At 71.6% G+C, this 57,671-nt stretch carries 47 protein-coding genes (1 of these 47 running past the window's edge); 18 read left to right on the plus strand and 29 right to left on the minus strand.

Going from position 1 to position 57,671, the window contains the following annotated elements; translation table 11 throughout:
* The 5 genes from ACFYNP_RS34065 to pgl all read left to right on the plus strand — a co-directional run.
* A partial coding sequence (locus ACFYNP_RS34065) for a hypothetical protein (protein ID WP_388791054.1) occupies positions 1 to 204 on the plus strand: 204 nt, incomplete at its 5' end.
* A gap of 35 nt (positions 205 to 239) precedes the next feature.
* Positions 240 to 1,358 (plus strand): transaldolase, encoded by a 1,119-nt coding sequence (gene tal, locus ACFYNP_RS34070; protein ID WP_388415521.1) that lies wholly within the window; start codon positions 240 to 242, stop codon positions 1,356 to 1,358.
* A gap of 3 nt (positions 1,359 to 1,361) precedes the next feature.
* Positions 1,362 to 2,885, plus strand: a complete 1,524-nt coding sequence (gene zwf / locus ACFYNP_RS34075) for a glucose-6-phosphate dehydrogenase (RefSeq protein ID WP_388415518.1) — start codon at positions 1,362 to 1,364, stop codon at positions 2,883 to 2,885.
* A complete protein-coding gene (gene opcA, locus ACFYNP_RS34080; RefSeq protein WP_388415516.1) occupies positions 2,882 to 3,925 on the plus strand; it encodes a glucose-6-phosphate dehydrogenase assembly protein OpcA in 1,044 nt (347 codons plus the stop codon). Before zwf ends, opcA begins: the two co-directional genes overlap by 4 nt.
* Complete coding sequence (gene pgl / locus ACFYNP_RS34085; RefSeq protein ID WP_388791056.1) at positions 3,922 to 4,704, plus strand: 6-phosphogluconolactonase; 783 nt, start codon at positions 3,922 to 3,924, stop codon at positions 4,702 to 4,704. Before opcA ends, pgl begins: the two co-directional genes overlap by 4 nt.
* A gap of 122 nt (positions 4,705 to 4,826) precedes the next feature.
* Here pgl and pgi read toward each other — a convergent pair whose 3' ends face one another.
* The 14 genes from pgi to ACFYNP_RS34155 form a co-directional block, all read right to left on the minus strand.
* Positions 4,827 to 6,479 (minus strand): glucose-6-phosphate isomerase, encoded by a 1,653-nt coding sequence (pgi, locus tag ACFYNP_RS34090; RefSeq protein ID WP_388791134.1) that lies wholly within the window; start codon positions 6,477 to 6,479, stop codon positions 4,827 to 4,829.
* A 65-nt stretch (positions 6,480 to 6,544) separates the two neighbouring features.
* Positions 6,545 to 7,759 carry an MFS transporter gene (locus ACFYNP_RS34095; RefSeq protein ID WP_388791136.1) on the minus strand — a complete coding sequence of 405 codons (1,215 nt, stop codon included), beginning with the start codon at positions 7,757 to 7,759 and terminating at the stop codon, positions 6,545 to 6,547.
* A 175-nt stretch (positions 7,760 to 7,934) separates the two neighbouring features.
* The gene (locus ACFYNP_RS34100) at positions 7,935 to 8,270 is read right to left on the minus strand and encodes an RNA polymerase-binding protein RbpA (protein ID WP_388791058.1); all 336 of its coding nucleotides are present in this window, start codon (positions 8,268 to 8,270) and stop codon (positions 7,935 to 7,937) included.
* A gap of 112 nt (positions 8,271 to 8,382) precedes the next feature.
* On the minus strand, positions 8,383 to 8,616 hold the full coding sequence (gene secG / locus ACFYNP_RS34105; RefSeq protein WP_100574431.1) for a preprotein translocase subunit SecG: 234 nt from the start codon (positions 8,614 to 8,616) through the stop codon (positions 8,383 to 8,385).
* A 108-nt stretch (positions 8,617 to 8,724) separates the two neighbouring features.
* Entirely contained in the window at positions 8,725 to 9,501 is a 777-nt protein-coding gene (gene tpiA / locus ACFYNP_RS34110; protein WP_388415506.1) for a triose-phosphate isomerase, read from the minus strand.
* 6 nt (positions 9,502 to 9,507) lie between these two features.
* A complete protein-coding gene (locus ACFYNP_RS34115; protein ID WP_388415503.1) occupies positions 9,508 to 10,719 on the minus strand; it encodes a phosphoglycerate kinase in 1,212 nt (403 codons plus the stop codon).
* 120 nt (positions 10,720 to 10,839) lie between these two features.
* Complete coding sequence (gene gap, locus ACFYNP_RS34120; RefSeq protein WP_100574434.1) at positions 10,840 to 11,850, minus strand: type I glyceraldehyde-3-phosphate dehydrogenase; 1,011 nt, start codon at positions 11,848 to 11,850, stop codon at positions 10,840 to 10,842.
* Between the two features lie 211 nt (positions 11,851 to 12,061).
* Positions 12,062 to 15,007 (minus strand): M14 family zinc carboxypeptidase, encoded by a 2,946-nt coding sequence (locus ACFYNP_RS34125; protein ID WP_388791060.1) that lies wholly within the window; start codon positions 15,005 to 15,007, stop codon positions 12,062 to 12,064.
* A gap of 176 nt (positions 15,008 to 15,183) precedes the next feature.
* Positions 15,184 to 16,173, minus strand: coding sequence for a DNA-binding protein WhiA (whiA, locus tag ACFYNP_RS34130; protein ID WP_100574436.1), 990 nt, complete (start codon positions 16,171 to 16,173; stop codon positions 15,184 to 15,186).
* Positions 16,164 to 17,186, minus strand: a complete 1,023-nt coding sequence (yvcK, locus tag ACFYNP_RS34135; RefSeq protein ID WP_161247458.1) for a uridine diphosphate-N-acetylglucosamine-binding protein YvcK — start codon at positions 17,184 to 17,186, stop codon at positions 16,164 to 16,166. Before yvcK ends, whiA begins: the two co-directional genes overlap by 10 nt.
* Positions 17,183 to 18,127, minus strand: a complete 945-nt coding sequence (rapZ, locus tag ACFYNP_RS34140; protein ID WP_388415496.1) for an RNase adapter RapZ — start codon at positions 18,125 to 18,127, stop codon at positions 17,183 to 17,185. The genes yvcK and rapZ overlap by 4 nt, the downstream gene beginning before the upstream one ends.
* Positions 18,124 to 20,322, minus strand: a complete 2,199-nt coding sequence (gene uvrC / locus ACFYNP_RS34145; protein ID WP_388791062.1) for an excinuclease ABC subunit UvrC — start codon at positions 20,320 to 20,322, stop codon at positions 18,124 to 18,126. The genes rapZ and uvrC overlap by 4 nt, the downstream gene beginning before the upstream one ends.
* A gap of 398 nt (positions 20,323 to 20,720) precedes the next feature.
* A complete protein-coding gene (locus ACFYNP_RS34150) occupies positions 20,721 to 21,551 on the minus strand; it encodes a hypothetical protein (RefSeq protein WP_388791138.1) in 831 nt (276 codons plus the stop codon).
* 5 nt (positions 21,552 to 21,556) lie between these two features.
* Positions 21,557 to 22,165 (minus strand): papain-like cysteine protease family protein, encoded by a 609-nt coding sequence (locus ACFYNP_RS34155; RefSeq protein WP_388791064.1) that lies wholly within the window; start codon positions 22,163 to 22,165, stop codon positions 21,557 to 21,559.
* 238 nt (positions 22,166 to 22,403) lie between these two features.
* Between ACFYNP_RS34155 and ACFYNP_RS34160 the strand changes: the two genes are divergently transcribed.
* On the plus strand, positions 22,404 to 23,327 hold the full coding sequence (locus tag ACFYNP_RS34160) for a hypothetical protein (RefSeq protein ID WP_388415487.1): 924 nt from the start codon (positions 22,404 to 22,406) through the stop codon (positions 23,325 to 23,327).
* 18 nt (positions 23,328 to 23,345) lie between these two features.
* Here the strand turns inward: ACFYNP_RS34160 and ACFYNP_RS34165 are convergent, their stop codons facing one another.
* Positions 23,346 to 23,774 (minus strand): Rieske (2Fe-2S) protein, encoded by a 429-nt coding sequence (locus tag ACFYNP_RS34165; RefSeq protein ID WP_161244424.1) that lies wholly within the window; start codon positions 23,772 to 23,774, stop codon positions 23,346 to 23,348.
* 181 nt (positions 23,775 to 23,955) lie between these two features.
* Between ACFYNP_RS34165 and ACFYNP_RS34170 the strand changes: the two genes are divergently transcribed.
* A complete protein-coding gene (locus ACFYNP_RS34170) occupies positions 23,956 to 24,849 on the plus strand; it encodes a carbohydrate kinase (RefSeq protein WP_388791066.1) in 894 nt (297 codons plus the stop codon).
* Positions 24,850 to 25,574: 725 nt separating this feature from the next.
* Here the strand turns inward: ACFYNP_RS34170 and uvrA are convergent.
* On the minus strand, positions 25,575 to 28,586 hold the full coding sequence (gene uvrA / locus ACFYNP_RS34175; RefSeq protein WP_388415482.1) for an excinuclease ABC subunit UvrA: 3,012 nt from the start codon (positions 28,584 to 28,586) through the stop codon (positions 25,575 to 25,577).
* A 218-nt stretch (positions 28,587 to 28,804) separates the two neighbouring features.
* On the opposite strand from uvrA, the gene ACFYNP_RS34180 reads away from it, so the two are divergent.
* The 3 genes from ACFYNP_RS34180 (at position 28,805) to ACFYNP_RS34190 (ending at position 31,693) form a co-directional block, all read left to right on the plus strand.
* Positions 28,805 to 29,494, plus strand: a complete 690-nt coding sequence (locus tag ACFYNP_RS34180) for a maleylpyruvate isomerase family mycothiol-dependent enzyme (protein WP_388791068.1) — start codon at positions 28,805 to 28,807, stop codon at positions 29,492 to 29,494.
* 21 nt (positions 29,495 to 29,515) lie between these two features.
* The gene (locus ACFYNP_RS34185) at positions 29,516 to 30,172 is read left to right on the plus strand and encodes an MBL fold metallo-hydrolase (RefSeq protein ID WP_100574444.1); all 657 of its coding nucleotides are present in this window, start codon (positions 29,516 to 29,518) and stop codon (positions 30,170 to 30,172) included.
* Positions 30,173 to 30,406: 234 nt separating this feature from the next.
* Positions 30,407 to 31,693: an MFS transporter gene (locus tag ACFYNP_RS34190; RefSeq protein WP_388791140.1), complete on the plus strand. Its 1,287-nt coding sequence runs from the start codon at positions 30,407 to 30,409 to the stop codon at positions 31,691 to 31,693.
* Positions 31,694 to 31,742: 49 nt separating this feature from the next.
* On the opposite strand, the gene ACFYNP_RS34195 is transcribed toward ACFYNP_RS34190, so the two are convergent.
* The 5 genes from ACFYNP_RS34195 to ACFYNP_RS34215 form a co-directional block, all read right to left on the minus strand.
* Positions 31,743 to 32,723, minus strand: a complete 981-nt coding sequence (locus ACFYNP_RS34195; RefSeq protein ID WP_388415476.1) for a TerC family protein — start codon at positions 32,721 to 32,723, stop codon at positions 31,743 to 31,745.
* Between the two features lie 338 nt (positions 32,724 to 33,061).
* Entirely contained in the window at positions 33,062 to 34,981 is a 1,920-nt protein-coding gene (locus ACFYNP_RS34200) for a TerD family protein (RefSeq protein WP_388791070.1), read from the minus strand.
* Between the two features lie 221 nt (positions 34,982 to 35,202).
* The gene (locus ACFYNP_RS34205) at positions 35,203 to 35,781 is read right to left on the minus strand and encodes a TerD family protein (RefSeq protein WP_100574447.1); all 579 of its coding nucleotides are present in this window, start codon (positions 35,779 to 35,781) and stop codon (positions 35,203 to 35,205) included.
* A gap of 166 nt (positions 35,782 to 35,947) precedes the next feature.
* Positions 35,948 to 38,080: an excinuclease ABC subunit UvrB gene (gene uvrB, locus ACFYNP_RS34210; protein ID WP_388791072.1), complete on the minus strand. Its 2,133-nt coding sequence runs from the start codon at positions 38,078 to 38,080 to the stop codon at positions 35,948 to 35,950.
* Positions 38,081 to 38,131: 51 nt separating this feature from the next.
* Positions 38,132 to 39,004: an MHYT domain-containing protein gene (locus tag ACFYNP_RS34215; protein ID WP_388791074.1), complete on the minus strand. Its 873-nt coding sequence runs from the start codon at positions 39,002 to 39,004 to the stop codon at positions 38,132 to 38,134.
* A 250-nt stretch (positions 39,005 to 39,254) separates the two neighbouring features.
* Between ACFYNP_RS34215 and ACFYNP_RS34220 the strand changes: the two genes are divergently transcribed.
* On the plus strand, positions 39,255 to 39,806 hold the full coding sequence (locus ACFYNP_RS34220) for a methylated-DNA--[protein]-cysteine S-methyltransferase (RefSeq protein ID WP_388791076.1): 552 nt from the start codon (positions 39,255 to 39,257) through the stop codon (positions 39,804 to 39,806).
* A gap of 70 nt (positions 39,807 to 39,876) precedes the next feature.
* A complete protein-coding gene (locus tag ACFYNP_RS34225; protein WP_388791078.1) occupies positions 39,877 to 41,184 on the plus strand; it encodes an MFS transporter in 1,308 nt (435 codons plus the stop codon).
* Positions 41,185 to 41,223: 39 nt separating this feature from the next.
* Here ACFYNP_RS34225 and ACFYNP_RS34230 read toward each other — a convergent pair whose 3' ends face one another.
* Positions 41,224 to 41,667 (minus strand): cupin domain-containing protein, encoded by a 444-nt coding sequence (locus ACFYNP_RS34230; RefSeq protein WP_388415457.1) that lies wholly within the window; start codon positions 41,665 to 41,667, stop codon positions 41,224 to 41,226.
* Positions 41,668 to 41,849: 182 nt separating this feature from the next.
* Between ACFYNP_RS34230 and ACFYNP_RS34235 the strand changes: the two genes are divergently transcribed.
* Together ACFYNP_RS34235 and ACFYNP_RS34240 are read left to right on the plus strand one after the other, a co-directional pair.
* The gene (locus tag ACFYNP_RS34235) at positions 41,850 to 42,764 is read left to right on the plus strand and encodes a pseudouridine-5'-phosphate glycosidase (RefSeq protein ID WP_388791080.1); all 915 of its coding nucleotides are present in this window, start codon (positions 41,850 to 41,852) and stop codon (positions 42,762 to 42,764) included.
* Entirely contained in the window at positions 42,761 to 43,723 is a 963-nt protein-coding gene (locus ACFYNP_RS34240) for a carbohydrate kinase family protein (protein WP_388791082.1), read from the plus strand. The genes ACFYNP_RS34235 and ACFYNP_RS34240 overlap by 4 nt, the downstream gene beginning before the upstream one ends.
* A 5-nt stretch (positions 43,724 to 43,728) precedes the next feature.
* Here the strand turns inward: ACFYNP_RS34240 and ACFYNP_RS34245 are convergent, their stop codons facing one another.
* Positions 43,729 to 44,370 carry a uridine kinase gene (locus tag ACFYNP_RS34245; protein WP_388791084.1) on the minus strand — a complete coding sequence of 214 codons (642 nt, stop codon included), beginning with the start codon at positions 44,368 to 44,370 and terminating at the stop codon, positions 43,729 to 43,731.
* Positions 44,371 to 44,860: 490 nt separating this feature from the next.
* A complete protein-coding gene (locus ACFYNP_RS34250) occupies positions 44,861 to 45,592 on the minus strand; it encodes a hypothetical protein (RefSeq protein ID WP_388791086.1) in 732 nt (243 codons plus the stop codon).
* 85 nt (positions 45,593 to 45,677) lie between these two features.
* Here ACFYNP_RS34250 and ACFYNP_RS34255 point away from each other — a divergent pair, with 85 nt between their 5' ends.
* The 3 genes from ACFYNP_RS34255 (at position 45,678) to ACFYNP_RS34265 (ending at position 48,741) form a co-directional block, all read left to right on the plus strand.
* Positions 45,678 to 46,412, plus strand: a complete 735-nt coding sequence (locus tag ACFYNP_RS34255; protein WP_388791088.1) for a DUF2293 domain-containing protein — start codon at positions 45,678 to 45,680, stop codon at positions 46,410 to 46,412.
* Positions 46,413 to 46,590: 178 nt separating this feature from the next.
* Positions 46,591 to 47,937, plus strand: coding sequence for an MFS transporter (locus ACFYNP_RS34260; protein ID WP_388791090.1), 1,347 nt, complete (start codon positions 46,591 to 46,593; stop codon positions 47,935 to 47,937).
* Positions 47,938 to 48,198: 261 nt separating this feature from the next.
* The gene (locus ACFYNP_RS34265; protein WP_388791092.1) at positions 48,199 to 48,741 is read left to right on the plus strand and encodes a hypothetical protein; all 543 of its coding nucleotides are present in this window, start codon (positions 48,199 to 48,201) and stop codon (positions 48,739 to 48,741) included.
* Positions 48,742 to 48,809: 68 nt separating this feature from the next.
* On the opposite strand, the gene ACFYNP_RS34270 is transcribed toward ACFYNP_RS34265, so the two are convergent.
* From ACFYNP_RS34270 to ACFYNP_RS34290, 5 genes are all read right to left on the minus strand, one after another.
* A complete protein-coding gene (locus ACFYNP_RS34270; RefSeq protein WP_388791094.1) occupies positions 48,810 to 50,054 on the minus strand; it encodes an SWIM zinc finger family protein in 1,245 nt (414 codons plus the stop codon).
* Positions 50,051 to 53,065, minus strand: coding sequence for a DEAD/DEAH box helicase (locus tag ACFYNP_RS34275; RefSeq protein ID WP_388791142.1), 3,015 nt, complete (start codon positions 53,063 to 53,065; stop codon positions 50,051 to 50,053). The genes ACFYNP_RS34270 and ACFYNP_RS34275 overlap by 4 nt, the downstream gene beginning before the upstream one ends.
* 117 nt (positions 53,066 to 53,182) lie before the next feature.
* Entirely contained in the window at positions 53,183 to 54,637 is a 1,455-nt protein-coding gene (locus ACFYNP_RS34280; protein ID WP_388791096.1) for a carboxylesterase/lipase family protein, read from the minus strand.
* Positions 54,637 to 55,692, minus strand: coding sequence for an alpha/beta fold hydrolase (locus tag ACFYNP_RS34285; RefSeq protein WP_388415427.1), 1,056 nt, complete (start codon positions 55,690 to 55,692; stop codon positions 54,637 to 54,639). The genes ACFYNP_RS34280 and ACFYNP_RS34285 overlap by 1 nt, the downstream gene beginning before the upstream one ends.
* A gap of 19 nt (positions 55,693 to 55,711) precedes the next feature.
* Positions 55,712 to 57,016 carry an esterase/lipase family protein gene (locus ACFYNP_RS34290; RefSeq protein WP_388791098.1) on the minus strand — a complete coding sequence of 435 codons (1,305 nt, stop codon included), beginning with the start codon at positions 57,014 to 57,016 and terminating at the stop codon, positions 55,712 to 55,714.
* Positions 57,017 to 57,395: 379 nt separating this feature from the next.
* On the opposite strand from ACFYNP_RS34290, the gene ACFYNP_RS34295 reads away from it, so the two are divergent.
* Positions 57,396 to 57,671 carry the 5' portion of a hypothetical protein gene (locus ACFYNP_RS34295; RefSeq protein WP_388791100.1) on the plus strand. The gene runs 96 nt beyond the window's last position, so the window shows 276 of its 372 coding nt (coding positions 1-276); it begins with the start codon at positions 57,396 to 57,398; its stop codon lies beyond the right edge, outside the window.

Here is a 57,671-nt window from a genome sequence, read left to right on the forward strand (position 1 = left end):
CCGCCGTCCGTCAAGGCACGGGTCGCGGTCGAGGCCGGCATCGGCCTGACCTGGCACCGCTTCGTCGGCGACACGGGCCGCATCGTCTCCCTGGAACACTTCGGCGCCTCCGCCGACGGCAAGCTCCTGTTCCAGGAGTTCGGCTTCACCACCGAACACGTCACCGCCGCCGCCCGGGAATCGATCGACGCCGCAGCACGCTGACGCCGGTATACGAACTAGTAGGAGATGCATTTCTCATGACAGACGCACTCAAGCGCCTCTCCGACGAAGGCGTCGCGATCTGGCTCGACGACCTGTCGCGCAAGCGCATCACGTCCGGCAACCTGGCCGAGCTGATCGACCAGTCGCACGTGGTGGGTGTCACGACCAACCCGTCGATCTTCCAGAAGGCGATCAGCGAGGGTGACGGCTACGACACCCAGCTCACCGACCTCGCGGCCCGCAAGGTGACCGTCGAAGAGGCCATCCGCATGATCACGACGGCTGACGTGAGGGACGCCGCCGACATCCTGCGCCCGGTCTTCGACGCCACCGACGGCCAGGACGGCCGGGTCTCCATCGAGGTCGACCCGCGCCTGGCGCACAACACCCGCGCGACGGTCGCCGAGGCGAAGCAGCTGGCCTGGCTGGTGGACCGCCCCAACACGCTCATCAAGATCCCGGCCACCAAGGCGGGTCTGCCGGCGATCACCGAGACCATCGGCCTCGGCATCAGCGTCAACGTCACGCTGATCTTCTCGCTGGAGCGCTACCGCGAGGTCATGGACGCCTACCTCTCCGGCCTGGAGAAGGCCAAGGAGCGCGGCCTGGACCTCTCGAAGATCCACTCCGTGGCGTCCTTCTTCGTGTCCCGCGTGGACACCGAGATCGACAAGCGCATCGACGCCCTCGGCACCGACGAGGCCAAGGCCGCCCGCGGCAAGGCCGGTCTGGCCAACGCGCGGCTCGCCTACCAGGCGTACGAAGAGGTCTTCTCCTCCGACCGCTGGAACGCCCTGGACAAGGCGCACGCCAACAAGCAGCGCCCGCTGTGGGCCTCGACCGGCGTCAAGGACAAGGCGTACAAGGACACCCTGTACGTGGACGACCTGGTCGCCCCGAACACGGTGAACACCATGCCGGAGGCCACCCTGGAGGCCGCCGCCGACCACGGCCGGATCACCGGTGACACGGTGACCGGCACCTACGAGCAGGCCCGCGCCGAACTCGACGCCGTCGAGAAGCTCGGGATCTCGTACGACGAGGTCGTACAGCTGCTTGAGGACGAAGGCGTCGAGAAGTTCGAGAGCGCCTGGAACGACCTGCTCAAGTCCACCGAGGCGGAGCTCAAGCGCCTCGCACCCTCGGAGGCGTAGACCTTGTCAAGCAGCAATCCGCTGCGTGACGCCGCAGACCGACGGCTCCCGCGCATCGCGGGGCCGTCGGGCCTGGTGATCTTTGGCGTCACGGGCGATTTGTCCCGTAAAAAGTTGATGCCCGCCGTCTATGACCTCGCCAACCGGGGTCTGCTGCCGCCGGGCTTCTCGCTGATCGGCTTCGCCCGCCGCGAGTGGCAGGACGAGGACTTCGCCCAAGAGGTCCACGACGCGGTCAAGGCACACGCCCGTACGCCGTTCCGCGAAGAGGTCTGGCAGCAGCTCATCCAGGGGATGCGCTTCGTCCAGGGCGACTTCGACGACGACGACGCGTTCGAGACGCTGAAGTCGACGATCGAGGAGCTCGACAAGGCACAGGGCACGGGCGGCAACTTCGCCTTCTACCTGTCGGTGCCGCCGAAGTTCTTCCCCAAGGTCGTCCAGCAGCTCAAGAAGCACGGGCTCGCCGACCAGAAGGAGGGCTCCTGGCGCCGCGCGGTCATCGAGAAGCCCTTCGGCCACGACCTGGTCTCCGCGGAGGAGCTCAACCAGGTCGTGCACGAGGTCTTCCCGCCCAATGAGGTCTTCCGGATCGACCACTACCTGGGCAAGGAGACCGTTCAGAACATCCTGGCCCTGCGGTTCGCGAACACCATGTTCGAGCCGCTGTGGAACCGGTCCTACGTGGACCACGTCCAGATCACGATGGCCGAGGACATCGGCATCGGCGGCCGGGCCGGCTACTACGACGGCATCGGCGCGGCCCGTGACGTCATCCAGAACCACCTGCTCCAGCTGATGGCGCTGACCGCGATGGAGGAGCCCGCCTCCTTCGACGCGGACGCGCTCGCGGCCGAGAAGACCAAGGTGCTGGGCGCCGTGCGGCTGCCCAAGGACCTCGGCAAGGACACGGTCCGCGCGCAGTACGCGGCCGGGTGGCAGGGCGGCGAGAAGGCCGTCGGCTACCTCCAGGAAGACGGCATCGACCCCAAGTCGAAGACCGACACCTACGCCGCGATCAAGCTGGGGATCGACAACCGCCGCTGGGCGGGCGTCCCGTTCTACCTGCGCACCGGCAAGCGGCTCGGCCGGCGCGTCACGGAGATCGCGGTGGTCTTCCAGCGCGCCCCGCACTCCCCCTTCGACCACACCGCGACGGAGGAGCTGGGCCAGAACGCCCTGGTCATCCGGGTGCAGCCGGACGAGGGCGTGACCGTGCGCTTCGGCTCCAAGGTGCCGGGCACCTCGATGGAGGTCCGGGACGTCTCCATGGACTTCGCCTACGGCGAGTCCTTCACGGAGTCGAGCCCCGAGGCCTACGAACGCCTCATCCTGGACGTCCTGCTCGGTGACTCCAACCTCTTCCCGCGCGTGGAGGAGGTCGAGCTGTCCTGGAAGATCCTCGACCCGATCGAGCAGTACTGGGACAAGCACGGCAAGCCCGCCCAGTACCCCTCGGGGACCTGGGGTCCTGCCGAGGCGGACGAAATGCTCGCACGAGACGGACGGAGCTGGCGTCGGCCATGAAGATCGACCTTACGGACACCACTGCCAGCAAGATCAACAAGGCGCTCGTGCAGGGTCGCCGCGCGGTCGGCACCCCGGCCGTCGGCATGGTGCTCACCCTCGTCATCGTCACCGACGAGGAGAACGCCTACGACGCCCTGCGCGCCGCCGGCGACGCCTCGCGCGAGCACCCCTCGCGCACGCTCGTCGTCATCAAGCGCGTCTCGCGCTCGCCCCGTGACCGCACGGGCTCCCGCCTCGATGCCGAGGTGCGGGTCGGCGCGGACGCGGGCACCGGTGAGACGGTGATCCTCCGGCTGTACGGCGAGGTGCTCAACCACGCCCAGTCGGTGGTCCTGCCGCTGCTCCTGCCGGACGCCCCGGTCGTCGCCTGGTGGCCGGTGAACGCGCCGACCGACCCGGCCAAGGACCCGCTGGGCTCGCTGGCCCAGCGCCGGGTGACCGACACGTACGCGGCCGAGCAGCCCATCCAGGAGCTGACCGCCCGCGCCGAGGCCTACACCCCCGGCGACACCGACCTGTCGTGGACCCGCATCACGCCGTGGCGCTCGATGCTGGCCGCGGCCCTCGACCAGGTCGCCTGCAAGGTGACGGCCGTCGAGGTGGAGGGCGAGGAGTTCAACCCGAGCTGCGAACTGCTCGGGATGTGGCTCGCCGACCGGCTCGACGTGCCGGTCAAGCGCTCCCTCTCGTCGGGCCCCGGTCTGACGGCCGTACGCCTGGAGACGGACGGCGGCCCGATCGTCCTGGACCGCGCCGACGGCTCGCTCGCCACGCTGTCCATGCGGGGCCAGCCGGACCGCGCGGTGGCGCTGAAGCGCCGCGAGACCTCCGAGCTCATCGCGGAGGAGCTGCGCCGCCTCGACCCGGACGACACCTACGCGTCGGCGCTGAAGTACGGCGTCGACAAGCTCGGTGAGGGCGTCGAGGAGAAGTCCGCGCCGAACGCCAAGGACGGCTCCGGGAACGCCGAGGGCGCGGAGGCCAGGCCGGCCCCCGCGAAGAAGGCGGCCCCGGCGAAGAAGGCAGCGGCCAAGTGAGCACGCCGCAGCTCGTGGTCCACCGCGACAAGGAGCTGATGGCCCAGGCCGCGGCGGCGCGGCTGATCACGAAGGTCGTCGACGCGCAGGCCGCCCGCCGGGTGGCGTCGGTGGTTCTCACCGGCGGCCGCAACGGCAACGGGCTGCTCGCGGCGCTGGCGTCCTCGCCGGCCCGGGACGCGATCGACTGGTCGCGCCTGGACCTGTGGTGGGGCGACGAGCGTTTCGTGCCCGAGGACGACCCGGAGCGGAACTACACCCAGGCCCGCGAGGCGCTGCTCGACGCGGTGCCGCTCGATCCGAAGCGGGTGCACGCGATGCCCGCCGCGGGCGGGTCCTACGGCAACGACGCGGACGCGGCGGCCGCCGCCTATGCGGCGGAGCTCGCGGAGGCGGCCGGTCCCGAGGACCACGGGCCGGTTCCGACGTTCGACGTGCTGATGCTGGGCGTGGGTCCGGACACCCATGTGGCGTCCCTGTTCCCGGAGTTGCCCGCGGTGCGGGAGACCGAGCGGACGGTCGTCGGGGTGCACGGCGCTCCGAAGCCCCCGCCCACCCGTATCTCGCTCACCCTCCCGGCGATCCGGGCGGCCCGCGAGGTGTGGCTGCTCGCGGCCGGCGAGGACAAGGCGCACGCGGCGAAGATAGCCCTGTCGGGCGCGGGCGAGGTGCAGGCCCCGGCGGCCGGCGCCTACGGCCGGTCCCGGACGCTGTGGCTCCTGGACGCGGCCGCCGCGTCCGAGCTGCCGCGCTCGCTGTACCCGCCGGCGTCCGCCTGACGCCACGAGAAGACCGGCCCGGTCCGCCCCTTCGGGGGTGGACCGGGCCGGTCTTCTTGTGCGTGCGCCGGACTTCTCGTGCGGGCACGGGCCCGCTGGAGTGCGGGCCCGGCCTCAAGGCGTCAACGCCCGCGCAGCGCCCGGTACTTGGCGACGAGTGCCTTGCTGGACTCGTCCAGGCCCGGCACGTCCGCGCCCTCGGTCAGGGCGGGCTCGACGCGCTTGGCGAGGACCTTGCCGAGCTCGACGCCCCACTGGTCGAAGGAGTCGATGTTCCAGATGGCGCCCTGGACGAACACCTTGTGCTCGTAGAGCGCGATCAGCTGGCCGAGGACCGAGGGGGTCAGCTCCTTGGCCAGGATCGTGGTGGTGGGGTGGTTGCCCTTGAACGTCTTGTGCGGCACGAGCTCTTCGGCCACGCCCTCGGCGCGCACCTCGTCGGGGGTCTTGCCGAAGGCGAGGGCCTGCGTCTGCGCGAAGAAGTTGGCCATCAGGAGGTCGTGCTGGGCGACCAGGCCCGGCTGGAGGTCGGCGACCGGCTCGGCGAAGCCGATGAAGTCGGCGGGGATGACCTTGGTGCCCTGGTGGATCAACTGGTAGTACGCGTGCTGCCCGTTGGTGCCCGGGGTGCCCCACACGACCGGGCCGGTCTGCCAGTCGACCGGATTGCCGTCGCGGTCCACGGACTTGCCGTTGGACTCCATGTCGAGCTGCTGGAGGTAGGCGGTGAACTTGGACAGGTAGTGCGAGTACGGCAGCACCGCGTGCGACTGGGCGTCGAAGAACGCCCCGTACCAGACGCCCAACAGGCCGAGCAGGAACGGCGCGTTGGACTCGGCGGGGGCGGTGCGGAAGTGCTCGTCGACGAGGTGGAACCCGTCGAGCATCTCGCGGAAGCGGTCCGGGCCGACCGCGATCATCAGGGAGAGGCCGATGGCCGAGTCGAAGGAGTAACGGCCGCCGACCCAGTCCCAGAAGCCGAACATGTTGGCCGTGTCGATGCCGAACTCGGCGACCTTGTCGGCGTTGGTCGACAGGGCCACGAAGTGCTTGGCCACGGCGTCCTGATCGGCCTTCAGCTCGGTGAGCAGCCAGTCGCGTGCCGAGGTGGCGTTGGTGATGGTCTCGATGGTGGTGAACGTCTTGGACGCGATGATGAACAGCGTCTGAGCCGCGTCCAGGTCGCGGACGGCCTCGTGGAGGTCGGCGCCGTCCACGTTGGAGACGAAGCGGACCGTCAACTCCCGGTCGGTGAACGACTTCAGGGCCTCGTACGCCATCGCCGGTCCGAGGTCGGAGCCGCCGATACCGATGTTGACGACGTTCTTGATGGGCTTGCCGGTGTGTCCGGTCCACTGCCCCGAGCGGATCTTCTCGGAGAACCCGGCCATCTTGTCGAGGACCTCGTGGACGCCCGGCACCACGTTCTCGCCGTCGACCTCGATCACCGCGTCCCTGGGGGCGCGCAGCGCGGTGTGCAGGACCGCGCGGTCCTCGGTGACGTTGATCTTCTCGCCGCGGAACATCGCGTCCCGCAGTCCGGCGACGTCGGCGGCCGCGGCCAGCTCGCGCAGGAGCGCGAGGGTCTCGTCGGTCACCAGGTGCTTGGAGTAGTCGAGATAGAGATCGCCGACCCGCAGGGTGTATGCGGTGCCGCGGCCGGGCTCGGCGGCGAACAGCTCACGCAGATGGGTGTCGCCCAACTGCTCCCGGTGCTTGCCCAGTGCGGTCCACTCGGGCATCTGGTTGAGCCTGGTACGGCTTCCTGTGTTCATCTCCGACATCAGCCCACTTCTCTCGTACTTGCGTACCTGCCCCGCTGCCCCTCCAACCTAATTGATCAGGCGGCGCGGGCAGGAATCAGCGCGGCGACGGCGGCCATGAACAAGCCGGACGCCAGCAGCGCCGGGGTGTTCAGACCCCAGGCCCCGGCCGCCGCGCCGCCCATGAGGGCGCCGAGCGGGGCGCCCGCCACGGCCACGGTCCGGAACGCCGCGCTCACCCGTCCCAGCATCGCCTCCGGCGCGCGCTCCTGCACCAGCGTCGCCAGGTTCACGTTCCACACCATGCCCAGGAGCCCGAACAGGGCCATGGCGGTGACCGTCACCCCCAGGGCGCGCACGCTGCCGACGGCCACCAGGCAGCCGGCCTGGACGGCCCCGGCGAGCAGCACGCTGCGTATCCGCCCGAGGCGCCGTACCAGGGGCCGGGCGAGCAGACCGCCGACCGCGCTGCCGGCCCCGTACGCCGTGACGGTCGCGGCATAGCCGCCCTGCCCGGCGCCCAGCCAGCCGGTGACGTCGAGGACGAGGGTGGCGATGAGGGCGCCCATGCCAATGTTGCAGACGGTGGTGGCCACGCACAGCCCGCGCAGGACCCGGTCGGCCCACAGGGCCCGCAGCCCCTCGGCCACCTCGGCCCGCAGGGTGGCTCCCGGCTTCCTGGGCGCCCGCTCCGGAGCCGCGGGCCGCAGCGAGGCGACCAGGGCTGCGGCCAGAACGTAACTGGCCGCGTCCACCCCGTAGGGCGCCGCCACCGACACCGCGAGCAGGACCGGCACCAGCGGGGCCGCGAGGAAGCTGCCCGCTATCTGCTGGCCGGTCATCACCCGGGCGTTGGCACTGCCGAGGGCGCCGCTGGGCACGAGGGAGGGAAGCAGGGCCGTCGCCGCGTTGTCGAAGAGGGTGCCCAGGGTGGTCAGCACGAAGGCCAGCAGCATCAGCAGGGGCAGGGAGGCGTGGCCGGTGCCCACGGCCACGGCGAAGGCGGCGACCAGGGCGGCGCGGACCAGGTCCACCGTCCACATGGCACGGCGCTGGTCGACCCGGTCGGCGAGCGCGCCGCCGAGCAGTCCGAACAGGATCCACGGCACATAGCCGCAGGCGGTGACGAGCGCGATGAGGAAGGGGTCGGAGGTGAGGGTGACGGCGAGCAGGGGCAGCGCCGCGGTGCGCAGCGCGTCACCGAAACGGCTGACGACGGCGGCCGTCCACAGCCGGCCGAATCCTCCGCGCCAGGCGGGCTTCGCCCCCGACGCGTCCTCCACGGCCTGCACCGCTGCCACAACTCCCCCTCGTGATCGGCTGCTTCACAAGGTAGAGGGCGCCACTGACAATCGCCCCTGAGCTGCGGTTTCGTCCCTCGGCGCGCGGGCGGGACCGGTGCGGGGCCCCGGATGCACCGAAGGGCCCTGCGGGGGAACCGAGTTCACCCTGTGGGCCCTTCAACTGTCACATCTCGCCCCGGAGCTTGGCGAGTGCCTCGGCGAGAATCGCCTCTCCGTCCGCGTCGCTGCGCCGTTCGCGTACGTACGCGAGGTGCGTCTTGTACGGCTCGGTGCGCGGCGGGTCCGGCGGGTTGTCCCGGTCCTGTCCTGCGGGGAATCCGCAGCGCGGGCAGTCCCACGTCTCCGGAACCTGTGCGTCACTGGCGAAGCTCGGCTGCGTCTCGTGCCCGTTCGAGCACCAGAAGGAGATGCGGAGGCGCGGCGCGGACTCGCCCCGCTCGGCCTCGCCCATCGGCCCCGCTCCGACCCGGCTTCCCCGGATCGCGTTGCCACTTGCCACGGTCGTAACTCCCTGCGTGATGGTGCTCGAAGATGCCCCAGTCTACGTAAGGCCCAACGCGCGTCCAGTGATTGGAGTTACACCCCACCCCCGAAACGCCCCACAACGACGCTTACTTGAGCTTCATCAGCAGACCAAGTACGACAATGCACGCGAACCACAACAGACCGACCACGATGGTGATGCGGTCGAGGTTGCGTTCGGCGACCGAGGAACCGCCGACGGAGGACTGCATGCCACCGCCGAACATGTCGGAGAGGCCGCCGCCCTTTCCCTTGTGCATCAGCACCAGCAGCATCAGCAGCAGGCTGAAGACGATCAGGGCAATCGAGAACCCGACAATCACGGCTGGACCAACTTCCTAGGACTGATATGGCGACGGGGGCCGGGGGGACATTCCACAATCCCTGTCCCGGCCCCCGCAAGGGTACGACGGATCCGCGCTACCGCATACTTACTGGTCGCGGAAGCGGACGATCTTGACGAACTCGTCGGCGTCCAGCGCGGCACCGCCGACGAGGGCGCCGTCGACGTCCGGCTGGGCCATGATCGCGGCGACGTTCCCGGACTTCACCGAGCCGCCGTACTGGATGCGCACCTTGTCGGCGAGCTCCTGCGAGTACAGCTCGGCCAGGCGCGCGCGGATCGCTCCGCACACCTCCTGGGCGTCCTCGGGCGTGGCGACCTCGCCGGTGCCGATCGCCCATACGGGCTCGTACGCGATCACGATGGACTCGGCCTGCTCGGCCGGGACGTCCTTGAGGCCGCCGTCGAGCTGGGCCAGCGTGTACGGAACCTGCTCGCCGGCCTTGCGGACGTCGAGCCCCTCACCGATGCAGAGGATCGGGGTCAGGCCGTGCTGGTAGGCGGCCTTCACCTTGGCGTTGCAGATCTCGTCGGTCTCGGCGTGGTACTGCCGGCGCTCGGAGTGGCCCACGGCGACGTAGGTGCACTTGAGCTTGGCCAGCATCGGGCCCGAGATCTCACCGGTGTAGGCACCGGACTCGTGCGCCGAGATGTCCTGGGCGCCGTACTTGATCTTGAGCTTGTCGCCGTCGACGAGGGTCTGCACGGAGCGCAGGTCGACGAACGGCGGCAGGACCGCGACCTCGACGGCCTCGTAGTCCTTGTCGGCGAGCGCGAAGGCGAGCTTCTGGACGTGCGCGATGGCCTCAAGGTGGTTGAGGTTCATCTTCCAGTTGCCCGCCATCAGCGGGGTACGGGTGCTCACGGGTGTTCAGTCCTCCAGTGCGGCGAGGCCGGGAAGCGTCTTGCCTTCGAGGTATTCGAGGCTGGCGCCGCCACCGGTCGAGATGTGGCCGAACTTCGACTCGTCGAAGCCCAGGTTGCGGACGGCGGCGGCGGAGTCGCCACCACCGACCACGGTGAAGCCCTTGCTGTCGAGCAGCGCCTGCGCGACGGCGCTGGTGCCCCCGGCGTAGTCGGGGTGCTCGGCGACGCCGACCGGTCCGTTCCAGAACACGGTCTCGGCGTCGGTGATCTTCGAGGCGAACAGCTCGCGGGACTTGGGGCCGATGTCCAGGCCCTCCTCGTCCGCGGGGATCTTGTCCGCGTCGACGGTCTGGAAGGTCGCCGGGGCCTTCGTCTTCAGGTCCGGGAAGTCCTTGGAGACCAGCACGTCGACCGGCAGGACCAGCTCGACGCCGTTCTTCTCGGCGCGCTCCATGTACTCCGTGACGACCGGGATCTGGTCCTCCTGGAGCAGCGAGATGCCGACCTCGTACCCCTTGGCCTTCAGGAAGGTGTAGGCCATGCCGCCGCCGATGAGCAGGCGGTCGGCCTTGCCGAGCAGCTCGTCGATGACGGCGAGCTTGTCGGAGACCTTGGCGCCGCCGAGCACGACGGTGTAGGGGCGCTTGACCTCTTCGGTCAGCTTCTTGAGGACGCCGACCTCGGTGGCGATGAGGTAGCCCGCGTAGTGCGGCAGGCGCGCCGGGAGGTCGAAGACGGAGGCGTGCTTGCGGTGCACGGCTCCGAAGCCGTCACCCACGTACACATCGGCGAGGGCCGCGAGCCGGTCGGCGAACTCGCCGCGCTCGGCGTCGTCCTTGGCCGTCTCACCGGCGTTGAAGCGCAGGTTCTCGATGACCGCGACCTGGCCGGGCTGGAGCCCGTTCACCGCGTCGTGGGCGGCGGGGCCGACGGTGTCCTGGGCGAACGCGACCGGGGCGTCCAGGAGTTCACCGAGCCGCTCGGCGGCGGGGAGCAGCGAGAACTGCGGGTCCGGGGCGCCCTTGGGGCGGCCCAGGTGCGAGGCCACGACGACCTTGGCGTCGGCGGCGACGAGCGCCTTGAGGGTCGGCAGCACGGCGCGGATGCGGCCGTCGTCGGTGATGCGGCCTTCTGCCAGCGGCACGTTGAGGTCGGCGCGGACGAATACCCGCTTGCCCGCGACCCCTTCGGCGAGAAGTTCGTCGATCGTCTTCATTGAGAGGTGACTCCTTGGGAGGTACGTGACGGACGGTCTGGACAGGCGACAGGGCCCGTACAGCGCGTCATTGCGCTGCCCGAGCCCTGTAGCTCACATCAGATGCCTACCGGACCGAGGTCAGAGCTGGCCGCCGACGAAGACGGTCAGGTCGACGAGGCGGTTGGAGTAGCCCCACTCGTTGTCGTACCAGCCGAGGATCTTCACCGTCTTGCCCTCCTGGACCATGGTCAGGGAGGAGTCGAAGGTGCAGGAGGCCGGGTCGCCCACGATGTCCGAGGACACGATCGGGTCCTCGGTGTAGTACAGGATGCCCTTGAGGTCGCCGTCACCGGCGGCCTTCTTGAACGCGGCGTTGACCTCGTCCTTGGTGACCTCGCGCTGGAGCTCTACGACCAGGTCGGTGGCCGAGCCCGTCGGGACCGGCACGCGCATCGCGATGCCGTCGAGCTTGCCCTTGAGCTGCGGCAGGACCAGGGCGGTCGCCTTGGCGGCACCGGTCGTGGTCGGGATGATGTTCTCGGCGGCGGCGCGGGCGCGGCGCAGGTCCGAGTGCGGGAAGTCCAGGATCCGCTGGTCGTTGGTGTACGCGTGCACCGTCGTCATCAGGCCCTTGACGATGCCGAAGTTCTCGTCCAGAACCTTGGCCATCGGCGCCACACAGTTGGTGGTGCAGGAGGCGTTGGAGATGACGTGGTGGTTGGCCGCGTCGTACTTGTCCTGGTTGACGCCCATCACGATCGTGATGTCCTCGTCCTTGGCCGGAGCCGAGATGAGGACCTTCTTGGCGCCACCGGCGATGTGCTTCTCGGCGTCGGCCTTCTTGGTGAAGATGCCGGTCGACTCGATGACGATGTCGACGCCCAGCTGGCCCCAGGGGATGTCGGCCGGGTTGCGCTCGGAGAGCACCTTGATGGTGTGCCCGTCGACGGTGATGGTGTCGGCGGTGTGGGTGACCTCGGCCTTGAGGCGACCCAGAATGGTGTCGTACTTCAGCAGGTGCGCAGTGGTCGCGGTGTCACCAAGGTCGTTGACAGCCACGATCTCGATGTCTGCACCCTGCTCAAGGAGCGCCCGGAAGTAGTTGCGCCCGATGCGGCCGAAGCCGTTGATGCCTACGCGGATCGTCACGAACCGATCTCCTCGTTAGGTACGCCGGGTTTCTCGACGCCGGCGAGTTGTATGGGATGTCCCCGACCGGTTACGACCCTACCTCCCCAGGGCCTCGGAAGTGACATCGAGCGCGTCCGGATGGTTCCGAAATGACGCCCGCAACGGCCCGGTGGCCCGTACCTACCTGCGGGTACGGGCCACCGGGGACCTTCGGCCCCACTACGGGGCGTCAGCGGTGCAGTGCGCTGAGCGCCTTCCCCAGGACCTGCTTGCGGTCGGCGGCGGACGGCACGTTCTCCAGGCCGAAGCCGAGCAGGACGGTGTCCCGGGTGGCGACGGCGGCCGAGGAGTGGAACAGCGCCTGGGAGCGGGCCCAGTCGCCGCTGTTGCCGGGGCTGCCGGCCGGTGCTCCCGGCACGCTCCACGGCCCGAGCGAGGTCTCGAAGCCCTCGGCTCCCGAGGGGGTGCCGCCGATGACGAGCCGGGTGTCGTCGACGAACGCGCCGAGGCCTCCGGTGCCCGGATCGGAGACGTAGGAGACGGCGATCTCGACCTGCTTGCCCGCGTACGCGCCGAGGTCGAGCGAGACCTGCTGCCAGCCGTCGGACGAGCCGGTGAAGCGGTTCCAGGCGCCGCTGCTGCCGGTCGCCGCGCAGGCGGGCGAGCCGAGCGTGAGGTAGTGCGTGAGGAAGGGGTGCTCCTGGAGGAGGTAGCCCTGCTCGCACTGGCTGGGCACGCTGGTGGTGCTGCCCCCGTTCGCGTCCGGCAGGGTGGTCCAGTCGTCCTGGCCGACGGTGTGGGCCTCGACGATCACCTGGTCGTAGCCGGGCTCGGTGTCGTAGCTGAGCTGGAAGTCCAGGCTCGGCCTGTCGGCGGCCGTCGTCCGCGACAGATCGACGGTGCGGGCGAGCCGCATGTAGGCGTCGTCCCGGTGCTGGGCCGCGGCGAACCAGGAGCCCTCGGCGGGCTCGAAGGGGGTGCGGATCCCGGGGTAGTCACCCGCGGAGGCGCTCGTGAACTGCGGGAACCGCTGGGGCTTGAGGGTGTCCGAGGTGATCGTGTACGCCCCGGCCGCGGTCAGCGGGCTGCCCGGGCCCGCGGCGAGCGAGGCCTTGGCGCCCGCGAGCCTGCCGGTCCCGGCGAACGCGGGCGGCGACTTGAGCCCGGCCTTGTTGTAGGCGCCGAGGTAGTACTGCGAGAAGTCGTCGGACAGGGCGCCGCCGAGATCGACACTGCCGCCGGCCTGTGCGCCGGCGTTGACGAGCTTGCCGCCCTCGTTGAGGAAGTCCCGTACGGCGAACGTCGTGGCGGCCGTGGGCCGCGCCTCGCCGGTGTACCAGACGACGTTCCTGAAGTGGCTGAGCACGCCGAGCGCGCTCGGCGCGCCCTGGGTCGCCACGTCCCAGACGGCCGCCTTCCTGCCGTTGTCGGCGAGCGCCTTGGTGTAGAGCGCGGCGTTCTTGGCCGCGCCCGTGCCGCCCTCGTCCGCGAGCACCAGGGTGTCCGCCTTCGGGCGGGTGGCCACGGTGTACGTGAAGGGCGTGCTGGAGGTCCGCCCGCCCGCCGCGGTCCGCCCGGTGAACCACACCTGGACCTTGTCGCCGGCGTGCGCGTCCTCGACCTTGGCGCGGTACTGGTCGAAGCGGATGTTGTCCTGCCCGCCGTAGACCTCGCCGCCCTTCCAGGGCCTGAGCTCCTCGGTCTGTGTACGGCCGTTGTTGACGCGGTAGTTGAGGGTCTTGTCGCGCACCGACTTGCGTACGGTGACGGCCACCTGCTGGTCGTCGTCCCGCGCGTAGGAGGTGGCGAAGGTGTCCGGCGTGAAGTCCGGGGCGTCGATGCCGACCGAGGAGGAGGGCCGGTCGGGGTGGGCCGAGGTCTCCGCGACGGAGAGCGCGAAGGGGATGTTCTTCTCGAACTCGCCCTGGATCAGCTTCTCGCTGTCGGGGAAGTTGAAGTCCGAGGGGCAGTCCGCCGCGTTCCACTGGTCGCCCGGGTCCACGTTGGAGGCGGTGGTGCAGGTCGACATCTCCGGGGTGAACATCATCGTGCCGTTGACGTTCGCCGCGTGCCCGTCGGCCTCGCCGTTGGTGGTGTACAGCGCGGAGGAGACCTCGGAGAGGTAGCCGGGGATGGCCGGCTTGTCGGGAGTGCCCGCGAGCGCCTTGTAGATGACGTCGTCCGGGGTCGGCGTGGCGACCTGCCAGCCCACTCCGTACAGCAACAGCTCCGCCGCGGAGTGGTAGTTGATGGCGTAGTTGAAGTGGACCCGCTTCTCGAAGGAGTCCAGCGCCTTGGTCTCGGGCTCGCTGCCCGCGCTCGGTCCGCGGTAGGTCTCGTTCGACGGGTCGTCGGACGAACCCTCGTTGTCGTAGCCCCACTTGTAGGGGAAGTTGCGGTTCGGGTCGACTCCGTCGACGGACGTGATCTTCCCGTCGCCGTTGTTGTCGCGGAGGTTCTTGCGCCACAGCCGGTTGCCGGGCGTGAAGGTGTAGTCGTAGCCGTCCGGGTTGGCGGAGAGCACGAACCACAGCTCGGTGGAGTCCACGATCTTGGTGATCCGCGGGTCCTTGCCGTAGTTGTCGAGGTAGTAGTGCATCAGCCGCCGGGTCATCTCCGGGGTGATCCACTCCCGGGCGTGCTGGTTGGACAGGTACAGCGTGGCGGGCTTGGAGCCGTCCTTGGACTTGTTCGCGCCCTTGGTCAGCTTGACGGCGAGGATGTCCTGGCCGTCCGTGGTCTTGCCGATCGACTCGACCTTGGTGAGGTTCGGGTTGGCCCGGCCGGTGTCGAGGATCTCCTGCTTCAGCCCGTTCGGGCCGCTGTACGGGCGGAACACCCCGTCGCCCGCGGCCTTGAGTCGGTTCTGGGTCTGGGCGGAGACCTTGCGCTCGGACAGGGTCACACCCTTGCCGCGCAGGGCGGCGGCCTGGGACTTGGTGAGGTAGAGCTCGACTCCCGCCGAGCCCTTGGCCGGCAGTTCGGCGCCGAGTTCCTGGGCGTCGGCGCCGGCCTCCAGGAGCAGCGGCAGCTGCGCCCGGCTGACCTGGGCGTTCCAGACGACGATGCCCTCGCCGTCCGCTCCGCCCTGACTGGCCTGGGCGACGGGTGCCGCCACGAGACCGGCCGTCAGGAGTGATGCAGCGGCGAGGATCGCTCTCGCTCTGCGTCTCATAAGCCCCCCTTGCTGTTGTCTGCCACGAAAGTGGACCGACGCCAGGCTCATGACACTTCATGATCATGTCAATACCGCATGAGGCGGCGAGGCTTGCGCGCACAGGGGTGCGGAAAACGAACCGGCGCCCAGCAAGTGGGCGCCGGATCCCGCGAGTTGACGGTGCGGGTGCGGGCTCAGCCGACCAGGCCGTCCGCCATCTCCTCGGTCAGGTTGGACTCGGTGCCGGGGATCCCCAGGTCCTGGGCCCGCTTGTCGGCCATCGCGAGCAGCCGGCGGATCCGGCCCGCGACAGCGTCCTTGGTCAGCGGCGGGTCGGCGAGCGCGCCCAGCTCCTCCAGGGATGCCTGCTTGTGCTCCATGCGCAGCCGGCCCGCCGCCGCGAGGTGCTCGGGCACCTCCTCGCCGAGGATCTCCAGAGCGCGCTGGACGCGGGCTCCGGCGGCGACCGCGGCCCGCGCCGAGCGGCGCAGGTTGGCGTCGTCGAAGTTGGCGAGGCGGTTGGCGGTGGCCCGGACCTCGCGGCGCATCCGCCGCTCCTCCCAGGCCAGCACCGACTCGTGCGCGCCCAGACGGGTGAGCAGCGCGCCGATCGCGTCACCGTCGCGGACGACCACCCGGTCCACACCGCGGACCTCGCGTGCCTTGGCCGCGATCTGGAGCCGCCGGGCGGCACCGACCAGGGCGAGGGCCGCCTCCGGGCCCGGGCAGGTCACCTCAAGGGACGAGGAGCGGCCCGGCTCGGTCAGCGAGCCGTGCGCCAGGAACGCGCCGCGCCAGGCGGCCTCGGCGTCACAGGTGGCCCCCGAGACCACCTGGGGCGGCAGGCCGCGGATGGGGCGGCCGCGGCCGTCGACGAGACCGGTCTGGCGGGCGAGCTGGTCACCGCCCGCCACCACCCGTACGACGAACCGTGAGCCTCTGCGCAGGCCGCCCGGAGCCATCACGATCAGCTCGGAGCTGTGCCCGAAGATCTCCAGAATGTCCCGCTTGAGCCGACGTGCCGCCATCGCGGTGTCCAGCTCCGCCTCGATCACAATGCGGCCGCTCACCAGGTGCAGCCCGCCCGCGAATCGAAGAATCGCCGAGACCTCCGCCTTCCTGCAGCAGGTCCGGGTGACGGGCAGCCGGGAAATCTCGTCCTTCACCGCCGGCGTCATCGCCATGGGCCGATCCTTCCATGCATCCGAAAAATACGGTCGTACGCGGCGGCCAACAGCTCCGGATCGTGCTTCGGAGAACCATCGGGCCTGGCCACGGGCGCCAGCTCGACCTCGGCTCCGAGCCGTTTCGCGGCGTCGGTCAGGCTCCCCCGGTCGGGCACGGCGGCCTCGTCGGCCAGCACCACGTCGAAGGCGAGTTTAGGGGCGTGTCGTCCCAAAACCTCCAAATGACGCTGCGGAGAGAAGCCATCGGTTTCACCCGGTTGTGGCGCGAGGTTCAGCGAGAGGACCTTGCGGGCCTTGGTCTCGATGAGCGCGTCGAGCAGTTCGGGCACCATCAGATGCGGGATGACGGACGAGAACCAGGAGCCGGGGCCGAGCACCACCCAGTCCGCGTCCAGGACCGCGGCGACCGCCTCGGGGACGGCCGGCGGGTCGTGCGGGACCAGCTGCACGGACAGCACCTCGCCGGGCGTGAGCGCCACCGTGGCCTGGCCGCGCACGGTGTCCACGTCGTCCGGGCGCGCCGGGTCGTGACCCCGTACGAGGGCCTCAAGCTCCAGCGGCACGGCCGACATCGGCAGCACCCGGCCCTGGGCGCCGAGCAGCTTGCCGACCAGGTCCAGGGCCTGCACATGGTCGCCCAGCTGTTCCCACAGGGCGACGATCAGGAGGTTGCCCACCGCGTGCTCGTGCAGGTCGCCCTTGGACTGGAAGCGGTGCTGGATGACCCGGGACCAGGTCTGGCCCCAGTCGTCGTCGCCGCACAGCGCGGCCAGCGCCTTGCGCAGGTCGCCGGGCGGGAGCACGCCCAGCTCGTCGCGGAGGCGGCCGCTGGAGCCGCCGTCGTCGGCCACGGTGACGACGGCCGTCAGATCGCCGGTGATCCGGCGCAGCGCGGCGAGCGAGGCCGACAGGCCCATGCCGCCGCCGAGCGCGACGACCTTGGGCTGGGCGCCCCGCTTGCGGCCGGTGCGCAGCACCGGTCCGGCGGTGCGCCGGCGGTACACCTTCACTCGCGCCCCATGTCCCGGTGTACGACGACGGTCTCGATCCCCTCGGAGGCGAGGCGGGCGGCGAGCTTCTCGGACATGGCGACCGAGCGGTGCTTGCCGCCGGTGCAGCCCACCGCGATCGTCACGTACCGCTTGCCCTCGCGGCGGTAGCCCGTCGCGATCAGCTGGAGCAGCTCGCTGTACTGGTCGAGGAACTCCTTGGCGCCCGGCTGGTTGAAGACGTAGCCCGACACCTCCTCGTTGAGGCCGGTGAAGGGACGCAGCTCCGGCACCCAGTGCGGGTTGGGCAGGAAGCGGCAGTCGACCACCAGGTCCGCGTCGACCGGCAGGCCGTACTTGTAGCCGAACGACATCACCGTGGCGCGCAGCTCCGGCTCCTCGTCGCCGGCGAACTGGGCGTCCATCTTGGCGCGCAGCTCGTGGACGTTGAGGCTGGAGGTGTCGATCACCAGGTCGGCGTCGCCGCGCAGCTCGCGCAGCAGATCGCGCTCGGCGGCGATGCCGTCGACGATCCGGCCGTCGCCCTGGAGCGGGTGCGGGCGGCGCACCGACTCGAAGCGGCGCACCAGTGCGTCGTCAGAGGACTCCAGGAAGACGATCCGCCGGGTGACCTCCTTGGCGTCCAGGTCGGCGAGCGACTCGCGCAGGTTGTCGAAGAACCTGCGGCCGCGCACGTCGACGACGACGGCGATGCGGGCCACGTTGCCCTGGGAGCGGGCGCCGAGTTCCACCATGGTGGGGATCAGCGCGGGCGGCAGGTTGTCGACGACGAACCAGCCGAGGTCCTCCAGGCACTTGGCGGCGGTGCTGCGCCCGGCGCCCGACATTCCGGAGATGATCACCAGCTCGGGGATGGGCGCATCGGCCCCGCCGGCCTCGATCGTCGTGCCCGTACTCACGTGTACTCCTGCTTCTCGGTCTTCGTCGTGCTGCTCGGTCATGTCGTGCTGCCCCCGTCGTCCTCTTCCATGATCTCTCCTGTCGCCGTGTTGACGGCGGGTGCGGCCGGGACCGCTTCGGCGAGGGCCGCGGCAACGGTCTCGGCCGTCTTGCGGCCTATGCCGGGGACCTCGCAGATCTCGTCGATTGTCGCCGACCGGAGCTTCTTCACCGAGCCGAAATGCTTGATCAGAGCCTGTTTGCGGGTGTCGCCGAGGCCGGGCACGGCATCCAGCGGGCCCGCCTTGAAGCGCTTCGTCCGTTTGGCCCTCTGGTAGGTGATCGCGAAGCGGTGGGCCTCGTCCCGCACCCGCTGGAGCAGATAGAGCCCCTCACTGGAGCGGGGCAGCACCACCGGGTCGTCCTCGTCGGGCACCCAGACCTCTTCGAGGCGCTTGGCGAGCCCGCACACCGCGATGTCGTCGATGCCCAGCTCGTCCAGGGCCCGCTTGGCCGCGGCGACCTGCGGCTGGCCGCCGTCGACGACGAGCAGCTGCGGAGGGTAGGCGAAGCGCTTGGGCCGCCCGTCCTCCTCCTGGAACGCGGACACCTCGCCGGACACCGGCCCGGACCGGCCGTCCTCGCCGCCGCGGCCGGGCACGGGCGCGGGTTCGGGTGCCGCGGCGGCTGCTGGTACGAGGGCCACGGGCGCGGACGGGCCGGGCTCCCGGCCGGCGGCCACCCCGGGCTCCCGGCCGACGGCCTCCCCGCGCTCCTGGCCAAGTGGCTCCGCGGACTCCTGACCGAGGGCTTCCCCCGGCTCCCGGCCCTCCTCCTCGCCCCACTCCCCCGTGCGCGCCTGCTCGGCGAGGTAGCGCTTGAAGCGGCGGCTGATGACCTCGTGCATCGACCGGACGTCGTCCTGGCCCTCGAAGCCCTTGATCTGGAAGCGCCGGTACTCGCTCTTGCGGGCCAGGCCGTCCTCGAAGACCACCATGGACGCCACCACGTCGTCGCCCTGGAGGTGGGAGATGTCGAAGCACTCGATGCGCAGCGGCGCACTGTCCAGCTCCAGGGCGGAGGCGATCTCCTCCAGGGCCCGCGAGCGCGTCGTCAGGTCGGAGGCGCGCTTGGTCTTGTGCAGCGTGAGGGCCTGCTGGGCGTTGCGAGCGACCGTCACCATCAGGGCCTTCTTGTCGCCGCGCTGCGGAATGCGCAGCGAGACGTTGGAGCCGCGCCGGCTCGCCAGCCAGCCGCTGACCGCGTCCGCGTCCTCGGGCAGCGCCGGGACCAGGACCTCCTTCGGCACCGAGTCGCCCGTCTCCTCGCCGTACAGCTGCTGGAGCGCGTGCTCGACCAGGCCCGCGGTGTCGACCGCCTCGACCTTGTCGGTGACCCAGCCGCGCTGGCCGCGGACCCGGCCGCCGCGCACGTGGAAGATCTGGACGGCCGCCTCCAGCTCGTCCTCCGCGACCGCGATGAGGTCGGCGTCGGTGGCGTCGTTGAAGACGATCGCGTTCTTCTCCAGGGCCTTCTTGAGCGCACCCAGGTCGTCGCGCAGCCGGGCCGCCCGCTCGTACTCCATGTCCTCGGCCGCGTCCATCATCTGCTGCTCGATGCGGCGCAGGTACGCGCCGGTGCGGCCGGCCATGAAGTCGCAGAAGTCCTCGGCCAGTTCGCGGTGTTCCTCGGGGGTGACGCGGGCCACGCAGGGGGCCGCGCACTTGCCGATGTAGCCGAGCAGACAGGGCCGCCCGATCTGCGCCGAGCGCTTGAACACGCCCGCGGAGCAGGTGCGTACCGGGAAGACGCGGAGCATCAGGTCGACCGTCTCGCGGATCGCCCAGGCGTGCCCGTACGGGCCGAAGTAGCGCACGCCCTTCTTCTTGGCGCCGCGCATGACCTGGACCCGCGGGAACTCCTCGTTCATCGTCACCGCGAGGTACGGATAGCTCTTGTCGTCGCGGTACTTGACGTTGAAGCGGGGGTCGAACTCCTTGATCCAGGAGTATTCGAGCTGGAGCGCCTCGACCTCGGTGGCGACGACGGTCCACTCCACGGCCGCGGCCGTGGTGACCATGGTGGCCGTGCGGGGGTGCAGACTCGTCAACGGCTGGAAGTAGTTGGCGAGCCGCTGCCGCAGGGACTTCGCCTTCCCGACGTAGATCACCCGGCGGTGCTCGTCGCGGAATTTGTAGACCCCCGGCGAGTCGGGGATCTGTCCCGGCTTGGGGCGGTAGCTGGAGGGGTCTGCCATGGCCACCACCCTACTGGCGGGCGCTGACAACGCGGCGTCCCCGGGGCGTCCCCCCGCCGAACCCTGCGGGCTCCGCCCCGGACCCCGATCGCGCCTCAAGGGCGCTCGTCCTCAGACTCCCCCAAGGCCTTATGGGCCAGGGGGGACCCCATGACGGGCTGGGTATGCCCGGGCCGGCTCACGCACGGGGTTTTCAGGGGCCACGCACGGTGCACGGACGAGGCCGGGTCATGAGGGACGCGGGGAACTGCGCGAACGGCCCCCGCGGTCCGCAGACGCAGACGCAGCCGGCCAAGGGGGCGCGGGAACTGCGTGAGGGGCCGGCCCGGGACGGGGGCGGCGGCCGGGAGGTGGGCCGGTGCGGGGGCACGCCGTCGGGACCCCGCACCGGCCCAGGGCTAGGCCTGCTCAGCCGCGCGGCGCCGCCGCACAGCCGCCCCCATCAGCCCGAGCACAAGCAGCGTGCCCGCACCCGCCACGGTGGCGGTCAGCATCGGGGAGCCGTCATCGTGCCGGGCCGCGACGGCCGCGGCCTGGGCCGCCTGCGCCCGGGTCTCCGCCGCCGTCTCGGCGTAGCCGCCCGCCTTCCCCGAGCGGTCGTACACCGAGCCGGGGAGCTTGTCCCCGTACGCCGTGGCGACGCGCTTCCGGTAGGCGGCGAGCGTGGTGCCGTTCGCGCCGACCGCCTTGACGGCGTCCTCGTCGAGCGGCAGCACCTTGCTGCCCTTCTCCACGTACCAGGCGTTGATCTGCGGCTCCTGGAACACCGTGCCGCCGGGGAGCTTCGCGGCGCCGGCCGCCGCGTAACGGGACTCGTCGTCGCCGGTGGCTATGTTGACCACCTGCCAGGACGAACCCTGCTTGACGGTCCACAGCGAGGCCTTCTGACCGTCCGAGGAGACGGCCGTGGAGGCGAGGTATTCCAGCTGTGCGACGGGGGCGCCCGGCTTCCCCGCGACGAAGCCCGGGGAGAGCGTGTAGACGGGCACCGCGTCGCCCTCGATGTGCGGGGCGGCGGCCTTGAGCGCGACCTTTCCGTCCCGCGCGAAGAAGCGCGAGAGCGTGTCGAGGGTGGCGGGAGCGGACGCGGCCTGGCGGGCCGCGGCCCTGGAATCGGCGGAGTCGAGCGGTGCCTGGTCGGCGAACGCGCCCGGGGCCGCGAGGCCGACGAGCGACGCGGCGAGGACGGCGGGTACGACGGCCGTGGAGGCGAGGCGGGTCAACTTCATCGTCGTCACGCCCCGATCCGGTACAGCGAGTGGGTCCAGGAGAAGGAGTTGTTGTTGACGTACCAGTCGTGCGAGGCCCAGTTGTAGCGGGTGCTGGAGGGCCAGGGATCGCCCCAGTACACCCAGCTGCTGGCGTCGTCGTAGCCGTACAGGACATGCATGTGACCGCCGCCGCTCGACCACTGGATGCGGGTCTCGATCGGACGGTTGGCGTTGATCTCGGTCTGCACGGTCGAGTAGCGCAGCCAACCGTTCACGTAGGAGCCGGAGTTGATGCCGGCCCAGTTCAGGGCGTTCTGCACATTTCCCAGATCCGCCTGCCAGTTGGGGCAGTCGTAGCCCTGCGCCCGGCCGAACGCGGCGTTGCAGAACTGGTTCTGGGTGTAGTTGCGGCCGAACCAGGTGGCGATGGTGTTTCCGCTGCCGGCCCAGCACCAGTTGTCCTTCTGCTGGGACTGCATGGTGATGTTGAGCCGCTTGGAGTTCGCCGCGGCGGCTGCGGCGGGCACCGGCTTGTCGTGGTGCGGGGCGGCGGCGGCCGTTGCCGTGGGGGCGGCAAACAGGGCCGCCACCACGAGGGTGAGGGCGGACAGCCGTCTCTTCTTGCTGCGCATCGCGTTCCTCCCATGGCGGGGTGGGGGGTTGGGGATGGTGGAGGATCGCGTCCGGACGCTTGTGATCGAGCATCGGCCGTTGTCGAGAACAGGTCAACGCGCTTCAATGCGGGGTGAGACGCGGGTGTGAACGCGGTGGCCGGAATGTGAACAACTCCCCTCCCGCCACCAGGTTTTCCCCGACCTGTCGCCGCCCGGCGTCCACCCCCCACCGTGAACGTTCACTGAGGAGTCCCCCATGCTCCACTCCGAGGCCGACCTGAAGCAGGCGCTGCACACCGGCCCCTTCCACCTGGCGCTGCGCGCCGCGCTCTCCGTACGGGGCCTGCCGCTCCAGCGCGTCCAGCACCATCTGGCCGGACGCGGCATCAAAGTCGGTGTCACCAGCCTGAGTTACTGGCAGCAGGGCGCGCGCCGGCCGCAGCGCCCGGAGTCGCTGCGCGCGGTGCGCGGCCTCGAAGAGGTGCTCGGCCTGCCCGCGAACTCCCTGCTGCGGCTGCTCGACGACGCCACGGTGGCCGACGTCGAGCGGCCCGCCGGGCGCTCGTACCGCTCGCTCGTCGAGGCTTCGGGAGTGGTGGAGCAGCTGATCGCCGGTCTGGAGACGCCGGTCGACGGCGGTCTGCACACCGTCGGTCACCACGAACGCATCCGCATCGGCGCGGCCCGGGAACTGCGCGGCCGTGATTCGCAGCACGTCGTACGGGCCCATCGCGACGGCGTCGACCGCTATCTCGCCATCCACCGCGGGGACGCCGGCTGCGATCCGGCCCGGGTCGAGGTGCGCGCGGGCGAGAACTGCCGCACCGGCCGGGTCCGCTGGGACGCCACCACCGGCGTCCTGGTCGCGGAGCTGCTCTTCGACACCCGGCTGCGGGCCGGCGAGACCTACCTGTTCGGGTACGGCTTCGAGGACGGCACGGGCGGCCCCAGCCGGGAGTACGTACGCGGCTTCGCCTTCGCCGGCGGACAGTACGTGCTCCAGGTGCGGTTCGACGAACAGGCCCTGCCGGCCCGCTGCCGACGCTTCGCCCAGACGTCCACGGGCGCCACCCGCTCAGGCCGCAGCGACCTCACGCTCAGCGGGCGGCACCGCTCGGTGCACCTGGTGGAACAGGGGGTGCGGCCGGGGATCCTGGGGATCGACTGGGACTGGGAGTGAGTTCCCGGCCCGGCGGGGTTACGCGTCGGGGCCCGCCACCAGCTGGCCGTCCTTGAGCTTCACCGGCACCGAGGGCAGCGGCACGGTGGCCGGGCCCTGCACGGGCTTGCCGGTCATCACGTTGAAGCGGCTGCCGTGGCAGGGGCAGTTCGCGTGGCCGTCCTCGATCTTCTCCAGGAGGCAGCCGGCGTGCGTGCACTGGGCGCTGAACGCCTTGTACTCGCCCTTCGCCGGGCAGGACACCATGACGCGCTGCTCGCGGTAGAGCTTGGCGCCGCCGACGGGCACGGCGTCCGGCGTGCCGAGCGGCTCGGGGGCGGTGGGGGTGGGCGTCTCGGCGTGGCCGAGCTTGGAGTCGGTGGAGCAGGCGGCCACGCCGACCCCTGCGGCCCCGGCGAGGGCGGCGCCTTTCAGCACGGTACGACGGGCGGCGGGCTGGCCGGTCATGGGCTGTCTCCACTGATCACTGGTCTTGTCCGGGGTGCGGCCGTCCGCACGCCGAGCCGGCCGCGGCAACCGACCCGGGTTGCGTCATCGACGATACCGGCGCAGATCGGCCACCCCGCGCCGGGGCTCACCCTGCGGCCGGGCTGCCCGCGCGGGCGTGGGATGGGTTACGTTCTGGGCCGTGATCGTCGTCGCCGGAGAGTCCCTCATCGACCTGGTCCCGCAGCATCCCGAGGATCCGCTGGGGCCGCTCTCGCCACGGCCCGGGGGCGGCCCGTACAACACCGCGGTGGCCCTGGGCCGGCTCGGCGCGGGGGCCGCGTTCTGCTCGCGGGTCTCCACGGACGGCTTCGGCGAGGCCCTCCTGGGCGGGCTGCGCTCGGCCGGGGTGGACACGTCCCTCGTGCAGCGCGGCCCGGAGCCGACGACGCTCGCCGTGGCGACGCTGGGGCCGGACGGCTCCGCGGGCTACGGCTTCTACGCGGACGGCACCGCGGACCGCCTCTTCACCCTCCCCCCTCAACTCCCGCCTGCCGCAACGGCGTTGGCCCTCGGCACCTGCTCCCTGGTCCTCGAACCGGGCGCGACGGCCTACGCGGCCCTGCTGCGCAGGGAGTCGGCGCGGGGCCTGCTCACCCTCCTGGACCCCAACATCCGCCCCGCCCTGATCCCCGACCCCGACGCCTACCGGGCCCGCTTCCGGGGCTGGCTGCCGTACGTCTCCCTCCTGAAGCTCTCGGAGGAGGACGCTCAGTGGCTGGGCGGCACGCCCGATGAGTGGCTGGCGGCGGGCCCGGCGGCGGTGGTCGTGACGCGCGGCTCGTCGGGCCTGACGGCGTACACGGCGGACGGCGCGGTGCACGCGGTCGCCGCGGAGCGGGTGGAGGTCGTGGACACGATCGGGGCGGGCGACACGGTGAACGCGGCGCTGCTGCACCACGTTCGGTCCGTGTCCGCCCTGGCGACGGCGGACTGGCCCCGCGTCCTTCGGTACGCGGCGAAGGCCGCGGCCCTGACCTGCGCACGGGAGGGGGCGCAGCCCCCCACGTCGGCTCAGGTGGGCCTACCCTCCTGACCGCCCTCGGCCACTGCCGCGGTGCGGCTCCGCCGGGCGGGGGGGGGGGCGGGTCTGGTGCGGCTCCGCAGGGCGCGGGCGGGCGTCGGCTTGGTGCGGCTCCGCTGGCCGCGGGGGCGGATCTGGTGCGGCTCCGCCGGGCGGGGGCGGACCTCGGCTTGGTGCGGCTCCGCTGGCCGCGGGGGCGGATCTGGTGCGGCTCAGCCGGGCGGGGGCGGACCTCGGCTTGGTGCGGGGACCGGCGGCCGCGGGGTGGGTTGGGTGCGGGCTCGCCGTGGGGTGTTGCGCAGTTCCCCGCGCCCCTGAATGCCTGATGCTGGCCAGCGTCGACGCTTCAGCCCGGCCGGCTGATCGGTACGGCCCGCCAGCCGTCCCGTGGGTCCCTATTGTTCGGCTGCGGGCCGTGCGTGGCTGGTCGCGCAGTTCCCCGCGCCCCTAAAGACCTCGGTGCCGGCCCGCATTGGGCGCTTCAGCCCGTCCGGCTGACCGGTACGGGCCCGCACCGAGGCATTTTCAGCCCGTCCGGCGATTGAGGACGAGCGCCCTTTAGGCGCGATACGGGGTCCGGGGCGGAGCCCCGAACCGGGGTGCAGGGGGCAGAGCCCCCGCGGGGGCGAGGGGCGCAGGCCCCTCAAGGGGGTCTGGGGCGCAGCCCCAGAGCAGCGCCCCGCCCCTTCCCCTCCCGCCCCCGGAGGGTTTAGGGAAGGGGCGGGGAGGGGCAAAGCTCAGGCCTTGCGAGCCCGAACCGCCTTCTTCGCCGGCGCAGCCTTCTTCGTGGCGGCCGCCGAGACCGCCTTCCGCGCGGCCGGCGCCGCCTTCTTCGCCGACACCGCCTTCTTCGCCGGCGCCCGCTTCGCGGACTTCCGCCCCGGCGACGACGCCGCGTCACTGATCCGGTCCGCCCCCAGAATGTCCCGCAGGAACTTCCCGGTGTGGCTGGCCGGCTCGGAGGCGACCTCCTCGGGCGTGCCCTCCGCGATGACCAGGCCACCCCCGTTGCCGCCCTCGGGGCCCATGTCGATCACCCAGTCCGCCGTCTTGATGACGTCCAGGTTGTGCTCGATGACGATCACCGAGTTGCCCTTGTCGACCAGGCCCGAAAGCACCTTGATCAGCTTCGAGATGTCCTCGAAGTGCAACCCCGTGGTGGGCTCGTCCAGGACGTACACCGTGCGGCCCGTGGACCGCTTCTGCAGCTCCGAGGCGAGCTTCACGCGCTGCGCCTCGCCGCCCGAAAGGGTCGGCGCGGACTGCCCGAGGCGGACGTACCCGAGCCCGACCTCGTTCAGCGTCCGCAGATGACGGGCGATCGTCGGAACGGCCTCGAAGAACTCCAGACCCTCCTCGATCGGCATGTCCAGGACCTCGGCGATGGACTTGCCCTTGTAGTGGACCTCCAGGGTCTCCCGGTTGTAGCGCGCCCCGTGGCAGACCTCGCACGGGACGTACACGTCCGGCAGGAAGTTCATCTCGATCTTGATCGTGCCGTCGCCCGAGCAGTTCTCGCAGCGGCCGCCCTTGACGTTGAAGGAGAAGCGGCCCGGCAGGTAGCCCCGGACCTTCGCCTCCATCGTCTCGGCGAACAGCCTGCGGACGTGGTCGAAGACGCCCGTGTACGTCGCCGGGTTGGACCGGGGGGTCCGGCCGATCGGCGACTGGTCGACATGCACGACCTTGTCCACGAGGTCGTCGCCGTCCACCCGGGTGTGCCGGCCGGGCACACTGCGCGCCCCGTTCAGCTCGCGCGCCAGGTGCGTGTACAGGATGTCGTTGACCAGCGTCGACTTGCCGGAGCCCGAGACGCCCGTGACGGCGGTCAGTACGCCGAGCGGGAAGGAGACGTCGATGTCTTGGAGGTTGTTCTCCTTCGCGCCGTGCACGGTGAGCCGGCGTGCGGGGTCGACGGGACGACGCAGGTCGGGCAGCGGGATGGACCGCTTGCCCGCCAGGTACTGCCCGGTCATCGACTCCTTGTTGCTGAGCAGCTGCTTCAACGGCCCGCTGTGGACGACCTTTCCGCCGTGCTCACCGGCGCCGGGGCCGATGTCGACGACCCAGTCGGCCACCTTGATGGTGTCCTCGTCGTGCTCGACGACGATCAGGGTGTTGCCCATGTCGCGCAGCCGGACCAGCGTCTCGATCAGACGGTGGTTGTCGCGCTGGTGCAGTCCGATCGACGGCTCGTCCAGGACGTAGAGCACGCCGACCAGGCCGGAGCCGATCTGGGTGGCGAGCCGGATGCGCTGGGCCTCGCCGCCGGAGAGCGTGCCGGCCGCCCGGTTGAGCGAGAGGTAGTCGAGGCCGACGTCGACCAGGAACTTCAGCCGCTCGTTGACCTCCTTCAGGACCCGCTCGGCGATCTTCTTGTCGCGGCTGTTGAGCTTGAGCTTGGCCAGGAAGTCCGCGCAGTCGCTGATCGACATCGCGGCGACCTCGGCGATGGACCGCTCCATCACGGTGACCGCGAGGACCAGGGGCTTCAGGCGCGTGCCCTCACAGGTGGGGCAGGGCACCTCGCGCATATAGCCCTCGAAGCGCTCGCGGGCGCCGTCGGTCTCCGCCTCGGAGTGGCGCCGCTTGACGAACGGCACCGCGCCCTCGAAGGCCGTGGTGTACGCCCGCTCGCGCCCGTACCGGTTACGGTAGCGGACCTCGATCTGGGTCTTGTGGCCGTACAGGAGCGCCTTCTTGGCGCGCTGCGGAAGGCCGGCCCAGGGAATGTCGGTGCGGAAGCCCAGCTCTCCGGCGAGCGCCCCCACCAGACGGGCGAAGTAGTCCTTGGTGTGGCCGAGCGACCACGGCGAGACGGCGCCCTCGTCGAGGGACTTGTCCTCGTCCGGGATGATCAGGTCGGGGTCGACCTCCATCCGCGTGCCGATGCCGGTGCAGTCGGGGCAGGCGCCGAACGGCGAGTTGAAGGAGAAGGAGCGCGGCTCCAGCTCCTCGAAGGACAGGTCGTCGTACGGGCAGTACAGGTGCTCCGAGTACATCCGCTCGCGCTCGGGGTCGTCGGCCGCCAGGTCGACGAAGTCGAGCACGACCATGCCGCCGGACAGGCCGAGCGCGGTCTCCACCGAGTCGGTGAGGCGGCGCTTGGCGCCTTCCTTCACCGTCAGGCGGTCGATGACCACCTCGATGGTGTGCTTCTCCTGCTTCTTCAGCTTGGGCGGCTCGGCGAGCTGGATGGTCTCGCCGTCGACCCGGGCCCGGCTGTAGCCCTTGGTCTGGAGGTCGGCGAACAGGTCGACGAACTCGCCCTTGCGCTCGCGGACCAGCGGCGAGAGCACCTGGAACCGGCTGCCCTCGGGCAGGTCGAGCACCTTGTCGACGATGGCCTGCGGCGACTGGCGCGAGATGGGCCGGCGGCACTCGGGGCAGTGCGGCTTGCCGATGCGCGCGAACAGCAGACGCAGGTAGTCGTAGACCTCGGTGATGGTGCCGACCGTCGAGCGCGGGTTGCGCGAGGTCGACTTCTGGTCGATGGAGACCGCGGGCGACAGGCCCTCGATGAAGTCGACGTCCGGCTTGTCCATCTGACCGAGGAACTGGCGGGCGTACGAGGACAGCGACTCGACGTACCTGCGCTGGCCCTCCGCGAAGATCGTGTCGAAGGCGAGCGAGGACTTGCCCGACCCGGAAAGACCCGTGAAGACGATGAGGGAGTCGCGCGGCAGGTCGAGCGAGACGTTCTTGAGGTTGTGCTCGCGCGCGCCACGGACGATGAGACGGTCGGCCACGCCGGTCCGCACCTTTCATAGGGAGAGGGAGCTTGCAGGGCCCCCACTCAGGTTAGGGGGGCCGCCGCGGTGATGCCGTTGATTCTTGGATGAATCCGGACAGGTTCCCCAACGCTTCCGAGCGGGAACCCATTCCCGAGCGTATAGCACGTGCATTCGATTTACGGACTCGTCCGGCCACCTTCACCCGGACGAGTGGCGGGGCTATCGTCGGCGCCATGATTGATCACGCGCGCGACCTGGCCTCTGTACGCGAAGCCACCGATCGGCTGCTCACCGCAGCCGCCGCACTGGACAACGCCGCCGTCGCCGAGCCGTCACGGCTGCCCGGGTGGAGCCGCGGCCATGTGCTCGCCCATATCGCACGGAACGCGGACGCGCTCGTCAACGTACTGGCCGGGCGGCCCATGTATCCGAGCGCCGAGACCCGGGACGCCGACATCGAGCGCGACGCGCCCCGCCCGCTGGACGTACAGCTCGCGGACGTGCGCGACAGCGCGGCCGGTTTCCAGGCAGAGGGCGAGCGGCCCGCCGACTGGTCCCGCACGGTCGAGATGCGTAACGGCGTGACGGACGCCGCGGCCCGCGTGCCCTTCCGCCGGCTCGTCGAGGTCGAGCTGCACCACGTGGACCTCGGGGTCGGCTATGAACTCGAAGACCTCCCCGAGGACTTCGTCCGCCGCGAGACCGACTTCCTCGCCGAGCGGTTCACCGGCCACAAGGACCTTCCGTCGATCGCCCTGAGCGACGACACCGGCCGCACCTGGACCACCGGCGGTGGCGCCGGCGGCGGCCCCGTCCAGGTGAGCGGCCCCGCCGCGGACCTCGTCGGCTGGCTCGCCGGACGCCGCGACGGCGCCGCCCTGAAGACGACCGGCGGGGCGCTGCCCGCCCTGCCCCCGCTGTGACCCCGGCGCTAGGCTGAGCCCATGACGTACAGCGGAGCGGTGAAGGCCGGCGGTCCCGCCGATGTGCACGAGTTGACGGACCTGATGATCTCCAAGGTGGAGGTCGGAGCGATGGGCAACAACGCCTATCTGCTGCGCTGCCGCGCCACCGGCGAGCAGCTGCTCATCGACGCGGCCGCCGATCCGGCGACGCTGCTCACGCTGATCGGTGACGACGGCATCGCGTCCGTCGTCACCACGCACCGCCACGGCGACCACTGGCAGGCGCTCGCCGAGGTCGTCGCCGCGACGGGCGCGCGCACCTATGCGGGCCGCTACGACGCCGAGGGCATCCCCGTGCCGACCGATGTGCCGGTCGAGGACGGAGAGACGATCAGGGTCGGCCGCGTCGAACTCACCGCGCGCCACCTCGTCGGCCACACCCCGGGCTCGATCGCCCTCGTCTACGACGACCCGCACGGGCACCCCCATGTGTTCACCGGCGACTGCCTCTTCCCCGGCGGCGTGGGCAACACCTGGAAGGACCCCGAGGCCTTCGCGAGCCTCATCCGTGACGTCGAGACCAAGCTCTTCGACGCCCTGCCGGACGAGACCTGGGTCTATCCCGGACACGGCAACGACACCACGCTCGGTGACGAGCGCCCGCACCTGCCGGAGTGGCACGCGCGCGGCTGGTAGCCACCGGCCGGCGGCGGGCTCCGCCGCCGGTTCCGCCTGGGGAACCGGCCCGTTCGGGGCGCCGAAGATGTCCATGCCCCGATGGTGGCACCCGCCACTGACAATCGGCCGTGGACGCATGCTCCCGCCCGCCGCCCACCGAGCTCCCGCGCGCCCCCGTAACGCGTGATCACTCCGGGTAGTTGGCGCATCATGAGCACCACCACTCCCCCGCGGTCCCCCGCTCCCCCGTCCATGCTCCGCCTCGCGGCCGCCTCCCTCACGGGCACCGCCATCGAGTTCTACGACTTCTTCGTCTACGGCACGGCGGCCGCCCTGGTCCTGGGCCCGCTGTTCTTCCCCACCTTCTCCGCGCTCGCGGGAACCCTGGCCGCCTTCGGCACCTTCGGGGCCGGCTTCCTCGCGCGCCCTCTCGGCTCGGTCGTCTTCGGGCACATCGGCGACCGCTACGGGCGCCGACCGGTCATGTTCGCCTCGCTCGCCCTGACCGGCCTCGCGACGGTCGCGGTCGGCTGTGTGCCCTCGTACGCCTCGATCGGCATCACGGCCCCCGTGCTGCTCCTGCTGCTGCGCTTCCTGCAAGGGCTCGGGCTCGGCGGCGAGTGGGGCGGGGCAGTGCTGCTCACGGCCGAGCACGCGCCCGCCCACCGGCGCGGTCTGTGGACGAGCTTTCCGCAGATCGGCCCGTCCCTCGGCTTCCTGCTGGCCAACGGGATCGTCCTCGCCCTGTCCGCCGGCCTTACCGACGCCCAGTTCCGCGACTGGGGGTGGCGGGTGCCGTTCTGGGGCGCGGGCCTGCTCGCGCTCGGCGGACTGCTGCTGCGGACCTCGCTCGCCGAGACCCCGCAGTTCCACGAGATGGGCGAACCGGTGAAGCTGCCACTGCTCGAAGTGGTGCGCGGGCACTGGCGGTTGGTGCTGCTGACCGCGGGCGCCCTCGCGGTCGGGTACGCCGTCTTCTACTCGGTGTCCACCTGGTCGCTCGCGTACGCGACCGAACGCCTGGGGGTCGACCGCACGGTGATGCTGACCTGCATCATGGCCGCCGTCGCGATCATGGGCGTACTGACCCCGCTGGCGGCCCTGCTCGGCGACCGCTACGGGCGCAGGCCGCTGTGTCTGGTGGGCTGCGCCGCCACGGTGGTGTGGATGTTCCCGATGATCGCTTTGCTCGGTACCGCCCAGCCCCTGCTGATGTTCACCGGATTCCTGGGCGCGATGCTGGCGTTCATCTCGATGTTCGCGGTGATCGCGGCGTATCTGCCGGAGCTGTACGAGCCGAGGGTGCGGTGCACCGGAGCCGCCGTCGGCTACAACCTGGGCGGTGTCGTGGGCGGCGCCCTCACCCCGATCGTGGCCACGGCGCTGTCACGCGGCGAGGGCCCGCCGTGGGGTGTCGCCACCTATCTGACCGGCATCGGGCTGCTGAGCCTGGCCTGTTTCGCACTGCTCCCCGAGACGCGGCCGGCGCCGGTGGCGCAGCCGGGTCCCGGGGCGGAGCCGGAGGCGGCCCCGGTGTAGGGAGGCCGCCTCGCTGCCGCCCGGTGCAGGGAGGCCGCCTCGCTGCCGCTCAGGCGCCGATGCTGTCCTTCTGGGGCTGCTCGGCCGCCGCCTGCTTCTTCGCGGCGATGAGGCTGGTGATCGTGGTGATGACCAGCACACCGCAGATGACGCCCAGCGAGACGGGGATGGAGATCTCCGGAACGTTCACCCCGTTCTCGTGCAGGGCGTGCAGCACCAGCTTCACGCCGATGAAGCCGAGGATCACCGACAGGCCGTAACTCAGGTGGACCAGCTTCTTGAGCAGTCCACCGATCAGGAAGTACAGCTGCCGCAGACCCATCAGGGCGAAGGCGTTGGCGGTGAAGACGATGTATGGGTCCTGGGTGAGGCCGAAGATCGCGGGGATCGAGTCCATCGCGAACAGCACGTCGGTGGTGCCGATGGCGAGCATGACGACCATCAGCGGCGTCATGATCTTCTTGCCGTTGTTCCGTACGAAGAGCTTGGTGCCGTGGTACTTGTCGGCGACGCCGAACTTCTTCTCGACGGACTTCAGGAGGCGGTTCTCCTCGAACTCCTCCTCCTCGTCACCGGAGCGCGCCTCCTGGATGAGCTTCCAGGCCGTGTAGATGAGGAACGCGCCGAAGATGTAGAAGACCCACGAGAAGTTGGCGATCACCGCAGCACCGGCCGCGATGAAGACGGCCCGCAGCACGAGGGCGATCAACACACCGAAGAGCAGCACCCGTTGCTGGAGGTGCGAGGGCACCGAGAACTTCGCCATGATCAGGATGAAGACGAAGAGGTTGTCGACGCTGAGCGACTTCTCGGTGATGAAGCCGGCGAAGAACTCGCCCGACGCCTGGCTGTTGCCGAAGAACAACAGGCCGAGGCCGAAGAGCGCGGCCAGCACGATCCAGACCACGGTCCAGACGCCGGCTTCCTTGACCGACACGTCATGGGGCTTGCGCCCGATGAAGAAGTCGGCCGCGATCAGGGCACACAGACCAAGGATGGTCAGTACCCACAGGGTCATTGAAACGTCCACTGCGCCTCCGGCGTCGTACGGCTACTGATCAGCGTCGTCGCTGCCGGAGGTCTCTTCCACCCGGGCGCCTTCCCTCGCGCCACGGACCGGCGCCCCGGGACCCGTCCCGTGGGTCCGTATTGACGGGAACGCCGCAGTCGGGAGTACTCCCCTCCGCTGGAGAGAAGCCTACCCGAATAACCAAGAAAAGGTAAAGAGATTGGTAAAGAAGAGCCAAGTGGCCAGGTCAGGGGCGCACGATCTAGTTCTTACGGTCTGGTTCTTACGGTCGAGTGACCGTGGCGGGACGGGCGTCGGCTCCTGGCCCCGCGGGCACGGTGGCCGACGCGAGCCGGGCCTCAGCGTGGCCAGGCGGCCCGCGCCTCGCCGACCTGGCCGAGGACCTGCTCCAGGACGCGGCTGCCGGGCGGTGTGAGGGGCGGCTCGTAGGTCCAGGCGTGCCCCACCCACGGGTCGGCCAGGTGGTCGTCGGGCACCGGCGTCAGGCGCAGCAGCGAGCGCCACAGCGGCTGGAGGACGGGCCCGTACTCGCTGGCCTCCTCCCGGTCGGCCACCATCAGCAGATGGACGCCGACCGAGGGTCCTTCGTCGGCGAGGTAGCGCAGTTGGTTGAGGGCGCGGTCGTCGAAGCCGTGCGGAAAGTCGTTGACGATGAGCAGCTGCTCGGCGGTGTCCATGCCGGGCGGCAGCGCGTCGGCGCCCGCCCCGGCGCGCACCGCCATCTGCACCAGGTCCACCCGTTCGGTGAGTCCGGCGAGCATCGCGGACACTCCGGCCGCGCCCGCCGCGGGCGGTGCGGCGAGCACCCCGGCCCGGGTGAGCGGGGCGAGCCGGCCGGCGGCCGAGCCGGCCGGGTCGATGACGTGGACGGCGAACTCATGGGCCGGATAGACCGCGAGCAGCCGGGCCGCGAGCGCCACCGCGGTGTCGACCGCGAGGCCCTTGACCTGGTCGGGGTCCAAGAAAGCGGCCTCGTCGGAGCCGCCGCGCCCGGAGTCGATCCACAGGCCTCGTTCCAGGGGCAGCCTGATCAGCATCGGAATGCGCAGCTCCGGCTGCTCGGGCAGCGTCAGTTCGCCAACGCGCAGGGCCATCGGGAGCTCCATCGGCACCCGGTAGGCGTGCCACACCGGGTTGTCCCAGCGGGCGTACGCCGGCGGCAGCGCGGGCTCGACCACCTCGGACTCGGCGGCCAGCTGGGCGAGATCCCGGTCGAGCACCTCCCTGGCCCGGCCGACGAGCTCCGCCCGTTTGCCGTGGGCCTCCTCGCGCGCCCGGTCCCCGGCCTGTCCCATCCGGCCGCGCGGATCGGACAGGGCGCGGTCGAGCTCCTGCTCCATCCGCGAGTCCGCGAAGTCGACGGCGCTGCGGTAGGCGGCGACCGTCCTGGCCAGGTCCTCGAACATGCCCCACACCTGGTTGTAGAGCCGCTCGTCCATCGACCAGCCGGCGGCGTCGCCCGCGACGGGCGGCGTGGGCTCGCCGGGTGCCGCGGGCGGGGCGACCGGGGCGGGTGCCGGGGGTGTGCTGGTCTGACGCCGGGGGTGTGCGTAGTTGATCGGACCGCCGTCGCCGACCGCCTGAGGGGACAGCGCGGCGGGCGGCTCGGCGTCGGCCGGGGTGGGGCCGCCGGACGCCCCGGGCGCGGGCGTACGCACCCGCGCGTCGTCGCTCGTACGCGGCGGGGGTGCCGCCACCGAGCGGGAGGCGCCGAGCGCGATGGCTTCCTGGATGGTGGCGGCCAGGCGCCCGGCCTCGGGCAGGCCCTGGTCGGCGAGGAGATCGGCGAGGCCGCCCGCGTACCCCTGGCCGATGGCGCGCATCTTCCAGGCGCCCTGACGGCGGTAGAGCTCCAGGGCCACGACGGCCGTCTCGGCGCCGAGGCCGGTGAGGGTGAAAGTGGCGATCTCCGTGCCGTCGAGCGCGGTGACGGCGACGAAGGGGGCGGCCACCGCGGCGAACCGGCTGGGCCCCGCCGTGCCGTGCGGCAGCGCGAGCAGCACATGGACCCGGTGCACGCCGTCGCCCAGGGCCTCCAGATCCACCGCGAGGCGGTGGTCGGCGGCGGCCTGCCGGGAGACTTCGAGACCGGGCAGGGTCGGTGAGCCGGGGTGGGCCACCCGCTCGGCCCCGTGCACCCGGCCCTGCTCGTCGCCGAGGGTGGCACCGGCCACGACCGGGGTGCCGGCCGACACCCGGATCTCCAGTCGCGTCCCGGGCAGGGGGTGGTTCTGCCCCCGTACCAGCTCGGCCGTCATCGCCTCTGTCCCCTCGTCGAGTTGATGGTGGTGGTGCGTGTGCCGCGGACGCGGTTGTGGTGCAGCTCCCGGCGGCGTCGTGCCTCCGGGAGCTGCGGTGCTGCGGTGCTGCGGTTATCGGTGCTGCGCTGTTCGGTGCTGCGGTACCGCGGTCCGCGGCACCGCGCTCCTCGGTACTGCCGTGCTCGGTACCGCTCGCGATGTCCGGTACCTCGGTGCGGTCAGAGGTGCGGCAGGATCGCGGGCATCAGGTCCTGGAAGGTGCGGCCGTTGGCCGCGTTGCCGATGGCGGTCATCTGCCAGCCGGCGCCCGCGCGGTGCACCTTGGCCATGATCTGCGCCGTGTACTGGCCGCCGCCGTCCAGCGTGTAGCGGGCCAGCTCCTGGCCGTTGGTCTCGTCGACCAGGCGACAGAACGCGTTCTGCACCTCCTGGAACGTCTGGCCGGTGAACGAGTTCACCGTGAAGACGATCTGGTCGATGTGCACCGGCACGCGCGAGAGGTCGACCAGGATCGACTCGTCGTCGCCGCCCTGGCCCGCGCCGCCGACGAGGTTGTCACCGGTGTGCCGGACCGAGCCGTCGTCGCTGACGAGGTGGCGGAAGAAGACCACGTCGACGGGCTGCTTGTCGGCGAAGAGCACCGCCGACGCGTCCAGGTCGATCTCCTGCGTCCGCTTGCCGAACAGGCCCCGGCGCGGAGCCGCCTGCCAGCCGAGCCCCATCCGCACCGCGGTCAGGGTGCCGCCGCCCTGCTTCTCCAGGCTGATGGCCTGACCCTTGGACAGATTGACCGTCACGCGCTGTCCCCTCCCCATGTGTCGTTCTTGAGATGCTTTGCGTTGTTGTACGTTCTCCCGCCCGACCCTACGCAGTCGCGCGGGCCGCGCGCCCGCGCGAGGGCCATTTCGTGTCGGTGTTGCAACACACCGCACGCGCACGGCACCGGCTCCCCGCGCGGACGCGTCAGGCGAGGCCCGCCTCCTTCATCTGGCGGAGCTCCTTCTTCAGCTCCCCGACCTCGTCGCGCAGCCGGGCCGCCACCTCGAACTGCAGATCCGCGGCCGCGGCCCGCATCCGGTCGGTCATCTCCTCGATGATTCCCGCCAGTTCGGCCGCCGGCCGGTCCGTGAGCTCCTTCTTGGCACCCTTGGCCGCCTTGGTGCTCTTGGCCGCCTTGCCGCCGAGCGAGGGCACCGGGGCCTTCGCCGCCTTGCCCTCCTTGCCCTGGCGGTATCCGGTGCCCAGCAGCTCCTCGGTGTCGACCTCCTCGCGCGCGATGCTCGCGGCGATGTCGCTGATCTTCTTGCGAAGGGGCTGCGGGTCGATCCCCTTCTCCTTGTTGTAGGCGATCTGCTTCTCGCGGCGCCGGTTGGTCTCCTCGATGGCCTTCTCCATGGCCGGGGTGACGCGGTCGGCATACATGTGGACCTGACCCGAGACGTTGCGCGCCGCACGGCCGATGGTCTGGATCAGGGAGGTGCCCGACCGCAGGAAGCCCTCCTTGTCGGCGTCGAGGATCGACACCAGGGAGACCTCGGGCAGGTCGAGGCCCTCACGCAGCAGGTTGATGCCGACCAGGACGTCGTACTCGCCGGCCCGCAGTTCGCGCAGCAGCTCGATGCGGCGCAGGGTGTCCACGTCACTGTGCAAGTACCGCACCTGGATGCCCAGTTCGAGGAAGTAGTCCGTCAGGTCCTCGGCCATCTTCTTGGTCAGGGTGGTGACCAGGACGCGCTCGTCCTTCTCGGTGCGCTGACGGATCTCGTGCACCAGGTCGTCGATCTGGCCCTCGGTGGGCTTGACCACGACCTCCGGGTCGACCAGGCCGGTCGGGCGGATGATCTGCTCCACGAAGCCGTCGCCGCGCGAGAGCTCGTACTTGCCGGGGGTGGCCGACAGATAGACGGTCTGGCCGATGCGGCCGAGGAACTCCTCCCACTTCAGCGGCCGGTTGTCCAGCGCGGAGGGCAGCCGGAAACCGTGGTCGACCAGGGTGCGCTTGCGCGAGGCGTCGCCCTCGTACATCGCGCCGATCTGCGGCACGGTCACGTGCGACTCGTCGAGGACGAGCAGGAAGTCCTCGGGGAAGTAGTCGATCAGGGTGTTGGGCGCGGTGCCGGGGTCGCGGCCGTCGAAGTGCATCGAGTAGTTCTCGACGCCGGAGCAGCTGCCGATCTGGCGGAGCATCTCCAGGTCGTAGGTGGTGCGCATGCGCAGCCGCTGGGCCTCCAGGAGCTTGCCCTGCTTCTCCAGCTCCGCGAGGCGCTGCTCCAGCTCCTTCTCGATGCCGTTGACGGCCTTCTCCATGCGCTCCGGACCCGCCACGTAGTGGCTCGCGGGGAAGACGTACAGCGACTGGTCCTCGCTGATGATCTCGCCCGTGATCGGGTGGAGGGTGGACAGGGCCTCGATCTCGTCCCCGAACATCTCGATGCGGACGGCCAGTTCCTCGTAGACCGGGAAGATCTCGATGGTGTCGCCGCGCACCCGGAAGGTGCCGCGGGCGAACGCCATGTCGTTGCGGGTGTACTGGATGTCGACGAAGCGGCGCAGCAGCTGGTCGCGGTCGATCTCCTCGCCGACCTTGAGCGGCACCATGCGGTCGACGTACTCCTGCGGCGTGCCGAGGCCGTAGATGCAGGAGACGGAGGCGACGACGATCACGTCGCGCCGGGTGAGCAGCGAGTTGGTCGCCGAGTGGCGGAGCCGCTCGACCTCCTCGTTGATCGAGGAGTCCTTCTCGATGTAGGTGTCCGACTGCGGGACGTACGCCTCGGGCTGGTAGTAGTCGTAGTACGACACGAAGTACTCGACGGCGTTGTTGGGCAGCAGCTCGCGGAACTCGTTGGCCAGCTGGGCGGCCAGCGTCTTGTTCGGCGCCATGACGAGCGTGGGGCGCTGGAGCTTCTCGATCATCCAGGCGGTCGACGCCGACTTTCCGGTGCCGGTCGCGCCGAGCAGGACGACATCCTTCTCACCTGCACGGATGCGTTTCTCCAGCTCGGCGATGGCCGCCGGCTGGTCACCGCTGGGCTGGTAGGGACTGACGACCTCGAAGGGCGCCACCGTACGTTCGATCTTGGAAACGGGCCGCATGCAACCACCGTACGACCCGCCACTGACAACCGCGGTCCGATCGGGTTCCGCTCACCAGTCGTGCGGCGAGGCGGAGCCCTCGCGCGGGGGCTCGGACGCCGCCCAGCTGGTCGGCTCGGGGAAGGACGGGCGGTGCCGGGGCGCCGGGATCGCGCGCGGCGGACGCTTCTCCCAGTCCGGCTTGCCCATCACCACCAGCGGGTCGAACATCACGACGACCCCGGCCAGGACCAGGAAGGCGATGGGGCCGATCAGCATGGGGGCGAGCAGCGCGGCGGACGACTCCCCGCCGGCCGGCGCCGGCGCACCGGAAGCGCCGCTGTGCAGCTGGACGCTGAGCGCGGCCATCCCCGTGTAGTGCATGCCGCTGACCGCGACGCCCATGACGAGGCTGGCGGCCAGGCTGGCGAGGAAGCCGCGCACCGAGACGGCCGCCCACAGGGCGGTGGTGGCGGCCACCACCGCGATCACCACCGAGACGCTGACGACGGCGGTGTTGTACTGGAACTCGCCGTTCATCCTGATCCCGGCCATGCCCAGGTAGTGCATGGTGGCGACACCGAGGCCGGTGATCGTCCCGCCCGTGACCAGCGCCATGGGGATGGCGCCCCGGTAGCCGACGATGAAGACGCCGATGCCCACCATCACGATCGCGACGGCCAGGCTGGCGAACGTGATGCCCCGGTCGTAGCCGAACGGCACCTCGTGGACCGAGAAGCCCATCATCGCGATGAAGTGCATGGTCCAGATGCCGGACCCGATGGAGGTGGCACCCAGCGCCAGCCAGGCGGCCTTGAAGGAGCGCCCGGCCCGCAGGGATCTCGCGGTGCAGCGCAGCCCCAGCGCTCCCCCGAGGCAGGCCATGATGAACGCCGCCACCGGCGTCACCAGGCCGTAGCTGAATCCGTCGACCGTCCCGTGCATACTCGTGTGCCCTTCACCCCGTGCCGACTGAAGAGGCCCTACTCCTGGTGCGACCCTGGCTCGGGGCGACATTAGGGCTCGCTGCGCGACAGGCAAACATTTTCCGGGCAATTTATCGACTCCGGGTACCCGTGGCCCTGCCATGTGAGCGGATCCGCACGCCGGGGCACCCCGCCGTCGGGCCCCGGCGGCGGGCCGTCGGGCCGCCGGGCACACGGCGTTGTCAGTGGGCGGTCGTACGGTGGTCGGCATGAGCAGCACTGCGCAGTTCGTCGAGTGGACCGTCGTCGGGAGCGACATCGGCCCGCTGTTCCTGGCCGCGACCGGCCAGGGCCTGGTCCATGTGGTGTTCCACGCCGAAGAGCCCGTGCGCGAGCGGGCCGTGCGCGCCCTCGCCACCCGGTTCGGCACCGAGCCCGCCCCGGCCGTGCCCGGCCGTCCGGGCCCCCTGGAGGAGCCCATACGCCAGGTCGAGGCCTACTTCCACGGCACGCTGCGCGCGTTCACGCTGCCGCTGGACTGGTCGCTGTCGTCCGGGTTCAACCGGCTCGTACTGCGCGAGCTCGCGGCGGGCGTGCCGTACGGGTCGGTGGTGGGGTACGGCGACCTCGCGGACCGGGTCGGTCAGCCCGGGGCGGCGCAAGCCGTCGGCGCGGCCATGGGGTCGAATCCGCTGCCCGTGGTGGTCCCCTGCCATCGCGTGGTGGAGAGCCACGGCGGGCTCGGCGGATTCGGCGGCGGGCTGGAGACCAAGCGGCAGCTGCTCGCGCTCGAAGGAGTCCTTCCGCAGCCGCTGTTCTGAGCCACCGCGCTCCCCCGGCCCCTCCGGCCCGGCCGTTTCCCGCAGCGGTACCGGCTGGCACACTGCGCCGGTGACCACACTCCCCGACGCCGCGGGTACCGGCCGTGCGGTGCCCGACGCGGCGGCGCTCCCCGCGATACGGCGCCGGACAACCGCCGTGCTCATCGCGAGCCAGATACTCGGCGGCCTCGCGAACGCCACCGGGATCGCGCTGGCCGCGGTGCTGGCCGCCGAGATCAGTGGCCGTCAGGCCCTGTCGGGGCTCGCCTCCGCCGCCATAGTGGCCGGCCCCGCGCTCCTCGCGATGCCGCTGGCCGCCCTGATGACCCGGCGCGGGCGCCGCCCCGGTCTGGTGCTCGCCTATCTCCTCGGGGCGGCCGGAGCCGCGGTGGTGGTCACCGGCGCCGTGCTCGGCAGCTTTCCGCTGCTGCTGTGCGGCATGGCCGTCTTCGGCGCCGGCTCCCTCGGCAACCTCCAGGCCCGGTACGCCGCAGCCGATCTCGCGGAGCCGGCGCGGCGGGCCCGGGCGATCTCCACCGTGGTGTGGGGCACGACGATCGGCGCGGTGCTCGGCCCCAACATCGCCGCCCCCGCGGGCCACAGCGTCACCCGCTTCGGCATACCGGCGGCCGCGGGCCCGTTCGTCTGGGCGGCCGGGGTGTTCCTGCTCTCCGCCGTGCTCGTCGCCGTGCTGCTGCGGCCGGATCCGCTGCTGACCGCCCGCGCCCTGGACGGCAGCGCGGCGCACTCCGCGGCGGCCCGTTCGCTGCGGGCCGGGGTGAGCGCGGTCGGTCGGTCGCCGCGTGCCCGGCTGGCACTCGTCACGGTGGCCCTGTCCCACACCGCCATGGTGTCGATCATGTCGATGACACCGGTCGCCCTCACCCGGCACGGCGCGGACATCCAGCTGATCGGGCTCGTCATCAGCGTCCACATCGCGGGGATGTACGCGTTCTCGCCCGTGATGGGCCGGCTCGCCGACCGGTTGGGGCGGCTCTCGGTGATCGGCCTCGCGGCCGGACTGCTGTGCTGCGCCGCCCTGTTGGCGGGCACGGCGGGCACGAGTCACGGCCAGACCATGGCCGGGCTCTTCCTGCTCGGCCTCGGCTGGTCCGCGGGGCTCGTCTCCGGCTCGGCCCTGCTGACCGACTCGGTGCCGGGGCCCGCGCGGGCCGCCGTGCAGGGCCTGTGCGATCTGACCATGAACGTGGCGGCGGCCCTCGGCGGGCTCACGGCCGGCCTGATCGTGGCCCGCGCGGGCTACGGCTGGCTGAACGCGGCCGGTGCCGCGCTGCTGTTGCCGCTGGCGGGCCTCGCCCTCTTCACCTCCCGACGGCACGGCACACGGGAGACGGCCCGGACGGCCACCACGGAGTGATCGCAGCGGATCCGTGGACCCGCTGCCGCGGCCCGGTCGCTACAGGCTGATGTGGTACGCCTTGCGGAGCGTCTCGTGGACGGTCCACGTGGTGCGGTCGCCCGCGCGCAGCACACACGCGTCACCGGGGCCGACCTCCAGGGTGTCGCCGCCCGCCACGTCGATGGTGGCGCGCCCGCTGACGACCACGAACAGCTCGTCGGCCTCGGTGTCGGTCACCACGCCCGGTGTGATCTGCCAGATGCCGCGGATCTGCTTCCCGTCCGCCGACTCCCACAGCACCTTCCCCGTCACCTCCGGAGCACCGGACACGATCTGCTCCGGGTCGAGCGGCTCCGGCTCCAGCTCGGCGTCGGGGATGCGTACGGCGAAGGAAGCGGGCCCGACCGGCTCCCGGTCCTGGGGCTCGGGGCTCGTGGATGCGGGGTTTGCAGGTGCGGGGCTCGTGGGTGCGGCGGCGGTGGCATGGTCCGTGGTGCTCATGACGGGTCAATCTAGCCGCGCCCGGCGCTGACGTTGACCGACAGGACGACCAGGTCGCCGTGCCCCGGCACGACAGTCTGTCCAGTACGGCCGCCCGCCCGGCGCACGACCGCCGAACCCGCCCTGCGCAACGTGGAGTTGCGAGACGTTTACCCGGCTTCCGGGCGTGCCAGGGATGGGGCATGCCCTTTGACGACGTACCTGATGAGACCACGGTGTCGGAAGAAGTACGGACGGCTCTCGACGAGGGGCGCCCGGTCGTCGCCCTGGAGTCGACGATCATCTCGCACGGGCTGCCCCGGCCGCGCAATCTGCGCGTGGCCCGCGAACTGGAGGGGCTGGTGCGCGACCGGGGCGCCGTTCCCGCGACCATCGCGGTCCTGGACGGGCGGCCCCAGGTGGGCCTGGACAAGGAGCAGTTGGAGCGGGTCGCCAACGAGGAGCTGCGCAAGCTCGGGCACCGCGATCTGCCGATGGCGCTGGCCACCGGCGCGAGCGGGGCGACCACCGTCTCGGCCACCGCGTTCCTGGCCGCACGGGCGGGCCTGCGCGTCTTCGCGACCGGTGGGCTGGGCGGCGTGCACCGGGAGTGGACCGAGACGCAGGACGAGTCGGCGGATCTGCGCCTGCTGGCGCGGGCACCCCTCGCGGTGGTGTGCGCGGGCGTGAAGTCGATCCTCGATGTGCCGGCCACGCTGCAACGTCTGGAGACGCTCGGGGTCCCCGTCGTCGGCTACGGCACGGAACACTTCCCCGGGTTCTACCTGTCCAGCTCCGGCGAGCCGGTCGACTGGACGGTGCGTACGCCCGAGGAGGCGGCCGGCGTGCTGCGGGCGCATCGCTCGCTCGGGCTGGAAGCGGCGGTGATCGTGGCCAACCCGGTCCCGGAGACCGAGCAGCTCGACCCCCGGCTGCACGACGAGGTGCTCGCATCGGGCCTCGCCGCCTGCCGCGCGGCCGGCGTCACGGGCCAGGCGGTCACGCCTTTCCTGCTGAACTACCTGGTCGAGCACACGGACGGGGCCTCCCTTGAGGCGAATGTGGCGGCGGTACGCGGCAACGTCCGCCTCGCGGCGGACATCGCGGCGGCGCTGTGAGCGGAGCCGGGGGCTGCTCGGACGGTGACAGGGGCGGTGCGACCGGCGCCGGCGGCGGCCCCGGGGGTGGCGGCCTCCTGGTCGTCGGGGACGTGGTCACCGATGTGGTCGCCCGGCACCGCGGCCCCCTCTCGCCCGCCACGGACACACCGGCCGACATCCGTACGGTGCCGGGTGGCGCGGGCGCCAACGTGGCCTGCTGGGCGGCCCGTTCGGGCTGTGCGGACGTACGGCTGCTCGCCCGGGTCGGCCAGGACTCGGCCGCCTGGCACGACCTGAGTCTGCGCCGCTCCGGCGTACGCCCCCTGCTGAGCCCGGACGCCGACGCGCCCACCGCGACCGTGATCTCCCTCGTCGACACCGCCACGGCGGAGCGCACCTTCCTGACCGACAGCGGCGCCGTCCACCGGATGAGCCCCGCCGACTGGTCGCCCGACCTGCTCGACGGCGTCGCCCACCTCCACCTCTCGGGCTATCTGCTCTTCGCCGACCAGTGCCGTCAACTCGCGCTCATGGCAAGGGAGTCGGCCCGGTCGGCCGGTGTCACCGTGAGCCTGGATCCGGCGTCGACCGGGTTCATCGGCACCCTGGGCATCGAGGAGTTCCTGGGCCTGGCCGAGGGGATCGACGTACTGCTCCCCAATGCCGCCGAGGCGACGTTCCTCACCGGCCTGCCCGAACCGGCCGACGCGGCGGTCAAGTTGAGCCGCCGGTTCCCGATGGTCGCCGTCACGCTCGGTGCCGCCGGGGCGCTGGTGGCCGTGGGCGGGGAGGTCGTCGCGCGGACGGCCGCGCCGGAGGTGCGTGCCCTGGACTCCACGGGCGCCGGTGACGCCTTCACCGGTGGCTTCCTCGCCGCCCGCCTGCGCGGCGCGGCCGCGGCGGAGGCCGCCGAGGCGGGGTGCCGGGCGGGGGCGTTCGCGGTGGGGGTGGTGGGAGGTCGCCCGGGGGCGGGCTGACCGCTTCAGGCCGCACCCTTTCCCCAGGCCGGATGACGAGGGTCGTCGACCCGCACCACGACATCGGCCGCCTCGCTCGGCCGCACCTCCGCCTCGTACCGCTCGAAGGCCGTCAGTGTCCAGCGGGCACCCTCCGCGGTCCGGCGGCGCAGGGCGGCCGGTGACAGACGCAGGTGGACGGTGAGGTCGAAGGGGAACCAGCGGCCCAGGAGCAGCGGCCCGTGCACGAGCAGCACCCCTCCCTCCGGGAGGGTCTCGTACGGGCTCCGGGTCGCCCGGTCGGTCGCGGGGTCCCACAGGTCGGGCAGCACCCGACCCGTGCCGCCCGGGTCCAGCGGCCCGAAGACCTCCCGCCACAGGGCGCCGTTGTCGAACCAGCCGTCGTAGTACGTGTCCGGGTCCTGGCGCCCGAATTCGAAGCGCAGCGAGGCGGGCCGCAGGAAACCCTCGGTGGAGAGGGCGAGGACCGGTCGGCCGCGCGCCCTGAGGACCTCGGCGATGTGCCGGGACAGTTCTTCGGGGTGCGCGGCGGGTGCCCCGTCCACCCCGATGCGCAGCCAGGAGCCGTCGTCGGCCGGCTTCAGGTCCATGGTCCGTTCGGCGAGGGCGTCCGCCAGCCGTTCCCAGGTGATCGCTTCGAATCGCACGCCCCCATCATGCGCGGTGCCGGGCGGCCGCGTCGGGGAGCGGAGCCGCGCGCGGACAGGAGCGGGCCCGGAGGCGTAGCCGGCCCCCGGGCCCTGGGTTGTGCCACCGCGACTGCACACGCCGGTCCGCTGGAGAACCCAGGTCAGTCTTAAGCCGTCGCGTCCTGCCTTTGGACCACCGCGGATCGATGGGGAATGCGAGTGAAGCTCCGCGGGCCGGACTCGAACCGGCAATTCGACGCACATGTGCCTGGGCCGGTTGGGTCCGGCGATCGGTGGCGCATGCTGAGTCTGGAGCGAGAGTCTGAGATTGATGGCGGACGCGTCATGCGCGGCCGCACCGTCACGACAAGCTTCAGTTTCAGCTTTGCGCTCCTGGCGCACCCGGCCGTGCTGTGCACGACCGGGAGTTCTGGGTTGTCGCGTGCTTACGGGTCGAGACGCGCTCACGCACGCGACAAGGCGTGATCACGCACCCGTCAGGGCGTGCTCATCCGAAAAGGTAGCCGAATACGGCGTCGCCCACCCGCTGATCGGTGACGTCGATACCGTTGGCCTCCTCGCGCGCGAACTTGACCGCCTGCTGCAACTTCTCCACTCGGGCGACGAGTTCGTTGACCCGGCGGGCGGGCAGCGCGCCCGAGAACTTCACGGTCGTCCAGTAGCCGACGGGCACGTCCTCGTAGTACACCTCGACCTGCGCCGGGTGCTTGTCGGTGGCTTCGGCCTTGACGTGGTTGCGCGGCACCTTCTTCGTGCGCAGCGTCCGTACCGGCTCGGTCTTCCAGGAGTCGGTGGACGGGTCCTGCACCCACGCTTCGGCGGCGTCGAGCACGGGAAGACGGCGCACGAAGGCGTTGATGTCCGTCAGCTGCTTCTCCAGGAAGAGCAGGTAGGAGACGGGCGCCGCGGCCACGAGGACCCGCCCGTCGACGGTGATGTCGGCGCGCGCCTCGCAGTTCGCCCAGTCCTTGGTGGCGGTCACGTCGAACAGCCGGGTCAGCGTGGCGGCGGTGTCCCGCAGGACGTCCTCGGACCTGACCTGCACCCGGGTGGACTCGGGCGGGAGCTGCTCGCCCTCCTCGTCCTTGGGCTGGTAGGTGCGGGAGATGCCGGCCAGCAACGCGGGCTTCTGCAAACCGTGCTGAGAGGCCGTCAGGTCCTGGTGGGACTTCGACTTGATTCCCTTTTCGACTGCGATGATCTGATTGAGTTTCGCCACGTGGGGAAACGTAGCAACCCCAATCCTCCCTGTTCCACAGGTTATTGCGCGGGGAATCAGACAAAGGTCGGCCGGACAGGGCGACTTGCGCAAGGAGGGCGGCCCCATTCTCGTCATACAGCCCCGGCACCACCATCGCTGCACCGGATGCGGGCGCGCCCCGCTGAGGCATCTCGTCCTGGAGTCGGGGTCGCCGCTCTGTCTCGACTGCGCGGATCTGGGTCATCTGGTGTTCCTGCCGCGCGGCGACACCGCGCTCACCCGCCGTGCCCGGGCGGGCAGTTCGCTCTCCGCCGTCGTGGTGCGCCGCGATCGGCGCCGGCGGCGCTATGAGCGTCAGGGCGTCTTCGTCGAGGAGGCCGCGCTCGCCGCGGCGGAAGCGGCCTGCCTGGCCGACGCGGAGGCGCGGGCCCGTCGGCGGGCCCGGGACGCCGAGCGCCGGGCCGCCGAGGACGTACGGTTCACGGCGGCTCTGACCGCCGAGATCCTGCGCCTGTTTCCGGGCTGTCCGCCCGAGCGGGCCCGTGCCGTCGCCGAGCACGCCTCGGTGCGGGGCAGCGGCCGGGTGGGCCGGTCGGCGGCGGGCCGCGCGCTGGACTCGGCGGCGGTGACGGCCGCGGTGCGGGCGTCCGTCCGCCATCTGGACACGGAGTACGACGCGCTGCTCATGGCACGCGTCCCGCACGGCAGGGCGCGGGTGCGGGTGGCCGCCGCGATCGACGCGGTGCTGGCGGCCTGGGCGGCGGGTGAGCCCTGCGACCCGCCCGCCTCAAGGGCGGACGAGACCTGCGAACCCCCGCCGCAGAGCCGGACGAGGTAGCCTCCAGGGTCGCGGAACGTCAGCCTCCTCTTGCGTAAGAATTCCATTCACTCGCACTTCTTTCGCATAGAACGATTCCCTTACGGGGGTTGGGCAGGGCAGGATGGCTGCGCTCGACCCAAGCCGCCCGTCCCCCGCCGCCCCAGGCGGGCCCATGCCCCAGGCGAGGTAACAGCCGATGCCGAAGCCGGCCACCGTGGAATCCGACCCACCCGAACTGCTCGCCCCGTCGCTCGACGAGGCCCCCCTGCGCCCGTTCCACCTGCGGGTGACGGCGACCACCTTCGGGGCGAACTTCTCCGACGGATACGCGCTCGGCATGATCGGCGCGGTCCTCGCCACCCTCACCGACGCCCGGCACCTCTCCGGCGTCTGGCAGGGCCTGCTCGGCGCGTCGGCGCTGATCGGGCTCTTCTTCGGCAGCATCGTGCTCGGGCGGATCGGCGACATCATCGGCCGCCAGAAGCTGTACATCTACAACTTCGTCCTGATCACGGTCGCCTCCGCCCTCCAGCTCTGGGCACGCGACCCGGCCCTGCTCTTCACCCTGCGCGTGCTGATCGGCTTCGGGCTCGGCGCGGACTACGCGGTCGGCCCGACGATGCTGTCCGAGTTCGCGCCCCGCAGGCTGCGGGGCGTGCTCCTCGGCTCCCTCACCGTGATGTGGACCGTCGGCTACGTCATCGCCGGCATCCTCGGCACCTACCTCGGGAAGTCCGAGGGAGCCGCCTATCTGCTGCTCGCCTCCGGTGCGGTGCCGGCGCTCCTGGTGCTGCTGCTCCGCTTCGGTACGCCGGAGTCGCCGAGCTGGCTGATCAGCCAGGGCCGGATCGACGAGGCCCGGGCCATCGCCCGTAAGTACCTGAAGGCGGAGCTGGGCGCGGCCGAGATCGCCCCGCCCGAGCGGCGTACCAGCACGACGGCCGCCTACCGGGAGCTCTTCTCGCCGGGCCAGGCCAGGCGGACGTGGTTCGGCACGGTCTTCTACAGCGCGCAGGTGTTGCCGTACTTCGCGATCTACACCTTCATGCCGACCATTCTGGCCGCCCTGCACGTCCCCGATCCGGACCTCCAGAACCTGCTCCTGAACCTCTTCCTGCTCGGCGGCGGTGTCATCGGCCTCTGGTTCCTCCAGAAGACCGGCCGCCGCCCCTTGACGATCGTCACGTTCGGCATCATGACGGCGGCACTCGCACTGATGGGCGCCTTCGCCCACGCCTCCACGATCGCCCTCATGGTGCCGTTCCTCGTCTACACCTTCGTGATGGCAGGCGCCTCGAACCTCACCCAGGTGTATCCCGCCGAGCTCTACCCCACGCATCTGCGCGCCACCGGCGTCGGCTTCCTCAACGGCACGAGCCGCATCGCGTCGGCCGTCGGCACGTTCATCCTGCCGGTGAGCCTGGAGCACCTCGGCCTGAGCGGCTCGATGTACTGGCTGGCGGCCGTGCTGCTCGCCGGCATGCTGGTGTCGCTGGCGTGGGCCCCGGAGACGCGCGAGTCGGTGACGACGTCGGGAGGCTGAGCCGGCTTGCCGCGGAGCGATCCACGTCCGGCAGGCTGACGTCGGGAGGCTGAGCCTGCTTGCCGCGGAGCGGCCCACGTCCGGCAGGGCACGGAGCGGCCCACTCCGGCAGGCCATGGCGCGGCTACCCGCCCGGCAGGCCAAGGCGTGGCCCATGTCCACGGCCCACGCCGAATACCCCGCCGCGAACGGACGCCCAGCCTCCACAACTGCCCTTCCCCGCAAGGAACTTGAGCCGGGCCCGTTGGGTATCCCTGCCCCATGACGACTGCGCCGGACCGCCCCCTGCTGCTCCTCGACGTGGACGGCCCCCTCAACCCGTACGCGGCCCGCCTGCCCCATCTGCGCGGCTACCGCACCCACCGGCTCCACCCCTCGGCCTGGCTCTCCCGCCAGACCCCGGGCTCGCGCCCGCACCGCCGCGGCCTGCGGGTGTACCTCAACCCGGCGCACGGCCCCCGGCTGCGTTCACTGCCGTACGAACTGGCCTGGGCCACCACGTGGATGAACGAGGCCAACGAGATGATCGCCCCCAGCATCGGCCTCCCCGCGGACCTCCCCTTCATCTCTTGGCCCGAGCTGTTCGCCACCGACCCCGACGGCCTGTACTGGAAGACCAGACCCCTGCTGGAGTGGGCCGCCGGCCGCCCGTTCGCCTGGGTCGACGACATGATCACCGACCTGGACGAGACCTATGTGCGCGACCACCACGACGCCCGCGCCCTGCTGGTGCGCATCCACCCCCGACGGGGCCTGCGCGAGGCCGACTTCCAGCAGCTGACCCGATGGGCGGCCGGCGCATGAGAGGTGCGACGGATGCGCATCCGTCCCCGCGGCATCACGCGGCCGGATGCGCATCCGGCCCCGTGGCATCACGCGCCGAGCCGGGCCGTGAGGGCGCCCACCGGGTCCGGGTCGGGGGTGCCGCGGGGCCACCAGTCGTCCCGGCCGGGGTCGGACTCGTAGCCGTACCAGAGGCCGTCGCGGCCGTAGCGCAGCTGGGTGGTGGGGGTGGAGAGACGGTTGCGGCTGGGGCGGAAGCCGGGGAAGCCCGCGGCGGTCAGCGCGGGGCGGGCCCGGTCGAAGGGGCCGGCCGGGGGGTCCCAGGGGGCTTCGAGGACGGCCAGGGCCTCCCGGCCGCCCTGGCGCCAGGCGGCCACCGCGCGGGCGAGGTCGCCGGGGGTGCGGTCGGTGGCCCGGGTCAGTGAGGTGTAGAGGGCACGGGTCGCCGAGGTGAGGCCGGAGCCCGGGTGCGCGGCGGCGAGGCGGACCGCGTCCTGCCAGGTGGAGAGAGGGGCGATCGGATCCGTTCCGGTGACCAGGAGGGTGTGGGCGCGCTGGGCCGCCTCGGTGGCCAGGAGGTCGAGGGACAGCGGGTCGGGGCCGCCGTGCACCTCGGGAAAGGCGGGCGGATGGCCCGGCCGCGCCGGGGTGGGGAACGGCGGCGGGAGAGGCCCGAGCGTGCGCGGCTGGACCGCCGAGCGGGCCTGGACGGTGGGGAGTTGGGGTGGCGGGGCCGCTCGTTCGACGGCCATGCGGGTGGCGTTGCGCCGGGTGAGCGCGGCGAGGACCTCCTGCTCGCCCCGCCCGCGCATGAGGAGCAGGACGAACGGGTCCTCGTCCAGCAGGCGCGCGGCCTGGTAGCAGAGCGCCGCCGCGTGCTTGCAGGGATAGCCGTCGTCGGGGCACGAGCAGTCGGGGATCAGATCGCCGTAGGCGGGCAGCAGTGCCGCCTCGTCGGCCAGCGCGTGCGGCAGGTCCTTGTCGAGGAGGGCCGCGATGTGCGCGGGCTCCTGGGCCGCACTGTCGAGGAAGTCCTCCCACGCCTGGTCGGGCAGGGTGCGCAGCCTCAGCTCGGTGCGGTAGGGGCGGGGCCGGGAGCCGTGCACGTAGGCGGTGATGCGGCCCGGGGTGACGGTGATCGCGTCGACCTGGCCGGCTTCGGCGTAGGCGCGGCCGCGCGCCAGCCGGGCCGCGTCCAGGGCGAGTTCCTCCAAGGCTCCTACCCAGGCGTCGCCCCACCAGGTCCCGGTGCGCTCCGAGCGGGCACCGAGCGCGGGGTAGGTGCGGCGGCGGTCGTCGTGGCGCGGGGTGCGCGTGGACGGGCGGGGGTTCACGGGGCCCTCCGCAGGGAGATCAGGTCGGCCAGTTCACGGTCGGTGAGTTCGGTCAGGGCGCTCTCGCCGGAGCCCAGGACCGCCTCGGCCAGGCGGCGTTTCTGCTCCAGCATGTCGGCGATGCGGTCCTCGACGGTGCCTTCGGCGATCAGCCGGTGGACCTGGACGGGCTGGGTCTGGCCGATGCGGTAGGCACGGTCGGTGGCCTGTTCCTCGACGGCCGGGTTCCACCAGCGGTCGTAGTGGATGACATGACCGGCGCGGGTGAGGTTGAGGCCGGTGCCGGCGGCCTTGAGGGACAGGATGAAGACGGGGACCTCGCCGCTCTGGAAGACGTCGACCAGGCGGTCCCGCTCGGCCACCGGGGTTCCGCCGTGCAGCAGTTGGGCGGGCACGCCGCGGGCCGTGAGGTGGGTGGAGAGCAGCCTGGCCATCGCGACGTACTGGGTGAACACGAGGACGGAGCCGTCCTCGCTGAGGATGGTGTCCACCAGTTCGTCGAGCAGGGCCAGTTTCCCCGAGCGGGCGGCCAGGCGCGGCGCGTCCTCCTTCAAATACTGGGCGGGGTGGTTGCAGATCTGCTTCAGGGCGGTGAGCAGTTTCATGATCTGGGCGCGGCGGGCGATGCCCTCGGATGCCTCGACGGCGGCCATGACCTCGCGCACCACCGCCTCGTAGAGGGCGGCCTGTTCGCGGGTCAGAGCCACCGGGTGGTCGGTCTCGGTCTTCGGGGGCAGCTCGGGCACGATGCCCGGGTCGGACTTCTTCCGGCGCAGCAGGAAGGGGCGGACCAGCCGGGACAGGCGCTCGGCCGCGTCGTCGTCCTCGCCGTTCTCCACCAGGCGGGCGTGCCGGGCCCGGAACGCCTTGAGCGGGCCGAGCAGCCCGGGCGTCGTCCAGTCGAGCAGCGCCCACAGCTCGGAGAGGTTGTTCTCCACCGGGGTGCCGGTGAGCGCGACCCTGGCCGGGGCGGGGATGGTGCGCAGCGCCTTGGCGGTTGCCGAGAACGGGTTCTTGACGTGCTGCGCCTCGTCGGCGACCACCATGTTCCAGCGCTGCGCGGCCAGTTGGGGGGCGCTGCCGCGCATGGTGCCGTACGTGGTGAGGACGAAGCCGCCCTCGCTGCCGTCGAGGCTGCGGCTGCTTCCGTGGAAGCGGCGCACCGGGACTCCGGGCGCGAACCGGGCGATCTCGCGCTGCCAGTTGCCGAGCAGGGAGGCCGGGCAGATCACCAGCGTCGGTTCGGTGCGGGCCCGGCGCAGATGCAGGGCGATGACGGTGATGGTCTTGCCGAGGCCCATGTCGTCGGCGAGGCAGCCGCCGAGGCCCATCGACGTCATCATCTCCAGCCAGGCCAGACCGCGCAGTTGGTAGTCGCGCAGTGTCGCGTCCAGGCCGGGCGGCTGCTCGGCGGCGGCGGGGCCTTCGAGGAGCCGGTCGCGGAGCAGCGCGAGGGCCCCGGCCGGGACCGCCTCGACCGTCTCGCCGTCGACCTCCGCGGTGCCGGTGAGGGCGACGGACAGCGCGTCCACGGGGTCCAGAAGGCCCAGGTCGCGCTTTCTGGCCTTGCGGACGAGCTCGGGGTCGGCCACCACCCACTGGTCGCGCAGCCGCACGATCGGGCGGTGGGACTCGGCGAGCACGTCCATCTCCGCGTTGGTGAGCGGCTCGTCGCCGAGCGCCAACTGCCAGTTGAAGGAGAGGAGTTCCTCGGCGTCGAAGAAGGACGTGCCGTCGGTCGCCGAGCCGGGCGCCGGGCGTACGACGGCGGTGGCGCTGAGGGTGCGGGCCAGCTCGCGCGGCCAGTGGACCGTGACGCCGGCCGCGGCCAGGCGCGCCGAGGCCTCGCCGAGCAGCTCGTACAGCTCGGTCTCGGTGAGGGGCAGCACATCGGGGACGGCGCGTTCCAGGAGCAGCCCGAGCGGGGCCCAGACGCGGGCTGCCCGGCGCAGAGCGAGCAGCGCGTCGATCCGGGCGCGCGGCCCGAACGCCTCGACTGCCGCTCCGCCCTGGCCTGTTGACGCCCCTGAGCGGCCGGTCCCGCTCGCGGGCGCGGATCCGGGCCGGTCCTCGTGCCCGTCGTCCGACCAGAGGCGGGAGGCGTCGACGACCAGGGTCGGGTCGGCCAGGCTGTGCACCTGGACGATCGCGGAGCCGGCGCGCCGCGCCTCGCCCTCCTCGTCGGACGCCGTGTCGAACAGCTCGAACCCCGACAGGTCAAGGCGCAGCGAGACCCGGACGCCCGCGTCCATCCCGGCGGCGGCCTCCGCGGCCCAGGCGCGGGCGGACGGCAGGTGCTGGGCGGTGGCGGCGGCGAAGGGCGCGCCGGCGGCGTGGGCGGCGGCCGGGGTGCGCGGCAGGCTGTCGGCGACCGCGTCGAGGAAGGCTCTCACCAGGGCCTCGGGGTCCGGGAGTCGAAGGGCGCCGCGGCCGGGGACGGGCACTCCGTACGCCTCGTACGGCATGGCCGCGGCGATGGCCCGCAGCTGGGCGATGTCGTCGGCGTCCAGCGGGCCGGCCCGCCAGGCGTCGTGGTGGGTGGAGGTCAGCCCGGGCAGCAGTCTCCCGCGCGCGACGAGGTGCAGGGCGTGTAGCGCGGCGGCGCCCCAGCAGGCCGCCGCCGGGTGGGCGGCGGGGTGGCGGCGGGCCCGCACGAGGACGGGGAGGGCCTCGGTGACGGGCAGGACGAGGGCGGCGACCTCACGACTGCGGGCGCCGCCGCCGTGGCGGCGCACCACGGTCAGCTCGGTCGCTTCGGCACCGGGCGGGCCCTGGGGCACGGGACCCCGCTCCGGGTCCCAGAAGGCGACCTTGCCCTCGCGGGGCAGCCCGGCGGGCAGGAACACGGCGGCGGCGGACAGCGCGGGCCACTGTGCCTCGCTCGCCGCTTCGTGCGGATGCTCCGGGCCGCTGCCGGGCCCGGAGAGCCGGTGGGTGCCGGGCAGCGGATCGCGGCGGGCGGGCGCGGGGCCGCGCGGGGCCACCGGCGCCCGCTCCGCGGAGTGCCACATCGGTGTCGGCCGGTTCACCGCCGGTCACCTCCCTCGTCCGCTCGGTCGTCGTCCGTCGCGTGGTCCGCGACTGATCTACGACCTTACGGGCGAGGTCTGACAACGGGCCCCACGGCCTCAGCGCACCCCCTCCCACAAGGCACGTTCCTCGGCACGGGGATCGGTCTCGACGGCCGGAACGGTGTCGAAGACCCGCGTCGTGCGGGTGTCGCGGTCGTACGCCGCCCAGCCCGGCTCGCCCGTCTTCGCGAAGGCCACCCAGGCGCCGTGCAGGGCGTCCGCGAGGGACTGCGGGGGCTTCTCGCCGAGGATCGGAGCGTAGGCCGGGTCGTCGAGCCGGTCGAAGACGTAGGCGAGCTCGGAGGCGTGGCAGGCGCCGAGCCGGCCGTCGAAGGCCGGGGAGCGGTGGGCGAACTCGTACACGTACGAGCCGGGCACGGACTCGGCGAGGCGCAGCGCGGGGATCCGGTAGAACCAGTCGGTGGTGACCGCGTCGAAGAGTTCGCCGGGCACCGCGTCCGGCCGCCGCTCCGCGTACACGGGCAGTGCCTTGTCGGGGTCGAGGCCGTACGCGGCCGTCGCCGCGCGCAGCTTGGCCTGCGACAGCACGTCGAGGCGCTCGGTCGGCACGAGGAACAACCGGTACTCCTCGCGGTTGCTGCCGACGAGGATGTCCACGCCGCAGTCCGCCGCGGGCAGCGGCAGCTCGTCGAGGACGGGCTCGAACGGCATCATGTTGAGCGCCGCCTCACCCCACAGCGCCGGGTCGGGGCGGGCGCCGATCTCCCCGCGCAGGTCGGCCTGGGCGGGCAGCAGCTCTGCCAGGGGGACCTCGGCGAACTCCTCCGCCGTCGCGCCGATGCCGAGCTTCTCGGCGAGCCGCGCGGTGATCAGCTCGGCGGAGGCGGGACGCAGGAAGTGGTGGGCGGCGCCGCTCTGCAGGATCGCGCGCCGGAACAGGCCCCGGGCGCGGGGCATCGACAGGAGCGCGCCGATGCTCATGGCGCCCGCCGATTCGCCGAACACGGTCACCTGACCGGGGTCGCCGCCGAAGGCCTCGATGTTGTCGCGGACCCATTCCAGGCCGGCGATCTGGTCGAGCAGGCCGCGGTTGTCGGGCCGGTCGGGCAGCCGCAGGAAGCCGTCGGCGCCGAGTCGGTAGTTGATGCTGACGTACACGACGCCGTCGCGCGCGAAGGCGCTTCCGTCGTACGCGGACGCCGATCCGGAGCCGTTGGCGAAGGCTCCGCCGTGGATCCACACCATCACCGGGAGGCCGCCGCCGGGGGTCGGGTGCGGGGTCCAGATGTTGAGGTTGAGGCAGTCCTCGCCCTGGGGCCCCTCGTCCGGGATGAGCACGTCGAAGGGCGGCGCGTAGGGCGCTCTCGGCACGCTCGGACCGTGGGAGAACGCGTCGCGCACCCCGTCCCAGGAGGCGGCGGGCCCCGGTGCGCGAAAGCGTGCCTCCCCGAAGGGGGGCGCGGCGAACGGGATGCCGAGGAAGGCGGCCACGTCGTCGGCGACGAGTTTGCCGCGGACCGCGCCGTGGCGGGTCGTACGGATGGGTTCCATCAGGTGCGTGCGCCTTCCGACAGGGTTTCGAGCAGTGCCGCGCCGAATTCCCGGGGACGTTCGACATGGACCGCATGCCCGGCTCCGGGCACCACAACCTCTCGTACCGTGCCGCCGGCCCGCGCGTAAAGACCCAGCGCGTGACGGGTCTGGGCGAGCATCGGCTGGGCCGGGGTGCCGTCCCAGCCGGGCAGTGCGCCGATCGCGCCGAGGTGGGCGAGGTCGAACAGGGAGGTGTCGGAGACGATGACGTCGTCCTCGCCCCGGATCCAGGTCACCGGCGGCAGCACGGGCAGCGTGTGCAGGTCGTCGACGCGGAAGTGCGTCGGGGCAAGGCAGTTGAGGACGCCGCGGCTGCCGGGGGCCACCCCGGGCCAGGTGTCGCTCGGCGTGCTGTCGCCGGGGTAGTGGTCGTCGCCGATCCGGGTCGTGAGCATGGAGGCGACCAGTTCGTCCTCACGGGCGGGGCGCGTCGGGGGCTTGACGTAGCAGGTGGCAAGGACCTGGCGGGGCGAGAGCGGGGAGCCCTCGCCCCGGTCGCCCGCGCGCAGGAGCCGTACGAAGTCGGGGTTGGCCGTGCCGCCTCCGGAGCCCGCCCCGTCGGGCGCGTTGAGCAGGCCTTCCTCGCCGTGCGTGCCGCCGAAGCCGTACGGCGAGACCGGGTTGACGAGGGTGAGCGAAGCTGTGGTGGACGGCCGGTCGCGCAGGTACTGCGTGACCACCCCGCCCCCCATGGACCAGCCCACCAGGTGTGCGCGGCCCACGTGCAGGGCGTCGAGCAGCGCCGCGAGGTCGTCCGCGTAGTCGCGCAGGCCCCGGGTCGCGTCCACGGGCAGCGGGTCGCTGCCGCCGAAGCCGCGCAGGTCGACCGCGATCGGCCGGTAGCGCTCGGGCAGCGCGAGCAGGGTGTCCTGCCAGAACACCGAGGACGAGACGTTGCCGTGGACGAACACGACGGTCTCGCGCGGGCCCTCGAAGCCCGGGTGCGGCTCGACTTCCAGGATCTGCTGGGTGAGGCGGGCCGTGGCGACTCGGCGGGTGTACGAGGTGCGCATCGATGGTTCCTCGGGGTCCTCAGGGGAGTGCGAGCCAGGCGGCGACCTGGGCGGAGGATGTGCTGTTCCAGCCGAGTTCGAGGTGGTTGGCGGTCGCCACGGTGGCGGTGGCGCCCACGGTGGCGATGCCGGTGGTGTCGAGCGCGCTGGAGAGGAAGACGACGCCGTCGCTGGGGCCCCGGTTCTCATTGACGATGCCGACGACGTCCGGGGTGGCTCCCGCCAGCAGATAGGCGATGACGGACGAGGGCACCCCGGCCCGCTGCAAAGGCGCCACCAGCGATCCGCTGTCAACCGCCTTCTGGATGCCGTCTCCCGCCGTGTAGAAGCCCTGGCCGCCGTAGTAGGTGGTGTACCAGTCCTGGGCGGACTGGTCGACGCCGTAGACCGAGTCCCAGCGGGCCAGCATCTGGCGCTGGCCCGGGTAGTCGTCATAGCCCCCGGACGGCGTCATGGAGTACTCGGGGTGCGCGGTGTACGTGCCGTAGCAGGTCATCCTGGAGTGCGGGGAGGGCGCGTTGATCTTTCCGCCGCACTCGGGCCAGATGGAGAAGTCGTGCGCCCAGCCGTGCGCGTACGGGTAGTCGTAGCCGCCGTTGGGGCCGCCCAGCGTGATCAGCTTCCGTACGTCACCGGCGTACGGACGCCCCCAGGAGGGCTTCAGGGACGACACATAGGCACGCGCCGACATCTCGCCCTTGCTCCAGCCGACCAGGTCGACCTTGGCGACGCCGAGCTTGGCCTTGATGGCGGCGACAGCATCGCCGACGGCCTGCGCCTGCATGAGGTTGTCGCCCTGTTTGTGGGCGAAGCCGATGGCGAAGACGCGCTGTCCGCGCGCCGACAGGTACTGCATGAGGCCGGTGGACGGGCAGGACAGGGCGCCGCAGCCGTAGCCGCCGGACTCCCCCGGGTTGGCCCAGGCCCGGTCCGCGGTGTCGTTGGCGCCGTGCACGAGCAGCACGGGGACGGACTTCGCGCCGGTGTTCCAGCCGGGCGCCGAGTAGAGCAGGAAGCGGTCCGACGTGGGGCGTGCGACCCCGCCGAAGTACGTCACACGGACGCCGTCCTGGTCGCCGCGGCCGTCCGGCGGATAGCCCTCGGCGGCGCCCGCCGCGAAACCGGGGGTGGTGTCGCGGAAGCGCTCGACCTTCTCCCAGCCGTTCGTGACGGTGCCCGCCCCGTAGCCCGCCTCCAGAGAGAGGTAGGCGGGATAGGCGGTGGGGCCGGCCGCGCTCGCGGTGCCGCCCTCGCCGAGCAGCCCCGCCACCACCGCCACGACGGCGGCGACCACTCCCCACCCGGCACGCTGTCCATGGCGCACGTCCTGGTCCTCCTCTGCTTCGACAACATCGCGGTACTCCGCCGCGACGGACAGTGCGCGGACAACCCGCCCCCGCCCGCCTAGACGCTAGGCAGTGCGCGGCCATCGCAGTGATGTGTGCGGACCACACAAGTTGGAGGAGAAGTGTGGGGCCCCGGCCCTCGCCCTGACCACGGCCTTGGCCCCGGCCCTGTTGCCCGAGCGGCCATCGGGGCAACCACCCGCGCCACGCACCGGAACCACCGGAGAGGAGCGGGGCCCCGGCGGCCGGTCGCCCGGGCGGGCTAGCCCGGCGCCGCAGCGGATGCCGGAAGCCGGGGCACGGGGCAGGCTGACGACACTGACCGCCGCAGTCATGCCGTACAGACGAGGACCGCTCATGTCCGTGCCCGCGTCCCAGTCCCCCGCCCCGACCTCGCGCCGCCGTCGCCAGAGGCGCCTCACGGCCGGGGCCGTGCTGCTCGTCCTCGCCACCACGGCCTGCTCCAGCCTCGGGCGGACGGCCGTCGGCACCGTCTCGTACGCGATCGGCCCCGAGACGTCGGTGACGCTGACCAGCCCGAAGGTGTCCGGCTGCCACCGGCTTCCGCCGTCCGGCACGACCCAGGTCTACAACAACACGCTGGTCGACATGATCATGTACCGGACACCCAAC

The organism is Streptomyces sp. NPDC006691 (genome assembly GCF_042869955.1).
Lineage (GTDB): Bacteria > Actinomycetota > Actinomycetes > Streptomycetales > Streptomycetaceae > Streptomyces.

Excerpts from the sequence above, each read along its gene's own strand:
- tal (WP_388415521.1), top strand. The coding sequence starts at position 240 with ATGACAGACGCACTCAAGCGCCTCTCCGACGAAGGCGTCGCGATCTGG.
- opcA (WP_388415516.1), top strand. The coding sequence starts at position 2,882 with ATGAAGATCGACCTTACGGACACCACTGCCAGCAAGATCAACAAGGCG.
- pgi (WP_388791134.1), bottom strand. The coding sequence starts at position 6,479 with ATGAACACAGGAAGCCGTACCAGGCTCAACCAGATGCCCGAGTGGACC.
- ACFYNP_RS34115 (WP_388415503.1), bottom strand. The coding sequence starts at position 10,719 with ATGAAGACGATCGACGAACTTCTCGCCGAAGGGGTCGCGGGCAAGCGG.
- ACFYNP_RS34125 (WP_388791060.1), bottom strand. The coding sequence starts at position 15,007 with ATGAGACGCAGAGCGAGAGCGATCCTCGCCGCTGCATCACTCCTGACG.
- whiA (WP_100574436.1), bottom strand. The coding sequence starts at position 16,173 with ATGGCGATGACGCCGGCGGTGAAGGACGAGATTTCCCGGCTGCCCGTC.
- rapZ (WP_388415496.1), bottom strand. The coding sequence starts at position 18,127 with ATGACCGAGCAGCACGACGAAGACCGAGAAGCAGGAGTACACGTGAGT.
- uvrC (WP_388791062.1), bottom strand. The coding sequence starts at position 20,322 with ATGGCAGACCCCTCCAGCTACCGCCCCAAGCCGGGACAGATCCCCGAC.
- ACFYNP_RS34150 (WP_388791138.1), bottom strand. The coding sequence starts at position 21,551 with ATGAAGTTGACCCGCCTCGCCTCCACGGCCGTCGTACCCGCCGTCCTC.
- ACFYNP_RS34155 (WP_388791064.1), bottom strand. The coding sequence starts at position 22,165 with ATGCGCAGCAAGAAGAGACGGCTGTCCGCCCTCACCCTCGTGGTGGCG.
- ACFYNP_RS34160 (WP_388415487.1), top strand. The coding sequence starts at position 22,404 with ATGCTCCACTCCGAGGCCGACCTGAAGCAGGCGCTGCACACCGGCCCC.
- ACFYNP_RS34165 (WP_161244424.1), bottom strand. The coding sequence starts at position 23,774 with ATGACCGGCCAGCCCGCCGCCCGTCGTACCGTGCTGAAAGGCGCCGCC.
- ACFYNP_RS34180 (WP_388791068.1), top strand. The coding sequence starts at position 28,805 with ATGATTGATCACGCGCGCGACCTGGCCTCTGTACGCGAAGCCACCGAT.
- ACFYNP_RS34185 (WP_100574444.1), top strand. The coding sequence starts at position 29,516 with ATGACGTACAGCGGAGCGGTGAAGGCCGGCGGTCCCGCCGATGTGCAC.
- ACFYNP_RS34190 (WP_388791140.1), top strand. The coding sequence starts at position 30,407 with ATGCTCCGCCTCGCGGCCGCCTCCCTCACGGGCACCGCCATCGAGTTC.
- ACFYNP_RS34200 (WP_388791070.1), bottom strand. The coding sequence starts at position 34,981 with ATGACGGCCGAGCTGGTACGGGGGCAGAACCACCCCCTGCCCGGGACG.
- uvrB (WP_388791072.1), bottom strand. The coding sequence starts at position 38,080 with ATGCGGCCCGTTTCCAAGATCGAACGTACGGTGGCGCCCTTCGAGGTC.
- ACFYNP_RS34215 (WP_388791074.1), bottom strand. The coding sequence starts at position 39,004 with ATGCACGGGACGGTCGACGGATTCAGCTACGGCCTGGTGACGCCGGTG.
- ACFYNP_RS34220 (WP_388791076.1), top strand. The coding sequence starts at position 39,255 with ATGAGCAGCACTGCGCAGTTCGTCGAGTGGACCGTCGTCGGGAGCGAC.
- ACFYNP_RS34230 (WP_388415457.1), bottom strand. The coding sequence starts at position 41,667 with ATGAGCACCACGGACCATGCCACCGCCGCCGCACCCACGAGCCCCGCA.
- ACFYNP_RS34235 (WP_388791080.1), top strand. The coding sequence starts at position 41,850 with ATGCCCTTTGACGACGTACCTGATGAGACCACGGTGTCGGAAGAAGTA.
- ACFYNP_RS34260 (WP_388791090.1), top strand. The coding sequence starts at position 46,591 with ATGCCGAAGCCGGCCACCGTGGAATCCGACCCACCCGAACTGCTCGCC.
- ACFYNP_RS34265 (WP_388791092.1), top strand. The coding sequence starts at position 48,199 with ATGACGACTGCGCCGGACCGCCCCCTGCTGCTCCTCGACGTGGACGGC.
- ACFYNP_RS34275 (WP_388791142.1), bottom strand. The coding sequence starts at position 53,065 with ATGTGGCACTCCGCGGAGCGGGCGCCGGTGGCCCCGCGCGGCCCCGCG.
- ACFYNP_RS34280 (WP_388791096.1), bottom strand. The coding sequence starts at position 54,637 with ATGGAACCCATCCGTACGACCCGCCACGGCGCGGTCCGCGGCAAACTC.
- ACFYNP_RS34285 (WP_388415427.1), bottom strand. The coding sequence starts at position 55,692 with ATGCGCACCTCGTACACCCGCCGAGTCGCCACGGCCCGCCTCACCCAG.